Source organism: Brevibacillus sp. FSL L8-0520, assembly GCF_037963895.1.
In the GTDB taxonomy this organism is placed as follows: Bacteria; Bacillota; Bacilli; order Brevibacillales; family Brevibacillaceae; genus Brevibacillus; species Brevibacillus borstelensis.
This window is the reverse complement of sequence record NZ_CP150171.1, coordinates 1,984,901-2,041,787: the sequence shown is the minus strand read 5'-3', so window position 1 is coordinate 2,041,787 and position 56,887 is coordinate 1,984,901. Positions and strand designations below refer to the sequence as shown.

Sequence of the window (56,887 nt, the reverse complement as noted above, 5' to 3'; positions counted from 1 at the left end):
TGAACTCGCTCACGAGGTAATCGATAATCACCTGGTCAAAATCGTCACCACCGAGCTTGTTGTCGCCGGAAGTTGCTTTTACTTCGAAGAAGCCCTCTGAAAGCTCAAGAATCGAAACGTCAAACGTACCGCCGCCCAGGTCGTATACGAGGACAGTCTGGTCTTCCGTCTTTTCCATTCCGTATGCCAGTGCAGCCGCAGTCGGCTCGTTCACGATCCGCAGAACTTCCAAACCGGCGATTTTGCCGGCGTCCTTGGTCGCTTGGCGCTGGCTGTCGTTGAAGTAGGCTGGAACCGTAATAACTGCCTTGGTGACCGTTTCACCGAGGTACGCTTCCGCGTCGGCTTTCAGCTTTTGCAAAATCATCGCCGATACTTCCTGCGGCGTATACTCTTTTCCTTCCAGTGTCACCTTGTGGTTTGTCCCCATGTAACGCTTGACTGACATGACGGTGTTGTCTGGATTGGTGATCGCCTGGCGTTTCGCCGCTTCACCTACGATACGCTCGCCATTTTTGAAAGCAACTACGGAAGGTGTGGTACGGTTGCCTTCGGGATTGGGGATAACGACAGGCTCGCCGCCCTCCATAACTGCTACGCAAGAGTTTGTTGTTCCCAAGTCAATACCGATTACACGACTCATACTGTAAAATCCTCCTCACGACTTCACTCACTAGTTATTCATGCTTGCTGTATGACGCTAAAAAAAGAAAATCGGCTAGGCGTTCACTTTCACCATGGCAGGACGAATGACACGGTCCTTGAATTGATAGCCTTTTTGCAGCTCTTCAACAACCACGCCGGATCCGTACTCAGGATCCTCCGTTTGCATGACCGCCTGGTGAACATGGGGATCAAAAGGCTGTCCCTTCGCCGGAATGGGTGCAAGTCCTTCCTTTTCAAATACTTGAACCATCTGGCGGTACACCATATCGACACCAGTCAAAAGCGATTCGACAGTCATCGCCTCTTTGTCGGCAGAAAGCGCCCTTTCAAAGTTGTCCAGTACAGGCAGCAGCTCCTCCACCACTTTTTGCGAGGCGTACTTCGCCAGATCCTCTTGTTCTTTTCTCAGGCGGCGCCGCATGTTTTCCATGTCTGCCATCGCTCTCAACAGGCGGTTGTTGTTCTCTTCTGCCTGCGCTCTCCAGCGCTCCGCTTCCTGCTGCCAATCGATCTGTTCCGCTTGCTCGGAAGCAGGATCGACGGTTTGCTCCGCTTTGTCAGTCGTCTCTTCTGCTGCGTTGTCTGGTGAAACATCCTGGGTCATTTTTTCATCGTTCAAGATTCAAATACCTCCTGTGACCGCCGAGGCACTACGGCCGAGACGTTCCCATATTCCTATTTCTCAAATTCTGATGTCAGCATTTGCGAGAGACCTTCCGCCAGGTAATTCAACACGGTGATGACTTTGCTGTATTCCATTCGGGTAGGCCCAAGTATTCCAACCATCCCCACAGGCTTTCCGCCCAAAGAATAGGATGTCGTAATGATGCTGCACTGCTTGATGGCATCCAACTGATTTTCCTGCCCGATCCGGACAGTCAGCCCTTCCGCGGGCGCTCCGAACAAATGAATCAGCTGGTCATTTCGCTCCAGAAGCTCAAGAATATCCTTCACCTTATCGACATCGCGAAACTCCGGCTGGTTCATGATCTTGGTCGCTCCGCGCAAATAGACGCGTTCTTTTTCTTCCCGGGTCAAAGAGTCTTCCAGGATATGCAGCATCTCTTCGTACTGCTCTACGTGACGTCTCATCTCGCCTGCTATTTCCTGATAAAGGCGCTGCCGCAGCTGCCACAGCGGAACATCAGACAGCTTGGTGTTCAAGATGTTGACCAGCTTTTCAATCTCCTGCGGCCGGACGCCCTTTGGCAGATCGATCAGCTTGTTTTCCACACGACCAGTATTGGTCACCACGATGGCTACTGCCTGTTCTTCGTTCAAGGGAACGATTTGAATATGTTTCAGCCGATGCTCAAAGATCTCCGGACCGAGCACGATAGCCGTGTAGTTGGTCACATGAGAAAGAATTTGAGCGGTGTATTCGATCACCTGTTCAAAGTGATGAATACGCTCGGCAAACAGCTGCTTCAGCTTTCCCAATTCCAGGTCGTTCAATAAATGCGGCTGGATCAGGTTGTCTACGTAAAAGCGATACCCTTTGGTGGAGGGCACCCTTCCCGCCGAGGTATGCGGCTGTTCCAGATACCCCAGCTCTTCCAAGTCGGCCATTTCGTTGCGAATCGTCGCCGAACTAAAGCCGATGCCATCTTTTTTGGAAATGGTTCGGGAGCCTACAGGTTCGGCCGAATGAATGTAATTATCGACAATCGCATTGAGAATCAATCGTTGGCGGTCCGATAACATGCTGCCTTCGCCTCCCTGTTGTTAGCACTCAGATGTATCGAGTGCTAAATCTATTTATTAAGTTATCAATACGGGAGGAATTTGTCAATGTTTTCCCAGAAACGACTTCCCTTTTTCCTGTCTGCCTAATCGCCCAAAAAGCGGGCGAATACCTCATTCCCAAGCGGCAATGCCGTGCGAGTCAGGCGCAGCCGCCCGTCACTCCATTCGAGCATTCCTTTTGCTACTTCTTCTTCTATGATACGGCCGTATTCTTCCATGATGGTCTTTCCGAAACGGCGGCTGAACTGTTCCGCATCGATGCCCTCGCGCAGCCTGAGCCCCATGATCATGTGGTCCTCCATCGCTTCTTTCGGCGAAACCGCGAACTGTTCGACACGCGGCAACCCTTCCCGGCACATTTGCAAATAGATCGCCAGCGGCCCTGCATTGACATGCCGTTCATGATCGACATAGCCGTGCGCGCCCGCTCCCAAACCGTAATACTCCTCATTAAGCCAGTATGTCTTGTTGTGCCTGCTTTCAAATCCTGGCTTGGCAAAGTTGCTGATCTCGTATTGATGATAGCCGTGGCGTTCCATTTCCTCGATCAGCAGCAGGTACATATTCAGCTCTGTCTCTTCGGATGGAAGCGGCAGCTGATCCTTTTGGTACAAGGTATGAAAGAGCGTATTCTCCTCCACTTTCAGACTATATGCAGAGAAGTGGGTTGTGGGCAATTGAAATGCTTTTTGCAGGGTGTCCCTGAATATCTCTTCTGTTTGATCAGGCAAGCCGAACATCAGATCAATCGTCAAATTGTCAAACCCTGCCGCAACGGCATTATCGATGCTCTGATACACCTGCCCCACGTCGTGAATCCGTCCCAAACGCTTCAACAGGCTTTCATCAAACGATTGCACCCCGAAGCTGAGCCGATTCACTCCCAGCTCCCGCATCAACCGCAGCTTCTCTTTGTCCGTCGTCCCTGGATTTGCTTCCATCGAAAATTCCAGTTCCGGCGCTGCATACCGTCCCAGATGCTTCTCAACCATCTCGAGGAATCTGCGCATTTGCGCCTGATCGAGAAACGTCGGGGTCCCGCCTCCGACGAAAATCGTTTTTACTTGTTGGACTGGCCATTTGGCAAAGGTCAGCTCCATCTCTTTTTCCAGTGCGTCCAGATAGTCCCAAATCAACTGCGGATTGTTGGTGACAAACGAGTTGAAATCGCAGTAATAGCATTTATTCGTGCAAAAGGGAATGTGGATATAAACAGATTGGGGCGCCAAGATTCTTCCCCTCCTTTATTGGAAAAGTCAAAAGACCTGACATCACCGTCAGGTCTAGTATTCTGCAACATCTGCAAACTGCAGACCGGTTTGTTTCGGCCTATTTCTTGTCGTCCATCCGGAGAACAGCCATGAACGCTTCTTGCGGCACCTCGACGGAACCGACGGATTTCATGCGCTTTTTCCCTTCTTTTTGCTTTTCCAGGAGTTTGCGCTTCCGGCTGATGTCCCCGCCGTAGCATTTGGCCAGGACGTTTTTGCGCAGGGCGCTGATCGTCTCCCGCGCGACAACCTTGTGTCCGATCGCAGCCTGGATCGGCACCTCGAATTGCTGTCTCGGGATCAATTCCTTCAGCTTTTCGCAGATGATGCGGCCACGGTTGTAGGCACTGTCGCGGTGGACGATAAACGACAGGGCATCCACGACTTCTCCGTTCAACAGAATGTCCATTTTCACAAGCTTGGACGGCTTGTAGCCTGCCAATTCATAGTCAAAGGAGGCGTAGCCTTTGGTTCCTGACTTCAGCAGATCAAAGAAGTCGTACACGATCTCCGAGAGCGGCATGTCGTACTTCAGCTGCACGCGATTTTCTCCCATGTACTGCATGTCGAGAAATTCTCCGCGCTTGCCCTGGCACAACTGCATGACATCGCCCACGTAATCCTTCGGCACCATTACGGTAGCCGACACATACGGCTCTTCGATCATTTCGATCTTCTGCACTTCCGGCATTTTCGACGGGTTGTCGATCTCGATGACCTCGCCATTGGTCATGGTCACCCGGTAAATTACGCTCGGTGCGGTCGTGATCAGATCGATGTTGAATTCCCGCTCAATCCGCTCCTGAATGATCTCCATATGCAAGAGACCGAGGAATCCGCAACGGAATCCGAAGCCAAGCGCCTGGGATGTCTCCGGCTCGAACTGCAGGGACGCGTCGTTTAGCTGAAGCTTTTCCAAAGCCTCGCGCAAGTCATTGTAATCGCTGGTGTCGATCGGGTACAGACCGCAGAACACCATTGGATTGATTTTCCGGTAGCCTGGCAGCGGTTCTGCCGTCGGGCGAGCTGCGTCGGTAATCGTATCACCGACCCTCGTGTCTCCTACCGTTTTGATCGAAGCGGCGACATACCCTACATCACCCACAGTCAGTTCGTCGACCGGGGTCTGACGCGGCATCGATGCTCCCACTTCGGTTACATCGAAGGTTTTGCCTGTCGCCATCATTTTGATTTTCATGCCTTTGCGCAGCGTACCGTTTACAACCCTCACGGAAGCGATTACGCCGCGGTACGGATCAAAGTAAGAGTCAAAAATCAAAGCTTGCAGAGGTGCGTCGGGGTCCCCTTCCGGAGCCGGCACCTTTTGCACGACAGCCTCCAGCACGTCTTTGATCCCGATCCCTGCTTTTGCCGAAGTCAGACAGGCTTCGCTTGCATCCAGGCCAATGACGTCCTCTACTTCCTGTTTGACCCGCTCTGGTTCCGCGCTCGGCAGGTCAATCTTGTTGATTACCGGAATAATCTCCAGATTGTTGTCCAGCGCCAGATAGACGTTGGCCAATGTCTGCGCTTCGATGCCTTGGGCAGCGTCGACGACCAAGAGGGCGCCTTCGCAAGCGGCAAGGCTGCGGGATACTTCATAGGTAAAGTCGACGTGTCCGGGGGTGTCGATCAAATGCAAAATATACTCTTCCCCGTCGTCTGCTTTATACTTTAACTGCACGGCATTCAGCTTGATCGTAATGCCGCGCTCTCTTTCCAGATCCATCGAGTCCAGAAACTGCGCTTCCATCTCCCGTTCTGACAATGCTCCTGTCAATTCCAGGATGCGGTCAGCCAAGGTTGACTTCCCGTGGTCGATATGGGCGATAATGGAAAAATTGCGAATGCGTTTTTGTCTTTCACGGCGATCCATGTGTTGTCAGTTCCCTCCCACGCCATCTGAACGTCGCCTGTTGGTCCACCTTCAGACCGCGTTCCGAAAAAATACACTAACGTCAATTATATCAAAGCGCGGTTATGCGAGCAACAATTGAGAATAAGGCGGTTCCCACGATTTTTCGAGGACCGATCCGAACCAGGATTTGAAGCAGGTGCGGCGTATAATGCTAAGGCTTCTTCCCTTCACTTAACCGCTGCAAATATTTCTCGGGAAACAGCTTCTTTAGACTTGGTTGATAGCGGCTTCCGTCCTCTGGCATACTGTGGCTGATTACCCGGTAGGCGCCGCCTTTGCCGTTCTTCTGTTCGTAGGCGATGTCCAGGACCATCGGGCAGCTTAATCCCGGAGACCCCTCCTCTGCCTTGCCTTCAATCCTTACCCAAGCATAGACACGCCGCTTTTCCGGAGCTTGCGTTTCTACCCCGATCAGTTCAATATGGACATCGCGATCTGCTCCCAGCCAGCTCAGGTTTCCCTGGGCCGTTTGCAAATACGCGGTGATCAGCGGAGTGACAAACTCCCGATTTTCGGGGGAGACACCTTTTTCGACCTGAACAAACACTTGCCCAAAATGCTCGCTGCCCGAGAGCACCTGCAGCTTCCAGACACCCGGATCGGGAAGGGCAATGCTGGACGAAAAATGGCCATCCGCATCATACTGGGGTCCCAGAACTTCATAAGAACCAAGCTTGATGCGCTTGCCCTCCGTACTGTAGGCGACCAGCTCCACCTCTTTTCCAAATGAACCGTTCAACAGAAATGAAATCCGCTGTGCCTGATCCTCGTACAGCCCAAATTCATCTGTCATGATGCGGACAGGCTTCTCCCCGAGGTAGCTGAAAACCTGATTTTCGCTGTGTATATCTGAACGTGGCGACGGTTTCCACAAATCGGGCGGATTCACAATAGTAGCGGGTAGCCAAGGCTTCTCTTGAACGGGTTGCCGGGCTTGTTCTCCCGGCCCTACACCGGTTATCGCAGTGCCTACGAGAGCAAGCAGCAGGACAGCGGCTGCTGCCGAGGCCCAAAGGCCCCATCGCCCCGGGGGAAAGGTCCTTTTTTTTCGCCCTGCCTCCTGCTTGATCGTTCGCCGTATATTCTCTTCCATTTCCGGGGAGAACACGACGTCATGGAGTACGCTGCGATCGGCTCGCTCTTTCAATCCTTTCAGCCATTGGTCTCGTTCCATTCCCATCCCTCCCCGGTATTCATTTCCTTTTTCAACAGCTGTCTCGCCCGATGAAGCCTCGTCCGAACAGTCCCTTCGGTCACACCTAGCACCTCAGCCACTTCCGCAATGGACATTTCCCCATAATAGTGGAGAGCTACCGCCTGGCGATAGAGTGGCGGAAGCAGCAAGACAAGCCGGACCAGCTCATCCCGGGCAGCTCGCTGCAGCACGATATTTTCGGTCGACGCCTCGCCATTTTTTTGTATCCACGCTTGCGGAAACAGATTTCGAAACGTCCACGACCGCAAATAGCCCTTGCATTCGTTGACGGCGATCCGGTAGATCCAGGTATGGATGCTGCTCTCTCCGCGAAAGCCGGAAAGGTTGCGGTAGACCTTCAAAAATACGTCCTGCGTAATGTCTTCGGCCAGGTCACGGTCCTTCACCATCAAGGTGACCAGTCGCAGGACACGCGTCCCGTATTCCTGCATGAGCCGATCCAAAGAAGCCTCTGGCGTCTGCTGAAGCTTATCCACGAAGACGCGCCCTCCTTCCTGTTTCACCTTGTTAGATGCAAGAAGCCGCTATTTGTTACAGGTTTTTTTCCGAGCAAACAGAGTCATTCGCGAGACATCCGCGTTGGTCCTCACGTTTAAGCCCGCAAATGGGTACCCGCCCTCCGTCCACTTTTCCAAATCATAGTCGCCTCTCGCCGGCGATGATGGAACAGTATGGACAAGAGACAGACCTTCAACCGAATGGATATAGCCTGCCGGGTAGTCGATGATGTAGTTTTCGTGCATCGCCGTTACCTCCAATTGCTCCGACTCCAGCAGCAAGACCAGCTCCCCCGGGAGCATCAGCGCCATTTCCCGGTCCACCCGGTAGCGCGGCTGCTCCACGCTGTCGATAAAGGTCGCATAGGCAAGAGAGTAGCGGAATCGCTGGCGTGCGTAAGACGTTTCTCCCCGAACCTGTTGGTAGACCATCTTGTCGGGAAACACCCATTTTCGCTGTTCCGTTTGCCAATTTTCACCTGCAGGGGGCAAGAGGAGGTCAATCGCTACCAGACCGTCCTCGGTTAGATGCTCCTTGATCAACTGTAGAAGCCGCCTTTGTTCCGAGCGGAGCGTAAAGTGCTGGAGAAACCCCTCGGTCAAAAGCACATGAGTAAAGGTGCGATCCAGTTGCAAATGAAGCGCTTCTTGTTCCATGAGCTCCAGCAGGTGTTCTCTGCCTTTCCCCAACCGCCGCTTCTTCTTTTCCGCTAGCCCGAGCATGTCGGGACTGTTATCGATCCCGCAGACAGAAATACCCTGCCTGGCCAATTCCAGGGCGATTCTTCCCGTTCCTACTCCCAGCTCCAGAACTGCGGGCTGACGGTCGAAGGCTTGTATCCAGCCGCGGTAGAAAAGTATGCCCGCCTTTCCCGCAAACTGGTCGTAGTACGCTGCTTCCAGCCCTTTGTAAGGTGGACTGGGGAGCCGCTCGTGCCTTCCGCCCGACAGGCCGCAGGTAGAGCAAACCGAGCCTGTCAAACGCTGAAAAGGAATCCCCGGCGGCACGCCATTTTTACTGTCGCCGAGCCACTCATCATAGCGAAAACCGCATACTTTGCAGGAATAAACACTCATAGGGCCGTTGACACCTCCGCATCCTTCCGCTGCTCGCTCATTTCCATACCGGAGAAAAATACGATGTGCTTCTTTCCTGTCTTCGGATGAACATACACTTCTGTTTCGACACCGAACACTTCCCGGAGCATTTCGGGATTCAGCACTTGTTCCGGTGTGCCGGCGGCTGCAATCCGCCCTTCTTGGATCACATAGATCCGGTCGCAGTATGTCGCCGCAATATTCAGGTCATGCAGCGCTGCGAGGACGGTCAGACGGAGCGATTTCAGGAGGTCCATAATTTGCAGTTGGTAGCGAATGTCGAGATGGTTCGTCGGCTCGTCCAAAACAAGAAGCTTCGCCTCTTGCACCAATGCCCGCGCGATTAATACCCTCTGTTTTTCGCCGCCGGACAAGGACAAAAAGCTGCGCTCTGCGAAGGCTTGCATACCCGTTCGAGCCAGCGCCCTTTCCACGAGCGAAAAGTCTTCTTCCGTATCTGACTGAAATAATCGTTTATGTGCAGAACGGCCCATCAAAACAATTTCTCTAACGGTGAAATCGAATTCAACTGTGCCTTCCTGACGAACAACTGCCATTCGCTGCGCTGTTTGCCGAGGCGACAGTTGATAGATGTCTTCTCCATCTACTGTAACAAGACCCGCATCCGGCTTCCTGACCCGGTAGATGCTCTTTAGCAAAGTCGACTTTCCGCTTCCATTCGGACCGATCAGGCCGACGAATGTTCCCGGCTTAGCCTGCAAGTCGACGTGATCAAGGATTTCCTTTCCATCCAACATGACGGATACTTGCTCGGCGATGAGATTCATCTTCCGCCACCCCCAAACGAATACGAGCTTCGAAGCATGAGCCAAATAAAGAATGGCCCTCCGCACAGCGATGTAATGATACCGATGGGCAATTCCTCAGGAGCGAATGCCAGTCTGGCCACGACATCGGCCCAGATCAGAAAGCTTGCTCCCAGCAGCGCACTGACTGGAAGCACGCGGCGGTGATCGGTGCCGACAATGATGCGGACAATATGCGGCATCATCAGTCCGACAAAGCCGATTGCCCCGCTGATCGAGACGATGACCCCTGTGAGCAGCGCGGTCATAACGAGCAGCATTTTTCGGAAATGTTCGGTATTCACTCCCAGCGTCCTCGCGGTTTCCTCTCCCATCATGATCGCATTGAGCGAGCGATAATAAGTCATCAGCACGAACATCCCGGCCACTACCACAACGCCCGGAATGGTCAGGTACTCCCATTTGGCTCCCGCGAGGCTACCTTGCATCCAGAACAAAACTGTACGGATGCCATGCTCGTTAGGAGCTGAAAAGATAATCAGGCTGGTGATCGCCGAGAGTACAGCCGAAACAGCAATGCCGGACATCAACAAGCGCACGGTCGAGTTTTGCCCTCCAAGCCGCGAAAGCGCAAAAACAAGGACAATCGCCAGGAGCGATCCGGTAAAAGCCCCAATGGTCAGGGAATACTGTCCGTATAGACTGAATGCTCCGAAAAGAATTGTCAGTGTCGCTCCTACCGATGCACCTGAGGAAACCCCGAGCAAATACGGATCCGCCAACGAATTTCTTACAAGTGCCTGTATGGTCACCCCGACCACTGACAAGCCCGCGCCAACGATTGCCGCAAGCAAGACACGCGGAAAGCGAATCTGCCAAATAATCGTTTCTTCCGATTTTGACCAATCCGCCTGTATCCATTCTCCTATCAACGGAATATGGGAAAAAGCAATTTTCCAGATCGTGCCGGGCCGAATCGACACTGAGCCCAGCATGACTGCCAGGGTCGCACTGGCGATCAACACCAGAATCAACACGAACAGAACTGAGGCAAACCAGCCCCTGAAACTCCTGATATCTCTCTTGGCGATTTTCATCACCCTTCGTCCGGGGCTATCCGTGGCGGCCGAGCTCTCCAGTATCGTACGTTTCACAACTCTCACTCCTTCGGAAAAATCGACCGGTCTAACCAACGTGGAATGAATTGGTCCTGCCGTTAAAATTTCTCCGGATAAAGTCCTTCCGCGAGAGTTTTAAGTGCGAACGGCGCCCGAATTCCTTCAGCCGCTGCGGAGAGCGGCAGCACGACGATACGCTTGTTTTTAATGGCCGGCAGATCAGCCAATTCGTTTTTTGTCAAAAGCAGATTTCGTTTTTGTTCAACGGTTTTGTCTCCGTAATCAACGATGACGATCACTTCCGGCTTGCGGGCGACTACCTCTTCCCAGCTTACGCTTGTCCATCCTTTCGGGACATCGTCGAAAATGTTCTTGCCTCCTGCCAGCGCAATCAACCTGGTCATGTAGTTATTGGCAGCTGTGTACGGCTTGTCCTCTCCGCTGTCATAGACAAACACAGGAATCGGCCGTGCCACGTCTTTGATGTGATCGGTGATTTGCCTGATCTCCGTTTTCATCTTCTCGATCAGTTCATTCGCTTTTGGTTCGACTCGGAAAATGCGCCCGATATTTTGGATGTCGGCGTACACATCCTCAAGACCCGGTGCTGTCATATTGGAAGATTGCTGCAAATAAGCGTGAACGCCCATTTTCTCCAAATCCTCGACAGTCCCGACCGCTTTGTCGGTAAAGGCGCTCTTCCAGCCAGCGTACACAAAGTCCGGTTCAGCGGCAAGGAGGACTTCCTTTGATGGGTACTGCTTGGACAGCACCGGAATCTTCGCATATGCCTCCTGAAGCTCAGGCAAAATCTGATCATCAAGATAAGCAGTCCCGACCATTTTGTCTTCCAGTCCCAGAGCGAGCATGATTTCGGTAGTATGCTGACTGAGTGATACGGCTCTCCTCGGCGCTTCAGCAAAGGTGAGGGTTCTTCCATTGTTTTCGATTGTTACAGGAGACAAGGAACTTGTCGAATTCGCCGCATTTGCAGATTCTCCGCCTCCTGCTGATTGCGTTGAGCCATTTGTCGGGGCAACAGTGTTTGCAGCCGAATTCGACTCGGCTCCCCCGCATCCGGATAGTGCCAGGACAACTGCAACCCCGGCGAAAAACAAAAAGCCAAGACGTTTGTTGAAAGCTCTCATCCTTATTTCCTCCTTTTGTCATTCGCGTTTCATCGCACTTGCTTACCCCTGTATTTCAAAAAGAAAAGACATCCTCCGATCTTGCCGGGGGATGCCTTTGCGGGCAGCGGACAAAAGAAACACGGCAAAAGGATAGACCAATAGCGTCTGGCGCCGTTTCTTCGTCACACTGTCCCCATCCTCGTGGGTCGATCGTGTATGCTTTCTGGCAGGTCTCCTGGCTTGGGATCATCACGCCTTGCTCCCTTCCCATCTCGCGTTTAGACCGCGAAACAGTGGATACCAGCAAGGACACTCCCCTTTACAGTGGCGGGACCGCGTCGGGTTTTCACCGAACTTCCCTTTTAAGTGGCCGGGTACAAGAGACTACCCGGTTCACACCATAAAGCGTATGTATTCAGTTGATCGGCGATTGCGTGAGATCCTCCCGATCGTATCGGGATTCCGCCGTTGCATCAGCCTTTTCCGATTACCGTTAATTCTTTCGGATAGCGGGTCAGCACTTCGCATCCGTCCTCCGTGACGAGCACGTCGTCTTCAATGCGTACGCCGCCTACCCCGGGAACATAGACACCCGGTTCGATGGTAAAGACCATGCCTGGACGCAGCTCCTCCTGGTTTTGCCCATGGACGGACGGGTACTCATGAACATCCATGCCGAGTCCGTGGCCAAGACGGTGCATAAAGTACTCTCCGTATCCTTTGGCTTCAATCACACCGCGCGCCGTTTGATCGAGATGGGCGAAGGTTACGCCCGGACGGACCTCTGCGATAGCCGCTTCGTTCGCTGCCAGAACGGTCGCGTAGATGTCCCGAAGCTGATCGCTGATATCTCCAACCGCAAAAGTGCGGGTAATATCAGATACGTAGCCATCAGCGGAAACGCCAATATCAAACAGCAGCAGTTCGCCTTCCCGTACGTCCCGGTCTCCCGGATTGCCATGAGGAAGCGCCGACTTTTCACCGGCCAACACCATCGAAGCGAAAGAAGGTCCCTCCGCTCCGAGGCGCTTCATCTGGTATTCCAGCTCGGCAACTAACTCCGTCTCGGTCACACCCGGCTTTACTTTTTTCACAGTTTCATCAAGAGCGTCTTCGACCAGCTTGACTGCGTGTTTGATCCTTGCCACTTCATCGGCTGTCTTGATCAGGCGCATCTCTCTGAGAGGCTCTTCGATATCGACATAGCTTCCGGCAGAGACGAGTGCACTCATCGCTTCGAAACGATCTAGGGTCATATGGCTTTTTTCCAGCCCGAGCTTGTTTAATCCGGAAGGAAGCGCTTGTTTCAACACTTCATACGGGTTATCGGTATCCGTATGGGTCAAGATTTGTTTGATGCCTGACGCTTCTGCGGCTGCTTCCCGGTCCAGTGCCGGAACGATCAAGGAAGGTTCTCCAGCGGCCGGAATAACCAGGCCCATGAAACGTTCGTGCGGCTCGGTCAAAAAGCCTGTCAGGTAGTAAACGTGCTTAGGCAGTGTAATCAAAGCAGCGTCTATCCCTTGCTTTTGCAAATAAGCAAGAATGCGCTGAATGCGTTCTTGATACAAACGGGTCAACCGCCTTTCTTTGGGTATCATACTGCGAGGATACCATTTCCTTGCCAAAAAAAGAAGCGAACGGACGAAAAAACTATGCACAGGTAAGGACAGGATAAAGGGGAGGTGAATGAAAAATGAGCGAAAATACAATCGTTCCAACTGCAAATAGCTCCAGGCTGGCTGTTCAGCTTTACGGCAGCGGCCAGCCGCTTGTATGTATCCATGCACCTGGCATCGGGATGATCAACTTTTCCCGTTTGCACGGGTTGGCCGAGCACTTTCAACTCATCCTGCCTGATCTTCCCGGTCACGGAGCGAGTCAACCGCTCTTTGTCCCCTTTACGATGGCCGATCTTAGCGAGACGCTGGAGGAGATGATTCATGCTCTTGGACATAAACGAGTCGTCGTAATGGGCTATTCCCAAGGTGCTTCTCTCGCACTGGATTGGTGCCTGCGCCATCCAGATTCCATCGCGGGCCTTGTACTTATCAGCGGTTTTTCCGAGGTGAATGAGCTGTACCTGCACTCCCGCTTTTATTTGGCCGAAGCCATTGCCAAGCTGGGAGGAGTGAGCTTGCTAGCCCGCTCGACGGCTTCCTCACACCTGGACAAGCAGGCAGATAAAGAACAGTGGATAAAGCATGCCAGCCGTACGGACGCCAAAACTCTTCATCACCTGTACAGGATCGGACATCACTATCGCTGTACAGAGCGGTTGCATGAGATCAAGCAGCCTGTGCTGCTCGTATACGGCCAGCAGGACAAGCACATGCATCCGTACGGCGAGCTTCTGGAAAAACATCTGCCCAAAGCCAAACTGGTTGCTGTCCCTGGCGTAAAGCACCAGATCGTGACTCGCGCTGCCTCGTCTTTGAGTCGCCTTTGCAGAGAATTTATCGGTTCTCTCCCCGGTTCTTCGGTCTGATTGTCCTACGGGATAACATAACAACGATACGGGATTACACAAACCGGTATGGCTCCCTGCCCTTTATCACCGTCGCCGGCGTCTGTATACTGAGTCAACGCTTATCCGGGCCTAAGCGTCAGGTTCGCCGATAGGAAAAAACCCCGAATCAAGCCTCGCTTATTTCGGGGTTTTTCGTTACCGTGCTCATGGTAGCATCGTCTGCCAACCACAAAAACGATTGCTGCTCCTAGTTTTTCATCCGCGGATCCAGCGCATCGCGCAGCCCGTCTCCGATCAGGTTAAAGCCAAGTACAGTCAGCATGATGGACAAGCCCGGGAAAATAACTGTCCACGGCGCTTTTTGAATATACTGGCGGGAGTCGGAGAGCATCAACCCCCACTCCGGCTGAGGCGCTTGCGCTCCCAAGCCGAGAAAGCCCAAGGCTGCCGCTTCAATGATCGCGGTCGCAATTCCAAGTGTTCCCGTCACGATGATCGGAGCCAAACTGTTAGGGAGAATATGCTGAACGATAATATGTGAATGCTTTGATCCGATCGCCCTGGCGGCCATCACGTATTCTTCTTCCTTCAGACTAAGCACCCGCGAACGGACAAGACGTCCATAGGTGGGCACATTCACGATCGCAATCGCAAGCAAGGCATTCTCCAGAGATGGACCGAGTATAGCTACAATCGCAATCGCCAACAGAATGCTGGGAAACGCAAGCATAATATCAAACAACCGCGAAATGAGCGTATCGATCCATTTGCCGTAGTAGCCGGCTAACAGGCCGAGGAAGGTCCCGGCAACGATGGACCCGATCACGGCAAACAGCCCTACTCGCAGTGAGATCTGCGCGCCGTAAATCACACGGGTAAAGACGTCCCGCCCGTTGTAGTCCGTACCAAACCAGTGTTCAGCAGAGGGAGGCAGGTTTTTATCAACCAGTTCTCCTTTGTCGTATTCGTACGGGGTGATAAACGGTGCCAGGATTGCGAGCAAGACGAAGAAAAGAATGATGCAGAATCCGAGAATGGCCATCTTGTTCTTGCGCAGGATCCTCCAAGCATCGCGCCACGGAGAGGAGATCGGCTCATTTATCTGCTTGACTGGTACCGTTTGCACATGGGTTTCTGCCATCTTACTGCCTCCTCAGCGATATTTGATGCGCGGATCGACGTAAGCGTACAGGAGGTCGACCACCAGGTTAATCAGAACAAAAATCGTTGCGATGACCAAAATTCCTGACTGAATAACGGGATAATCGCGGTTTCCGATTGCCGTATAGATGTATCTCCCAACACCCGGCCACCCGAAAATCGTCTCGGTTAATACCGCCCCCCCGATCAGGAGGCCTACTTGCACCCCCACAATCGTCAGTACGGGAATCAACGCATTTTTCAGGGCGTGCTTGTACACGACAAAAAACTGGCCAAGCCCTTTTGCCCTTGCCGTCCGAATATAGTCGGACCGCATTACTTCGAGCATGCTGGAACGGGTTATCCGTGCAATAATCGCCATCGGAATCGTTCCCAGCGCGATTCCCGGAAGAATCAAGTGCTCCACCACATCTCGAAAATGATCCCAACGACCTGCAAGAATCGAATCAATTATATAAAAATGCGTAATCTCAGCTACTGGATCACGCGGATTGTCACGTCCAATAGAAGGCAGCCACTTCAATTCCTGGGCAAATACCCATTGTTCCATCAAGCCCAGCCAAAATACCGGCATGGAAACTCCAATTAAAGCGATCAGCATGCAAGTGTAGTCAAACCACGAGTTCTGTTTCCAGGCAGAGATGATTCCCGCATTCACTCCGATAAAAACTGCGAACAGCATACTCACCAAAGTCAACTCAATCGTCGCCGCCAAGTATGGGCCCATTTCTACGGTAATTGGCGCTTTGGAGTGCAAGGAGACTCCCAAATCCCCTTTTAGAAGATTCCCCAAGTAATGAAAGTATTGCATATACCAAGGGTTGTTCAGCCCCAGCTGTTCCCGCAAATCCGCAAGAGCCTGCGGACTTGCCTTCTCTCCCAAAATCGTCAGTGCCGGGTCCCCCGGGATGGCGTGAATAATAGCAAAAACAATTAGCGACATTCCTAGTAACACTGGGATCAGCATCAACAATCTTCTAATGGTGTAGGCCAGCAATGCCATCTCCTCGCTTTCCTTGCGTCGTCCATCGTTGAACATAAAAGAGAAGGGCAAGAAGAAAGGGTTCTTCTTACCCTTGCCACACTTTACTGAATGTCTACTTTTTCTACGCTCTCGCTGCCTTTTGGATGCGGCTGATAGCCGGTAACACCCGCTTTGGCCGCAATCGGCGGTGTAGAGTGAGCGATCGGAACGAGAGGCGCGTCGTTAAAGATCAGCTCCTGCGCCTTTTTGTACAGGGTTTCACGCTCTTTCTGGTCAGACGTGGACTGCGCTTTCAAAAGAAGCTGATGAACCTCTTCATTGGAGTAGCGAGGAATATTGTTTCCGTTAATGGTATTCTTGTCGAGCAGCGTGTACAGGAAGTTGTCCGGGTCGCCGTTGTCGCCGTTCCAGCCAAGCAGACACATCTCGTACTCGCCTAACCTTGTCTTTTCGAGATACGTAGCCCACTCCATCGTCACGATTTCCGTTTCGATGCCGATTTTCTTTAAATCCTGCTGAATCGCTTCTGCCATCTTTTTGCCGTCCGGGATATACGGACGAGGAACAGGCATGGCCATGAACTGCACCTTGAAGCCATTCGGGTATCCAGCTTCCGCTAACAGCTTTTTCGCTTGATCCAGGTTGTATTCGCGGTCCTTGATCTGGTCGTTGTAACCCCAAAGACTTGGCGGCATTGGGTTGGTAGCCGGTTCGCCAAGGCCGCTGTAGAATGCTTTCACCATCTCGGGCTTGTTGATCGCGTGGCTGATCGCTTGACGCACCTTTGGATTGTCAAACGGCTTTTTCTCCGTATTGAACGCGAGGTAACCGACGTTCATCGATGGACGCAGGAGCAGCTGCAGGTCCTTGTTTTCTTTTACCGCTTCCGCATCGTCCGGATTCAGTCCATCCATCAGATCGATCTCTCCGGACGTCAGCGCTGTCAGACGCGCTGTATTTTCCGGAATGACCTTGAAGATGACTTTGTCCAGCTTCGGATACCCCTTGTTCCAGTAGTCCGGGTTTTTCTCCAGGGTGATGATGTCATTGCGCTTCCAACCCGCAAACTTGAATGGCCCGGTACCTACAGGCTCATCTCCCAGCTTGCCTCCTTCAATCGCTTTTGGCGAAGCGATGGCAAACGGCGACATGCCCAGGTTTGCCAGGAACGGGGCTTGGGTCCTGTTCAAAACGAATTGAATCGTGTGTGCGTCCACAACCTTGATCTCTTTGATTACGTGATCAGGATCGCCTTTGTATCCCCCAAACATGTCATTATAGTAGGGGAATCCCTCTGGATTGTGGTATTTGTTGCTCTTGTCCATCCAGCGGTCGAAGTTGAACTTGACTGCTTCCGCATTGAAGTCCGTACCATCATGGAACTTTACGCCCTGGCGAAGCTTGAAGGTGTAGGTCAAGCCGTCCTCGGAAATTTCCCAGCTCTCGGCCAGTCCGGGTATAACCGTCGTGTTTGTATCCTCATAGCTCACGAGCGTTTCATAAATGTTTTCAGTCACCCTGAATGTTTCGCCATCCGTTTCCCGGATCGGATCCAGACTTTTCGTGTCAGCCCCACGTCCAATAATCAGCTGCTTCGGCTCGTTCTTTGCGGGCTCTGCTGGCGGCGTCTGCTGCTGAGCTTGTCCCTGGTCGCTCGGCTGTTGAGCCGGTTGCGAGCTTGAGCACCCTGCAAGGACCATGGAGAGTGCGAGCAGGCTACTCATCGCTGCAGTAAGAACCTTCTTCTTCATGGATGAATTCCCCCTTTTCCATTTTCCGCACATCTCTTCTCTGCTTTTCTCACTCAACGTTGTCTTGCATCCCCCCTTTGAAAGGAATTCGCGAGGCAGCGTCATGCGTTGTACAGATGGCACGCTACGAAGCGGCCACCGCCGACGTCCCGAAAGTCCGGACGAACCTGTCGGCATTCGTCTGTTACATGCGGGCATCGCGTGTGGAAGGTGCATCCTGTCGGGGGGTTGGACGGACTGGGTACATCTCCCTGCAGGATGATACGCTCCCGTACCGCATCCGGATCGGGAGAAGGTACTGCTGAAAGAAGCGCTCGGGTGTACGGATGCAGCGGCTGGCGGTAAAGCTCCTCGCTCCGGCTAAGCTCTACCAGCCTGCCCAAATACATGACTCCGACACGGTCGCTGATATGCCGGACGACACTCAGGTCGTGGGCGATAAACAAATAGGTCAACCCCAAGTCTCTCTGCAAATCTTGCATGAGATTGAGCACCTGGGACTGAATCGAAACATCCAGGGCTGAAACGGGCTCGTCTGCCACGATCAGCTTGGGATTGAGCATCAGAGCCCGGGCGATGCCGATCCGCTGCCGCTGGCCGCCGCTGAACTGATGGGGATATCGCGTCGCATGGTAGCTGGAGAGACCAACCACTTCAAGCAGCTCCCTGACGCGCTCTTTTCGTTCAGCCGGAGAACCGATCCCGTGCACCCGCAAAGGCTCCTCCAGAATCTTTTCAATATTATGACGAGGGTTGAGAGAAGCGAACGGATCCTGAAAAACAATTTGCATATTGCGCCGCATCTTGCGCAGCGCTTCTCCCTGCAAGCCGATGATGTCGGTCCCGTCGAACACCACTTCTCCAGAGGTGGGCTCGATCAGCCGCAAAAGGGAACGGCCCGTCGTCGATTTCCCGCATCCGCTCTCTCCTACCAGCCCAAACGTCTCCCCTCTCTTCACGGTAAACGAGACGTCATCTACGGCTTTGACGACGCCTACCTCTTTCCCGAATACGCCGCCTGTGATCGGGTAGTATTTCTTCAGATTCTTGACGATGAGCAGATCTTCAGCCACCTGCATGCTCCTTTCGGGATTTATTTACGTCATCCAGCAGCGGGCACGATGATTGGCTCCCACTGTCTTCAGCTCCGGCATCTGCGTCCGGCACTTGTCGTCTGCCTGTTCGCACCGCGGCGAGAACCTGCACCCCATCTGTATCGAGCCGGGTATCGGGACGTTTCCGGGGATGGAATAAAGCCGTTCCTGCGATACTTCCAGCTTGGGCAAGGAGTTCAGCAGGCCGATGGTGTATGGATGCTTCGGTTCTTTCAGGATCGTCCGAACATCGCCCTCCTCCACCACATTGCCCGCGTACATGACGACAACGCGATGACACATTTCCGCTACCACGCCCAGGTCATGTGTAATCAGCAAAATAGCCGTTCCCGACTCTTTATTCACATGCCTCATCAAATCGAGGATCTGAGCCTGGATCGTCACGTCAAGCGCTGTCGTTGGTTCGTCCGCGATCAAAAGCTCCGGATTGCAGGCCATCGCCATCGCGATCATGACCCTCTGGCGCATCCCGCCCGAAAGCTGGTGCGGATATTCGCGGACAATTCCTTCCGCCCTCGGAATGCCTACTTTTTTCAGCATCTCTACAGCGCGCCCGAGCGCTTCTTTTTTGCCCACTTTCATATGCAAGCGAATGGCTTCCCCGATCTGGTCGCCTATCGTATAAACAGGGTTGAGCGAGGTCATCGGCTCCTGAAAAATCATCGCGATTTCGTTTCCGCGAATCTCTCTCATCCGCTTTTCGCTGGCCAACACGAGGTCCTCCCCTTTAAATTTGATGGAGCCTCCGACAATCTTTCCCGGGGGGTTGGGAACCAGTTTCATGACAGACAGGGAGGTTACGCTTTTTCCGCACCCGGACTCGCCGACGATCCCGAGCACTTCTCCCTTGTTTACGGTAATGGTGACACCATCGACCGCCGGTATTTGCCCGCGGTCTGTAAAAAAGTGCGTTTGCAAGTTTTCGATTTCCAATACTGGCTGTGACATGCAGGTGCACCTCTCTAACCTTTATATTCCATGGGACAAGATGACTAACTGTCAACATTATGCCATTAATCCAATTTTTTGGCAACATATTAAATTTAGAAAATTACAATTAGGCTAAACATATTAAATATTACCTATAACGGAACCAAATGAAGAAAAGCCCGCATGGCGGGCTTGTTTGCATCCTCTTGCTTTTTCGCCAATCTGTTTGTCCGTAAACTACTCTTATGGGTCAAAAATACTGGCTAGCCACTCGATTGCGACCCTGGCGCCGTCTTTTACGATCTGACCCAAGGATTGCCCTGCATTGCTCATGTAGTTGACCACCTGACCGGGCGCTGTCTGGACTTGCTTGCCCATCACGGCGATTTCCATTTTCCCGTTATCTATCTTTTTGATGGAAAAGGTTTGCGGCGGCTGCTCCGGCATTCCGCTCACCTTCTGGATGCCGCGCTCCGCCGTTTGCAAGCCCAGCACCACTCCGATCAGCAGGACGAATAAAAGTCCTGTCAGCTTTACCGTCACATTCATTCCCACTCACCCTTTCGCGGGCGGCCCTGTTTCGGGCTTCGTTACCTTCTCCGCCTGCCAATAGTACTCCGCGAATACGTCTGCGATCGCTTCTGCCGTATTGAGCGACTCCTGCAGCGTATTTTCCGTGCCTCCGATCTCTATTAACAGACTTCCCGGTGAAATGGACTGATTATACTCGCCGTGATCAGTTTTTGCCCCTTTTTCCAGCTTGCCGCGCGACAATCCCGGATACTTCTTCTCCATAATCTGATGAAGAGCGTCGGCAAAGGCTTCGTTTTTCTCGTAGTTTTTGTTGCGTTTGCCGACGACGAACAGCGTTCTTGCATACGTTTTTCCCTTGATGGTGACGGTCGTTTCCTTTCGCGGAAGCGTATCGCGATGAAGGTCGAAGAAATAGTGGAGCTCCCGGTTTTTTTCGGTTGCTGTCCGTATCGCTTGCAGGGATTCTGCGTAAGAATGCGTATAGTCTCTGCCTTTGTCCAGCAAACGCTGATAAATGTCATCCCGATTTACATCTGCCCCGATCCCGAGGTCGTTCAGCTTTTCGGCGAGATGCTCTCCTACCAGTGAAATATTTCGTTTTGGATGATTGACGGATGTCCCGACCTGCTTTGTCTCGCTCAGCCATGACTCGCGGTTGTGGGAGTGGTACACATAGACGATTTTTTTGTTGCCTGTCGTAGGTCTTGCTGCAGGATCTTTTTTATTGTCTTCTGCTGCCGGGGCAGTCGCTTCTACGGCCGGCTCCGCGTTGGCAGCGGGAGGAGATGCATCGATCACCTGCTTTGGAGCAGGCGGGTACTCGGCATAATGTTCGGCGAGCGCCGTTCCCTCTCCCTCATTGCCAAAACGCGGAGCTTCCCCTGTCAACAATCCGGGGATCTCTCGGCCCAGCAAGCTGCGCAAATCGCCCGGATTGATGCTTGTCGCAAGCTGAAACATGAAGCCAGTCACGCTGTTTGCCCCTCTGTCTGTCGAGGCGTGTACAGTATCAGTCAGGGCAGGAATCTCCTGGCCCATCCATTTCAGCATGTGCAAGCTGGACACGTGGGCGGCTGCCTGTTGAACCGCAGTCGAGACGATCATGACGCGATTTCCGCCGAGGGACATCAGTCCAGTCACTACAAAGAGAAAGGCGGTAAGTATGGAAAGGATAATAAATTGACGTTGTATCAGGGGTGCCATCTGTCTCCTCCTCATGCTGCGGCGTTGACAATCCAAGACGACCTGCTCGTCGACCGCTTGTCTATGCTTTAGCCTATGAGCGTCATAGAGACGATAGAACCCCTTCCTAGCTTTTCTCTCAATTGTGTTTTGCTTGCGTTTTTTTGCGGAGGTTGGGACTTGTCTGCTCCGCTTGTGTTCGCCGTTTACGCTCCCTCAATGCGTATATGCGGCACTGTTTTGACCGTCCACAGCACGGTGAAGAGCACGATTCAAACCGGTCGCGATCACGTTGGCGACCCCCTCGATAAAATCGTCTACCTCTTTTGGCGTAACTACCAAATCCTGACCAAGCGGGCGCAGAACTTCATGGATCAGTTGCTGCTTCTCTTGTTCGGGAAGCGAGCCTACCAATCCCATAAAGGTCTTCCTCGACTCCATGTCCGGCAGGTCCTCCTCGGTGTACGGTTCCTTCCGCTCGGGGAGCGAGCTCATCGCCAGCTTGTTGAATGCCCGGCTGCTCTCCTTCATGGATTGACCGAAATGGCCGAGCAGATACGTAATCGCATCGTTCACAATCGTCGAGGCAAAAACAACTGTCGGAACGCCGATCGCGATTACCGGAACACCAAGCGTCTGTTTGTCGATTGCCTTCCGCTTGTTGCCGACGCCTGATCCCGGATGAATACCGGTATCGGAGATCTGGATCGTGGTATTTACCCGATGGAGCGCCCGCGAGGCCAAGGCGTCAATGCATATGACGAAGTCAGGCTTGCTCTTTTCCACCACGCCGAAAACAATTTCACTCGTCTCGATGCCGGTAATGCCGAGTACCCCTGGGGACAAGGCGCTTACCTCCCGATACCCTTCCTCTACCGACTCTGGTGCAAGCGTAAACAGATGGCGAGTCACCAGGAGGTTCTCCACGACCATTGGTCCCAGAGCGTCCGGCGTCACATTCCAGTTTCCCAAACCGACGACGAGCGCCTTTTTGTCCTCCGTAATCCCCAGGCGTTCAAGAAAAGCGGCAAACTCTTTTGTAAAGCGCCGCGCGACCTGCTCTTCGACCGCTGTATCGTTGTCCCGCAGCTTTGGCACTTCGATGGTGATATAGTGGCCTGGCAGTTTCCCGATAGTTCTCCCCGCCTCCTCGGTTTCCACCTGCAGACGGGTAACCTTGATTCCCCGCTCGCTGTCATCCGTTTCAATCCGCACTCCCGGCATGACATCGGAAGCGCTCTGCTGCTCTTGTACCAGCTCATGTGCCTCCAGAGCAAGGTCTGTTCGTATAGCGTACCTTGACAAGTCGATATTGTGTTCCATCACCGTGACACTTCCTTTCCCCATTTTGTTCCTGCTACTAGCTTGCTTGAATCATCATTTTTTATTCCGAATCCTTTCTTGCAAATGGGTGAACTGCATGCTAGAATATGTTTTGTTGTATGTATTGCACGCCCATGGTCGTCTAAGGAGGTGACACACATGCCAAACATTAAATCCGCGATTAAACGCACCAAGCAAATCGAAAAGCGCCGCGCACAACGTGCTTCTCAAAAGTCCGATCTGCGTACTGCTGTGAAAAACTTTGAGAAAGCGGTAGCTGCTCAAGATGTAGATTTGGCGAAATCCACTCTTCTGGTGGCTGTGAAAAAGCTGGACAAGGCCGCTACGAAAGGTCTCATTCATAAAAACGCAGCAAACCGTCAAAAGTCTCGCTTGATGAAAAAGCTCAACGTTCTGTCTGCTCCTGTAGCGTAACGTTGAACCGGAAAAACCCGCGAACATTTCGTTCACGGGTTTTTTGTTTGAAAAAATTTGTCGCATCGCTGTTCTGAAGCTCGTTTTTTCTTCTGAAGCGACGCCTTTCTCTAGCAAACAGAAAGGCAGCGTCCTGGACGGACAAAAAGCCAAACGGTCAGGACCGCTTGGCTTTCATCCTTTCCTCAAATACGCGCGTCATAAACAGCTCCAGAGCCAGCCGCTTGTCCACCTGTCCCGACTTCATCCGGAAATCCTCTTCCGCCAAAATGGCAAGAAGCTTGCGAAGCGCCTCTTCTGAAAAATAGCGGGCCTGTTCTCCCGCCTTTTTCACTGCATATGGATGAACCTTCAGCATCCCGGCCAACTGCTGTTGCGAATAGCCCTTGGGCGCCCATTGCCGGACGTGCAGCAACAGACGAAATTGTCTGGCCATCAGCGCGAGCAGACGAATCGGCTCTTCTCCCGTCTTCAAACAGTCGTACAGCATGCGCAGCCCCTTGTCCAGCCTGCCTGCGGCGATCTGTTCGATCAGGGCAAAAACGTCTTGCTCCAATGTCCGAGAGGCCAGCTTCTCGATCACTTCGTCTGTAATCACGCCGCCCTTCCCGCCAACGTACAAAGACATTTTTTCCAGCTCTTTGTCAAGCAGGCGCAAATCTCCGCCGATCCGCTCCGCCAGCTTGGCTGCGAGCGATCTCTCCATACTGGTTTCGTATTTCTGGGCTTGACGCTCGATCCATGCGTACAAATCCGAATCTCGCAGGTGCGGAAACGGGATTACCCTCGCTTTTTGCTGCAAGCTTTTCACCAGTTTTTTTCGTTCGTCCAGTTTATCTGCATCCGTGTACAGAATCAGTGTCGTGTATGACGGAGGTTGCTCCAGATAAGGAATCAGGACATTCGGATCGCTCTCGTGCTTCGTCTGCGGCTTGCTGCCTGTCAAAAAATACGCTTGCTTGGCGATAACCAGGCGATGCTCCCCCAGAAAAGGCAGCGTCTCCGCATCCTGCAATATGTGAGACAGCGGGGTTTCCGTACAGTCGTACACGCTCAGGTTCAAATCCGCGTATGCCGGATCGATCATTTCCCGCTTTGCTAGAGTCATGAATTCCTCAGCGAGAAAGGACTCGGGTCCGTAAAGTACATAAATCGGAGCGAACTGTTTTTGTCTGATCTCCCGAATTGCCGAAAGAAGCGGCATGATGTCCCCCCCTAAGGTCGTATTCGGTGTAATTATAGCATAGACGTGCACCTGCAAACGAAAAAACCGCAACCCATCAGGTCACGGTTTTCTTCCGTTGGCACCTCTATGTAAACGTTTTGGGGAGAAGCCCCGGGATACCTCCTCCCGAAACGGTAAGCAGGGGGTGCTTGATACTTTACTATACGCATCCCTTGCCGGATCGGTGCCAGTACACTTGTCATCATTTGCTTTCGACACGAGGGATTCCTAGTCAATCCTCATCGTCTTTGTCCTTGTCTTGACGATCATCTTGATCATCGTCGTCATCTTTCTTCTTGTCCTGCTTTTCCTTTTCTTTTTCCTTTTTTTCTTTTTCCTTCTTCTTCTCTTCTTCATCCGGTACTGCTACACCGTACGGAAAGGCAGGCTTCTCGTCCTGACCTTTCACGGCCGGCTTCGGTGGGGGCTTGGGCACGTTTGGATCAGGCTTTTGCGTTTTTGCTGGAACCTGTTGCTGCTGTTGTTTTACTGGCGTTGTCTTTTGTTTTGGAGTCTGTCGTTTAACCGGTTGTTCTTTCTGGGACTGCTCCTTCTCCTCCTCAGGTACGATAGGTTGAGATGGATTATTGCTGGGAGGGGGAGTGGGCGGCCCCACTACAGCCGGTTGGACCTCTTCTGGAGGCTGGACCGACGTTCCTTGCCGGTATTCGTCTTCATCCGGGGAACTTGCGGGATTCCCCATTACTACAAGGCCGATCAACAAACTGGCAGCAACAACACCGCTTCCGATCCGCGCCGTCCACAGGGTGACGCGGTTCCACTTTCGCCGCTCATGCACGGGTGATGTTTTCGCTGTCAACTGCTTTGGCTCCAGCTTCGGCAAAATCTCCTTTTCCGAGCCGGCTGCGGCAGCTGGCCGGACCTTCTCGGACTCCAGCTGCGGCAAAATCGTGTCGACAATACTAAACCTCGGTGTCACAGGGGGAAGCTGTTCCAACTGCTCGGATACTTTTTTCAAACGGTCATACATGAGCTGCATGCTTGGCTTCTTTAGGAGTAAGTCATGAAGCTGCCGCTTCTCTTCCGGTGAGAGATCTCCATCCAGATCCCGCTGCATGCATTCCCAAATTTCTTCGTCGGTCATCAACCTATCCCCCCTTTCTCGTAGTCGTGCAACAGCTCTTGAAGCTGTTGTCTGGCCCGAAACAAGTACGACTTGACAGTGTTTAGCGGCAATTCCAGCGCTTCGGCAATCTCCTGATAAGAGAAGTCCTCCAGATAGCGCAGGACGACTACCATGCGATACTGCTTTGGCAATTTTCCAATTGCCGCTTTTATATCTTGCGACAAACTGTTGAGAAGGATTTCGTCTTCCACGTTGTTACGATCAGGAATGATTAACTCGTGCTCGTCAATCGAGACCGTCTCTTTCTTCGCGCGAAATTTATCCATGCAGACATTGCTCACGACCCGCTGTACCCATGTGGAAAATTTCGCCTTCTCCTGGTACGTATCTATTTTACGATAAATCCTGATCAATGCTTCTTGTGCGGCATCGAGAGCATCCTGTTCATTGCCAAGGATGTAAAAGGCGCTACGGTAGACAGAGGTCTCAATTGTGCGGAGGAGCTCTACAAGCGCTTCATGATCCCCGGATTGCGCTTTCCTGATTAACTCTGCTTCTCCCATATTCTCCTCTCCCTCCTACAGACGGGGCGCTGTTAAAAAAGGTTGCAAGTATTTATGTATCGGAAATTTGCGTCTCCCAATAGATGGAGTCTTTCCGGATCACGAGTGTGATCGCTCCCTGCAAATCGGTTCGAAATACCTTTGCACCCGCTTCATGTAATCTTGTTAGTACCGCAGGCGAGGGATGCCCGTAGCGGTTTTTTTGTCCGGCAGAAATGACGGCGTTTTTCGGTTGTATGGCAGCCAGAAAATCGGCAGTAGTGGATGTGCGACTGCCGTGATGGCCTACTTTCAAAACATCTACAGACGGAGACAGCTTCCCCGCCAGCAGTTGATTTTCCCCTCTTTCCTCCAGATCACCGGTGAAGAGTACGGTCTTACCGTACGCGGTAAGCTGGAGCACAACAGATGCATCGTTGCCCGTCTGTGTGCCGCTCCCATCAGGATGAAGCCAAACCCACTCCACCCCCGGACCATCCGTCCAGGCTAGATCAGGCCTCCCTGTCAGTACCGGGATACGGCGCTCGCGGAAACGCGCAATCAGGCTCTCTTCTTCTTCACGGGGAGATGAGCCATTTACTAGTACGGCACCAATCGAAAAGCGCGATACGAGTGCTCCCATCCCTCCGATGTGGTCGTGATCCCCGTGCGTCATCACCACATAGTCGATCCGTTCTATTCCCCTTGCCCGTAAAAACGGGGCTACGATATCTTTACCTACCTCAAACGGATCGCGTTTTTTCCTCCAGGAGTCCCTGTTCCGGTACACAGGTGTCCCTCCCGCATCAATTAAGTATACCTTCTTTTTACCAATCTCGACAACGATAGAATCCCCTTGCCCTACATCCAGGAAGGTAATTCGTACTTCTTCAGTCCCTGAAAACGGCTGCCTGGCTAGGATGAGCAAGAGAAAATAGACCGCTACGTAGAGCCAAAAATCCCTGCGCCGATGGTAGCCGTTTTTCCATAATATCGGGAGCAAAACCAAAAAGACGGCATAGGCAATCATCCACCACAAATCCGGATGCGGCCAATAAGAAAACGGAACATTTGTCTGATGGAGTCGAAATAAGGGATCGTGCAGCCACTCCAGTATCCACGATGCCAAACCTGATGGCAGCACGGCCAGAGCAGGATGAAGCAAGCTGCCGAGCAATGCTGCATACCCTGCGGGAAGCACTACGAGGGATAGGATCGGGACGGCGACGAGATTGACCAGCCAGGATACAGAGTGTGACTGATGAAAGTGATAGAGCAGGAAAGGAAACGAAACAGCTTGTGCGGCAAAGGTGACGCCTAGACTTGCCCGCAGCCAGGAAGGTCCAAACCGTATGCACGCCAGGCTGATCGGGACGTAAACGAGCAAGCCGAGCGTGACGGCAAAGGAAAGTTGAAAGCCGATATGCCACAGTTGATACGGATTGACAGTCAGCATACCGATCAAGGCCCAGCCCCACAGTTCTTTTCCATCCATTTTCCGGCTCATCGCCTGGTACAACAGGCCGATGCCTCCCATGATCCCGGCACGCACGGCAGAAGCGCTGGCTCCGACCAGAAGCACATACCCTGCGAGCATCCCGATCGTGCAAACAAGCGCTGTTTTTCGCGGAACGCCAAGACGTTCGATCCCCCACAGGAACATGCCGCTGACGAGCGTAACATGCAGGCCGGAAATCGCCAGAACATGGCTGATCCCCAGATTGGCGTACATTTCCTGCGTCTCCGGGGAAACGCCGTCAGTTACCCCCAGCAATAGCGAGCTCATATAGCCGGACGTTTCGTCGTCTCTGAATACGCGGTCCAGCCGTTCCTTGGCATCGTTTTGCCATTGATGGAACAGCCTCATCACCCCGGTCCTGGCCTCTCCCCTGACGAGCTCCCCATATTCCGCCTCACCTGTGACGTAAACTCCCTGCCATCTCAGGTAGCGCGCGTAGTCAAATGCGTGCGGATTGCGGGCTCCTGCGGGCAAGCTCAACAGCATCTTGCCCGCAATCCGGTCACCCGGAAGCCATTGCTCGATGGCCATTGCCTCCTGCTCTTGCTCTAATCCAACCCGAAGCGCAATCCGCTCTGCACCGGGCAAATCCTCCATTTGTTCCCTGCTGACCCCGACGCTCTCAACCAGAAGAAAAAAACGTGCCGAATCGCCGTCACGCTTGACAGGTGTCGCAATCTCTCCGCGAAAATGGATCAGCGATTCCTCCGCAGCCGGGACACGCAAATAGGATTGATGCATGCTATCATAGACATGAAAATAAAATCCGCTGCCAATACAGATCAGACTGACGAGGCTCAGCTTCTTTCCAGCTTCCTTGGGAATAAACACGCACACTGCAGCAAGCAGCCCTGCAAAGAGAAACAGCCAGGCAATCGACAAATAAGCTCCGGCAAGTACCCCTGCCAGATACGATAGACTAGCCCCAAAAGCAGTCAAGATATCCCCCTCCCGGATCAAGCATCGGAGCAACCAGTGTACACCGCTTCTCCGGGACAAAAAAAAGACCCTGTTTTTTGTGAGGGCAAAAGCTGCCTGACTGTCGCCCTTCCTTTCATAGAAAAGCGTCTGTTGCCACGGCTGGCACAGCTTCTTGGGCAATTGGAAAGATTGCTTTGACCGTCAATCCGTGATAGAGTTAGCTAGAGCAATCTGAGTGAGAGGAAGAGTCATTTCATATGTGTGGAATCGTATCACTCTACAACAAGCGGCAAGCGCCCGTCCTGCAAGAGACGATTGGCGCCATGACCCGTGTTATCCTGCACCGCGGTCCAGACGATGACGGTTTTCATCTGGAAGACAACATCGCACTGGGCTTTCGTCGTTTAAGCATCATTGACGTGGAAGGCGGCCATCAGCCGCTGTTTAACGAAACACGAGACATTTGGATCATCGGCAACGGCGAAATCTACAACTACAAAGAATTGCAGCAATGGTTGAAGGAGTGCGGTCACGTATTCCATACGGATTCCGACATCGAAACGATCCTGCATCTGTACGAGGAAGTCGGAACCGACGCGCCCAAGCATTTGCGGGGCATGTTTGGCTTCACGATTTATGATTCACGCAATAAACGCCTGTTCGGAGCGCGCGATCAATTCGGGATCAAGCCTCTCTATTATGTTGAGACAGAGGATTCGATTGCTGTTGCAAGCGAAATCAAAAGTCTGTTGGAGCTCCCCGGTGTCAAAAGAGAAGTAAATCCAACCGGCTTTTACCATTATTTGACATTCCAATACGTACCTGACCCGGAAACGATGTACCAGGGCATCTACCGCATCCCGCCTGCTCATTTCTTCATCATCCAGAACGACCGGATTCAGTTGGAACGTTATTGGGATGTGGAATTCAAGCCAGATGAGAGCAAGCCTTTTTCTTACTTTGTCGAAGGCACCCGCAGCATCATGCTGGAGTCTGTTGACAAACACCGGATCAGTGAAGTACCCCGCGGCGCGTTTTTGTCCAGCGGAGTGGATTCCAGCAGTATCGTCGCCATGCTGCGGACTTTCGAGGATGTCAAAACCTTTTCTGTCGGTTCCGACATCCCTGGATACAGCGAGCTGGACTACGCCCGCAGGACCGCACAATTTTTGGGAACCGAACACCACGAGCTGGTGGTAAACGCCCAGCGCTACATGGACGAGTTGCCCAGACTCGTCTGGCATCAGGATGAGCCCGTAGCCGATCCTTCGGCGATCCTGCTTTATTTCGTAGCTCAAATGGCCAGCGAACACGTGACAGTCGTTCTCTCCGGCGAAGGGGCAGACGAGTTTTTCGGGGGTTACAACATCTACCGGGAGCCACATTCCCTGCGCATGTTCTCTCATATGCCCGACTGGATGAGAAGCTCCGTCCGTTTTTTGGCAGAGAAACTGCCTGATCAGGTGAAAGGGAAAAACTTCCTGATCCGCGGCTCCAAAACGGTAGAAGAACGCTTTTTTGGAAATGCCCTGATCTTCAGTGAAGAAATGAAGGAACGAGTGGTCACACAGGATATCCTGCACTCGGAGTCATATCGGACCCCATGGTCGGTCACGGAGGAAATTTACAAGCGTGCGCAATCACTTGACGATGTGACCAAGATGCAGTATCTGGACATCCATACCTGGCTGCGCGGCAACATTTTGATGAAGGCAGACAAGATGACAATGGCCAACTCATTGGAGCTGCGCGTGCCTTTCATCGATACAAAAGTATTTGAATTTGCGGCTACCATCCCGACCAAATACAAAATTGCCAACGGCACGACGAAGCATGTTCTTCGCGAAGCCATGAAAGACTTCCTGCCTCCGGAAATCAAGACGAGGAAGAAGCTGGGCTTCCCAGTCCCTACCCGTCACTGGCTGAAAAATGAATTCTACAAATGGGCCAAGGAGCTTATTTTTGAGTCCAAGGTAGATCATCTGATCAACAAGGCGTACGTTCTCTATATGCTCGATGAACATCGCGAGGGCCATGCCGACTACAGCCGAAAAATCTGGACCATCCTGATCTTCATGCTGTGGCATCAGATCTTTATTGAGCAAAAGCATCAGTTTGGCCCTTACGTCAGTCCGAGTGTGGAGATTCGCCGAAAAAAGGACTCTCTGGAGAGGATCGGCTAACAGACTGAGGCGGATTGGCTAAGCGAAAGGCTTGCAAGTAACACCCGCTTTCGCTGCTGCAGTCGCAGCGTATTCAAAATCATTACAGGCTTCGCTCGTCGTATGACGGGCGGGCCTTTTTCTTTTTCCCGGGAATTCTCCCTTAGCTTTCCTATACTCGCAGCATTTTTCCTATAATCGCTCCAATTTTCCGATACTCGCTCCAATTTTCCGATACTCGCTTCATTTTTCCGATACTGGCTGCATTTTTCGAAAAATTTGCGTACTCCCGCTGTCATTTCGTAGGATGCCTGTAGATGCAGGCAGTCCATCAAATATGCCTGCATATCACGGAGGTGTTTACATGCTGTATGACTTGTGGGAGCGCTATCGCCGGTACATACTCATAAGTCTCGCGGTTGTCTTTGCAGGAGTAAGTTTTTGGATCTACAGAGCACAACAAAATACGGTGCACGCGGGCAGTCCGTTTCAGGAGGTGGCGTCGGCCAACGAATCGGATATAACGCTTGCTTCATCCGAGTCGTTACTGCCTGCTGCCGTCTCCAATCCCCAACAGCAAGGCGGAGTTGTATCAGAAATGGGGGTGAACCGGGCAGGCAGTCCATACACGGCGTTATCGGGTGCTGGTGCTTCGTCAGAAGGTGTCTCTTTAGGCGGCACCTCTTCAGGGAGCGTTTCTTCTGGCGGTGCTCCTTCAGCAAGTGCTTCCTCCAAAGGCAGCGGGAGGACTGGCGCTTCCCCTCCTCTCCTCTATGTAGATGTCAAAGGAAAAGTAAAGCACCCCGGGCTTTATGCTTTGGAGCCGGGAGCAAGAGTGGCGGACGCGATCGAAAAAGCAGGAGGAACACTTCCCGACGGAGACGTGGAACGAATCAATCTTGCGGAAAAATTGACTGACGGAAGCGCCATTCTCATTCCTGTAAAAGGAGCCGCCTCTGCTTGTTCACAACAAGATGTGGCTTCCGCCGTCTCCCCCTCTGCCTCCGCTTCCGCTTCGGGCTCAAGCTCCGGAAGCGCCTCTCCTTCCGCCGCCGGCAAGGGGGTCAATGTGAATACGGCCACCCTGGAGGAATTGATGACGCTGCCAGGTGTCGGTGAATCTCGCGCAAAGGCCATTTTGGAATACAGAACAAAAAAGGGAGGATTCCGCTCTCCGGATGAGCTCAAGCAAATCAGCGGGATCGGGGCGAAAATCTACGAGCGGATGAAGGATCAGATCCGCATCCAGTAAGAAGGAGCATGAACGGGCTCGTCATCTCATAGAATGGGGGGAGAATGAGTAGAGGGAGGAAATTCCTATGGAAAGGATCGGCATTGTTGGAACGGGCAGCATGGGCAGTCTATTGATCGATGCCCTGATTGCGGCCAAAGCCTTGTCTCCCAGCCAATTTATCGCTTACAACCGGACGGTCGCCAAAGCAGAAAAAATTGCCGACCGTCACCCCGGTCTGGTCGTCGCCACGAGCAATGCCCAAGTGGCAAAGGAAGCCGCCGTGCTGCTGCTGTGCATCAAGCCGTCTGAATACAGCAAGGTCCTTGTTGAACTCCGCGATTGGTTGACTTCGGATCATCTTTTAATCACCATCACGAGCCCTGTTTCATTGGAGCATTTGGAGTCGCTCGTTCCCTGCCCGGTTGCCAGAGTGGTCCCCAGCATTACCAATGCCGCAGGCAGCGGCGTCAGTTTATGCGAATTCGGCATGCGCATTACCCCCGAGTGGCGTGACAAGATCCTTCATCTCTTTTCTAGCATCAGTCAACCGGTAGAGGTGCCAGAGCCATTTTTGCGGGTGGCCTCCGATATTACCAGCTGCGGCCCGGCTTTTGTCAGCTACATTCTTCGCCATATGATTAATGACGCTATGGAAGAGACCGGCATTTCGGAAGAAGCTGCCTCCCATTTGGCCATGCAAATGATCATTGGAATGGGGGAGTTGTTTAAAAAGGAGATGTTCTCCTTCCAGGCTCTCGAAAAGCGTGTTTGTGTACCCGGAGGGATTACAGGCGAAGGTCTTATAGCCCTTCAGAACGGCATTCCCGGCGTTTTTCGCGAGGTATTCCGACGCACCCATTCCAAATTTGCAGAAGACGTGGAAATGGTGAAAATCCAGTTGCGAACGGTACCGCCAGCCAATGGCAACGGCCTCCCTTCGTCTTGAAGCATAGAAAAAGGAACGAAGCCTTTTGAATGGCTCCGTTCCTCTTCCTTGGCACTTTCTTAACGAACGACGATATTTACCAGTTTTCCTGGTACTGCAATTACTTTGACGATTGTCTTGCCTTCGATCAGCTCTTTGATCGTCTCATTGTTTCCAGCCATTTCTTCCATTTGCTCTTTGGTCGCATCAGCTGGAATGAGCAGTTTTTCCCGGTTTTTACCGTTAATTTGCAGGACGATCTCCACTTCATCCTCTACCAGCTTGGACTCATCATATTCTGGCCATGGCTCGTAGGACAGTGTTTCCTTGTGGCCCAGTTTTTCCCACAGCTCTTCACAAATGTGAGGAGCAATCGGAGCCAACATCTTCACGAAGCCTTCCATATAGGTTTTTGGCAGAGCTTCAGCGCGGTACGCTTCATTGATGAAGACCATTAGCTGCGAAATACCGGTATTGAAACGAAGGTTCTCGTAATCCTCCGTCACTTTTTTCACAGTCTGATGATACACCCGCTCAAGCGGTTGCAGGTCAGCCTTTGGAGAGATTTTCGTGTTCAGCGCGCCATTGTCATCTACGTACAATCTCCAGACGCGGTCAAGGAAGCGGCGTGCGCCGTCGAGCCCTTTTGTCGACCAAGCGATAGAGGCGTCGAGCGGACCCATGAACATTTCGTACAGGCGCAATGTGTCGGCACCGTGGCTGTGAACGATTTCGTCCGGGTTGACGACATTGCCTTTGGATTTGCTCATCTTCTCGTTGTTTTCACCCAGAATCATGCCCTGGTTGAACAGCTTCTGGAACGGCTCCTTCGTCGGCACAACGCCGATATCGTAGAGGAATTTGTGCCAGAAACGAGCATACAGCAGATGAAGAACCGCGTGTTCCGCACCGCCGATGTAAATGTCGATCGGGAGCCATTCCTTCAGCTTTTCCGGATCGGCAAATGCCTTGTCGTTGTGTGGGTCGATAAAGCGCAGGAAGTACCAGCAGCTTCCTGCCCACTGTGGCATCGTATTGGTTTCCCGACGGGCTTTCATCCCCGTTTCCGGATCGACGATGTTCACCCACTCGCTGATGTTGGCCAGCGGCGACTCGCCTGTTCCGGAAGGCTTGATTTCCTTCGTCTTCGGCAGGACGACCGGCAGCTCTGCTTCCGGCACTACCTTCATCGTTCCGTCCTCCAGGTGGATGATCGGAATCGGCTCTCCCCAATAACGCTGGCGGCTAAACAGCCAATCGCGCAGGCGGAAGGTTACTTTTCGTTTTCCTTTGTTGTTCTCCTCCAGCCATTCAATCATTTTGCTGATTGCCTGTTCCTTGTTCAATCCATCCAGGAAGCCGGAGTTGATGTGCTCCCCATCGCCCGTATACGCTTGCTTGGATACATCTCCGCCGCGGATTACTTCCTTGATCGGCAGATTGTATGCTTGCGCAAATTCATAGTCGCGCTCATCGTGAGCGGGAACAGCCATTACAGAACCGGTACCGTAACTGATCAGGACGTAGTCGGCAATCCAGATCGGCAGTTTTTCTCCATTTACCGGATTGATTGCGTACGCACCTGTAAACACGCCCGTTTTTTCCTTGGCCAGGTCTGTACGCTCCAAATCGCTTTTCCGTTTGGCTTGCTCCAGGTAGTCTTCAACTGCCTGCTTTTGTTCCGGTGTTGTAATTTTCTCCACCAGCTTGTGCTCCGGAGCAAGCACTGCGAAGGTAGCGCCGTACAAAGTGTCCGGGCGGGTCGTGAAGACAGTGAAGGTCTCGTCGTGGCCGTCAACGGAAAAGACAACCTCAGCGCCTTCAGAGCGGCCAATCCAGTTGCGCTGCATTTCTTTGATGCTTTCCGGCCAATCAAGCTCCTCCAAATCTTCCAGCAGACGATCAGCATACTTGGTGATTTTCAGTACCCACTGTTTCATCGGACGGCGTTCTACCGGATGTCCTCCGCGCTCACTTTTCCCGTCAATAACCTCTTCGTTGGCCAGAACAGTTCCCAATGCAGGGCACCAGTTCACGGCAACTTCGTCGATATAAGCCAGGCCATGCTCATACAGCTTGGTAAAAATCCACTGTGTCCATTTGTAATAAGCAGGGTCTGTTGTATTGATTTCACGGTCCCAATCGTAAGAGAAACCAAGAGATTTGATCTGACGGCGGAATGTATTGATGTTGCGCTCCGTAAACTCTGCCGGGTCGTTGCCCGTGTCCAGCGCATATTGCTCAGCAGGCAGCCCGAACGCATCCCATCCCATCGGGTGCAGGACATTGTAGCCTTGCATCCGTTTCATCCGGGACAAAATATCCGTCGCGGTATAGCCTTCCGGGTGTCCTACGTGAAGACCTGCTCCAGACGGATAAGGAAACATGTCGAGAGCATAAAACTTCTTCTTGCTCGGATCATCCAGCGTTTTAAAGGTTTTATTCTCTTCCCAATACGTCTGCCATTTCTTTTCGATTTCCTGATGATTGTAAGCCATGATTTGCACTCCTATCGTAGATTCATGAAAACAAACAGATGCTTCGCCCATTAAGAAGAAGAGGGCCACTTCAATAAAAAATAAAAACCTCCCGCCCCCAATCGCGAAACGAAAAGGGACGAGAGGATTATATACGCTCCCGCGGTACCACCCACATTGGTGAACAGACGGCACACCGATCATCGCTTTGCTTCACACAAAGCAGAAGTCCTGATGCTTGCAATCATAAGCTCACCCGCTTGAAAAATCCGTATCGTGGATAGACGCTCCCCCTTACGCAACCGCTCCTACTGGACGGTCTTCAGGCAGAGTGCTTCGAGGCGAGTTCGGAAAGGGACGGGTTGACTTTCACCTGCCGTCAACTCTCTTTTGCCGTTTCACTTTCGTACTACTCCTCATCAACGCATTCCTTGTTTGTGGTTGTACTTTCGATTATAGACAATCAATGCCAATGCTGTCAATCTCGCGGACGGCAAGCCGAGAAAAACAAACGCTCACTCGTCTCTTGCGGTGGCTGGCCGCTAAAATCGGCCGTTATTTCCACATCGACAAAGCCGGTCTCCATCAGCCAGCGAGCAAGCTCATATGGCTGATACGCCCTCTGCTCATGCACTTCCTCGATACGTTCGTACAAGCCGTTTTCCTGCCGCAGAAAAAAGGTCAGTTCATGCGCTACCTCGAGCCGCAGCGGATCGCAGAAACATTGCCAAATGTACGAAACTTCCTCTTCGGCCAGAGTAAAGGTCTGGTCTCCAAAACCGTGCAGGATTTTGTATGGACTGTGCACGTCGAACAAAAAGGTCCCGCCTGGATGCAGATGCTCGAAGACGAGAGAAAATGTCCGTTTCACGTCCTCTTCTTCCGTCAAGTAGCTGAGCGAGTCGCAAAAGGACAAGACACTGTCTGTCTTGGGCAATGCCAGTTCGCGCATGTCCTGTTCGACCCATTTGACTTGGGCCTGCTCCCGCCTCATCTTGTCGTACGCTACTGCAAGCATGTCAGCAGACAGATCAACTCCTGTCACCAGATACCCTCTTTTTGCCAGGGGAATGGCGATGCTTCCGGTCCCGCAGCCGAGGTCAATGACTTGACGCGGCTTCCCTTTCCTGGTCCAGACACCCTCTGCCCAATCGAGCCACTGATCGTAAGGGGAGTCGGTCATCAGCCTGTCGTAGACAGCCGCCATTTGCCCGTACGCCATTTACCTCAGCCTTCCTCTCCAAATTGGACGATAGGGGCTTCGGCCCACAGCCGCTCGAGATTGTAAAACTCGCGGTCTTCGCGATGGAATACGTGGATGACGACATCCTCCAGGTCGACAAGCACCCAGCGTCCTTCGTCTGCTCCCTCAATGCCGCGTACCTTGTAACCGTTCTTGTGAGCCTGATCACGGATCTCGGAAACGATTGCTTGTACTTGCCGTTCATTGTTCCCGTGGCAAATCATGAAATAATCCGCAATGACGGACAGCTTGCTGATGTCCATGATGATCAGATTTTCCGCCTTCTTGTCCTCTGCCGCCTTTGCCACCAGTCTTGCCAGGGCTTCTACTGTTTTAACCATGAAACTCCTCCTTATGTATCCAGTCCGGATACGAGATCGTTATATGCCAACAGTGTCAATGGATACACCGTTTTTTTCTGCTGGATCAAATGTTGAATCGTACTGCCGAGAGCTTGCGCCAAAGCTTTATCCAGATCTTGCGACGCCAAGCTGCGAATCGTTTCAACACCGGGAAAGATTCGGTTTGGTTCTATATAGTCTGCCACACAAACGATTTTTTCTAACAGCGTCATCCCGACCCGGCCCGTTGTATGGTAGCGAACGGCCTGGATGATGTCCGGGTCGGAGACATTCATCTCCGTCTGGATGACGATTGCTCCGGCAAATGAATGCCACAGCTCCTTGTCCCCGTTCAAAAGGTCGGCGGGGAGATCGTGACGAATGAGAACGTCACGCATCCTTTCAACCGGCCAGCATTTGCAGTAGTCGTGCAAAAAACCCGCCAGTTCGGCTTTATCGGGGTCTGCCCCATACTGAAGCGCCAGCTGTCTGGCAGTTCCGGCCACGCCCAGCGTATGCTGATACCGCTTCTCGTGCATTTGGGCGCGGACTTGGCTGAGAAGCGCTTCCCGATCATTTAACCAACTCATATAGTCCGTACTCCTTTATATAACGCTCGACAGGCGGGGGTACGAGGTAACGAATGCTCTTGCCCCGGGCTGCTTTTTCCCGGATCAGTGTCGAAGACAAATCCCACGCCGGCATCTCCACCAAGGTCACAAAATCGCGATATTCACTTTCTATCAGCTCGGCCCCTGGACGCGAAAGGCCGATGAACCGCACCATTTTGACCAAGTCGTCTATCCGATACCATTGCCGAAGTGTTTTTACCATATCTCCGCCAATGATAAAAGAAAACTGGCAATCCGGATACATCTCAACGAGACTTCGCATCGTGTCGTAGGTATAGGATGGACCGCCACGTTTGAGCTCTATGTCGATTGCCCGAAAGGCAGGGTGATCCGCCACAGCAAGCTCTACCATCCGCAGCCGATCGCCGGCTGGGGTCAATCCTGCCCGTTCCTTGTGCGGCGGAATATGTGCCGGCATAAACCAGACCTCATCCAGCCCCGCTTGTTCCCTTGCTTGCTCAGCGGCCAGAAGGTGACCGGCATGGATGGGATCAAATGTGCCTCCCATGATTCCGATTTGGATTTTTGACTGTCCCATCGGTTATGGCAGTTTGATTGTTTTGTTCTCCCTGGACTCCTTGTACAGCACGACCGTATGGCCAATGAGCTGCACCAGCTCCGCTTCTGCTCCCGCCGCCAGAGCTTCGGCTACTTCATGCTTGTCGTCCAGATTGTTTTGCAGAATGGCCACCTTGATGAGTTCGCGGACCTCCAGCGCCTCTTTGATTTGATTCGTCATGTTTTCATTGACGCCGCCTTTGCCCACCTGAAAAATCGGGGTAAGGTGATGGGCTTGTGCCCGTAAAAACCGTTTTTGCTTGCCGGTCAGCATGTACATATCTCCTTTTGTGTATATCTGTTGTTCTTGAAGTGCGCTTTCTTTATTTTAACTCATTTGCAGACGCACGACTGATTCTTCCATCATTTATCTGTGCAGCGTGCTTCAGGTCGCTTTGCTTAGCTGCTGCAGGACAATTTCCCGCATCGTCTCAGTTGGAGCCGCTTCTCCTGTCCATAATTCGAAAGCGAGTGCGCCCTGATTGACAAACATGCCGATACCGGAATGAACCTGAGCGCCTCGGGAGCTCGCCGCTTTTAACAGACGCGTCTCCAGAGGGTTGTAGATCAGGTCGCTTACGATCAGTCCGGCATGGAGCCATTCCTCTTGCACCGGCATCTCATCCACTTGCGGATACATGCCGATGGACGTGGTGTTGATCAGCAGGCTCGCATCCTCAATGGCTTCCTTGCCTTCGGCCGGGTCGATGACAGCCGTAGGGACAATCGTTCCTACGTGTTCCGCCAAAAGCGTCGCCCTTTCGCGGGAACGGTTGATAATCCGGATCTCCTTCACCCCTCGCTCCGCCAGCGTAAAAGCGACTGCACGGGCAGCGCCGCCAGCTCCGAGCATGGTGACTGTCTGTTGTTCCAGCGTAATCCCTGTCGTTTCCACCAGTGAGCGTACGTACCCCAGACCATCTGTGTTGTAGCCGACCAAATAGCCATCGCGGTTTACTACTGTGTTCACGGCACCAATGCGCGCTGCAAGCGGATCGATTTCATCAAGCATGGGCATGATCGCCACCTTGTGCGGGATCGTCACATTTACACCCTTTATTCCAAGTGATCGAATCCCTGCCACCGCTTCAGACAGACGCTCGGGAGCCACATCAAAAGCCATGTATACATAGTCCAATCCCGCTTCTGCAAAAGCGGCGTTGTGCATGAGCGGCGATTGCGAATGCGAGACCGGATGACCGAACAAACCAACCAGATGTGTTTTGCTTGTTATCATGAAGCCGTTCCTTCCCCTCTGCTCTCTCTATCTAGCTTATGGCAAGACAGCCAAAACGCGTCAGATCAACGCTTTTCGCATGCCTACACTGACGCCCTTCGGAGCGTGTACGACGACGGATGCCTCTTCTTTACCCTGAAGGCTCACCCAGCCCAAACCCGAAATGACCAGGTCCGTTGTGCCCGTTGGACGAATTTTAAACGAATGTTTGACAAAAGCGGGCAGCTGTTCTGCGGCTTCACGGCCTGTCGGCGGAGCGAGCATTTCCCCGTGGTGCTTCTGAAACACTTCATCGGCATTCTCCAGCTTCGTGCGGTGGATGTATATATCGTTCGTTACATACACAACAAACGGCTGTCGCGTGCCGCGTACAAAATCAATCCGGGCCAAACCGCCGAGGAAGAGGGACTGGCCATCGTTTAATTGATACACTTTTGGATTGATTCGAGAGGTCGGCGTAATTTTCCGCAAGTCTTGCGGTGTCACCATATGGCCGATCTGATCCCGGTTGATAATTCCTGGCGTATCGAAAATAGAACGGCCGTCCTCCAATGGAATCTCAATCTTGTCCAGTGTCGTCCCCGGAAACGGTGATGTCGTAATTTCCAGATCAGCCGATCCGTAATCGTGCAGAATGCGGTTGATCAACGTGGATTTGCCGACATTCGTCACACCGACGATGTAGACGTCCCGTCCCTTGCGCAGTTCCCCGATACGTCCCAAAAGCTCATCGATGTGCAATCCTTTTTGGGCACTTACCAATACGACATCGGCCGGCCTGAGTCCGCGTTCCTTGGCTTCGTGCTGCATCCAGTTGCGGACGCGATTCAAATTGATATTTTGGGGCAAAAGATCCACTTTGTTGCCCACCAGCAATATCGGGTTGTTCCCGACAAAACGAGGCAATCCCCGCAGCCAGGAGCCATGGAAATCAAAAATGTCGACAACCATGACGACGAGACTTTGCGTCGATCCGATCCCATCCAGGATTCGGAGAAAATCGTCATCTCCCATTCCTACAGGAGCTACTTCATTATAATGTTTAATCCGGAAACAGCGTTGGCAAATCACTGTCTCGCGCTTGAGCGCGGAAGCAGGAGCGTATCCCGGCCGCTTTTGATCCTCTGTCTGGATCGCGATGCCGCATCCTGCACATGTCCCCAAGCTTTGCTCCATCATGCTTTTGTCTTCCACGAAATCATTCCCTTTCTACGCATCCAATAAAGAGCCATACGCTCCATCCTGCGGTTGAACCGCGTCCAAAAACCATCCGTCTGGGCTACCGGAACGACGAGGATCGTATGAAATCCAAGCCGGTTGCCGCCCAGCACATCGGTAAACAACTGATCACCGATGACGACCGTCTCCTGAATCTTTACGTTCATCTCGGCAATCGCTTGCATAAATGCCCGGTTGGTCGGTTTGCGGGCCGCAGAGATAAATCGCACACCCAGAGGCGTGCAAAACTTGTCTACCCTCTCGCGGTTATTATTGGATACAACGGTTACCTGAATCCCTTCATCGCGCAAACGCTTCAACCATTGTTCCACTTCCGGCGTTGCATACGGCCTGTCCCACTCCACCAGAGTGTTGTCCAGATCCGTAATGACAGCCTTGATTTTCTTCTCCCGCAGTTGATCTATATCAATATGGTGGATCGACTCCACGTACTGATCTGGCATCAGCTTTTCAAGAAACACGGGGCACCTCCAAGCAGTGTGTACGAGAACCGCGATTTCGGCACCTACTATACCATAATCAGCCACTCCCTTGCAAAAGAAAAAGAAGAGGCCCGCGGCCCCTTCTCGTTTTGCTGCTGCGAATTGGTCAAACCCGGTTGTTGCGCCGTTTTTTTGCAAGAATGGTGACATCGGCCTGATTCGCCGCCAAAGCATTTCCCGTACGTGATTTTGCTGTTGCCGCCTGCGTGATTTTGACAACAATGACGGTATTCTTGCCCACTTTGTACGAGTACGTCCTGACATTGTTCCGTTGCATAGGTAAGCACCTCCTTCAGGAATAGATGTACCGGTACGAATCTACTTCCTACTCCTTACAGAGGGCCATTCGCCGCTCCCTTGACCTTGATGTGGAAAATGCTTGCATCCGCCTGGTTAATCGCTGCTGCATTTCCGAATTGGGATTTGGCTTTTGCAGCTTGCGCGATGAAAACCTTGCTTTTCCCTTTTTTCGGCCACTTTCCGAAGTTATATGCCGCTTTTGCCATGTCTCGTACCCCCTTTCAATCAAAGGATGGTACATACTATGGCGAACCTGTCTGACCCGAAGCCACGTTTCTCCCCTATCATTCGCGTATTTTGCTAGAAACTCAGGCTCTCGTTTCTCTTTGTATCAACCGCTGTACCTGCTCTTTCGGCTCCCAGCATTGAAATTGATAGGTAGGTTTGGTCTCGTAGGTGAGTCGAGAGCATCGATAGACAATGCCGCCTGCTTCCTTTTCCACGCGAAAGTGAACGCAGGTGGCGCAGCAATGAAACCGGTTTACGCCTGTCATTTTGTATTCTCCTCTCGACTGAACCTCACCATTGCATATTCCATGAAAACAGGCTGAGTTGCTCGTACCTTTCTTCATCGGGCGATGCAAAATTGGAAAAACCGACGCCGACCAGCCGGACACCCGGGCTATAATCAAAGGCATCCAGGAGTTCTTCCAACAGATCTCTCCATGCTGCACCGTACTCTTTTTTCCGCTGCTTGCTTCTGATCGTAAAATCAGCAAACTTGATTTTCAGCGTGATCGTCCGGGGGATGACACCCTCATCTTGTATATCCTGCTCAACCTCCTGCAAAAGCGAGAAGGCTACCGAGGCGATCTCGTCACGCTGGTACAAATCATAGGCGAGTGTCGTCTCCCTGCTTAAAGACTTGGGCGAGCGCTCTGTTACGATTTCCCTGTCGTCCTCTCCGCGTGCTCGAAAATACAAAGCATGACCAAGTTTCCCCAGCATATTCACAGCTTCCTCCAAGGAAAGCCGCCAAAAATCCTCAACCGTGCGAATTTCTTTTTTCGCAAGAAGCTCCTGCGTTTTTTTACCGACACCGTGCAGTGTTCCGATCGGCAAATTCCGGAGAACATCAAGCGATTGCTCGGGACGAATCACCACGAATGCATCCGGCTTCTTCAGATCACTGGCAATTTTGGCGAGTGACATATTATAGGAAAGACCGACACTGCAAGTAAGACCGGTTTCCCGGCGAATCCGCCGTTTGATCTCCTTGGCGATCGGAACGGCATTTTCATATCCGGATACGTCGAGATACGCTTCGTCGAGCCCAACTGTCTGATAGCGGTCCGTAAAGGAGGAAAAGATGGCACGAATCTCTGCCGACTTCTCCACGTACCGCTCGTAGCGGACAGGCAGAAAAATCCCCTGAGGACATTTTTTCCGCGCCAATGCGACCGGCATCGCCGAACGAACACCATATTTTCTGGCTTCATAGCTGCACGTCGAGACAACTCCCCGATTGCTCATGCCGCCTACAATAACCGGCAGGCCGCGATATTCGGGCCTGTCGAGCTGTTCTACACTGGCAAAAAACGCATCGATATCGACATGTAAAATTTTTTTCATCGATATGACCACCAAACATACATTCTCATCCCTATTATCGCCGCTTCTTTGACCGGTTGCAAGCATGCGTTCCTTCCTGCCTTGCTCCCTTAATTGTCAGCGGTTCGGTGTTAACGGGAGTAGCTTTGCTCGATCCGAGTGGCTTTTACTCTATCCGAACGGCGTTCCCTCTATCCTGGCTACTATTCGTGTTGTTCATTATCGCTGTGATCGTTTACGGGATATTGTTCACAACCTGGAGCAGTTCCGTTACTGCAGGATTTCCTTTTCTCGCATAGGCAATCATTCCGTGCTTATCAATGATGTATACAATCCGTTGTTGGAATAAAAATCCGAGAACCTTTCCTACCCCGTATGCTTTTCGTATGGCATGGTCCCCGTCGGCAATCAAGGGAAAATCGTATCCGAACTTGCCTGAAAAAGCCCGGTGGCTCGTCAGGTCGGCCGGATTGATTCCGATAACAACCGCATCAGCCGCTTCCAGATCACTGTACCGATCGCGGATCGCGCATAGCTGCTTTGTGCAGACAGGCGTGTCATCTCCCGGATAAAAAATGAGGACTATTTTTTTCTTTCCGATAAACGTTTGAAGGTCGATCCGCCCCTTTGTGCTCTCGGCAGCAAACAAAGGCGCTTTCGTTCCGACTGTCAGCATCGCGACACCCCCACTCCAGTATACCAGACAAAAAGGACCGCCCCCCATAAAATGGGAGAGCGGTCCTTTTTTACAGCGATTGCATTTTCAATTGCTTGCATTTGCCCACAAAGGCTTCCGCTATTTTCAGCATATTGTCATCATGGGCCCACATCCGCTCTGGATGCCATTGCAGCCCTACATGCAGCCCGTCGAGGCTCTCGATAGCCTCAATCACCCCGTCAGCCGCGACTCCTGTCGCCCGAAACCCGGGAGCTACGTCTTTCACCGCCTGATGGTGGGAAGTATTGACGAGAATCTCTGTTTTGCCCAGCGCCTCTGCGACGACGCCTGGTTGCAGTGTCACTTTGTGCGCTCCGTATTGGCGGGAACCTTTTTGAGCGTGCTGGAACGCGCCCGGCACCTGACTCGGAATATCCTGTATCAAAGTTCCGCCTGCGGCCACATTGAGAATCTGCATGCCGCGGCAAATACCGAGGATAGGCTTTTTCATTTCCAGCGCCAGTCTGATCACTTCCAGCTCTGCCAGGTCCCTCTCGTACTCTACCTCACCCAAACCTTGCAACGGCTCTTCCCCGTACAAATGCGGTGCCGGATCATCTCCACCCGTCAGGATCAAACCGTCCAGCGATTCAATCATGGCCCGAAAAGGAGCATCCTTCACTGTCAAGAGCGGAAAAATGTACGGAACGCCGCCAGTACGGGCTACGCCGTCCACATATCCGGAGCCGACATAGAAATACTGATCAAGGTTGTTGTTTGGAAAGAACATCTTGGTACATGCCACGCCAATAATCGGTTGCACGAAAGTCACTCCCTGCTATTTCTTTTCATTCGATGCGTATTTGAAGTCGATGAAGCCCAATGCGTCAATGACGACATCTTTTACACTGTCCTGCTTTACCCATGTGTACGTGAAGTAGTAGATCGGCAAGGCGGGCATTTCATCCATTACAATGGCATCGGCCCTCTTCAGGCTCACGTTGCGTTTGGCTTCGTCTCCTTCTGTGGCGGACTTAGCCAGCATATCAAGGAACTCCTTGTGTTCCCATTTGGACGTGTTCAGACCGCCTTTGAACACTTCCAGGAAGTTGATCGGATCGTTAAAGTCGCCAATCCAGCTCGCCCGGCCGATATCGAAGTTGCCCGCTTTCATCTGTTCACGGTGAACCTTGTTCTCTTTGTTTACCAGCTTCACTTCGATGCCGAACGCTTTTCTCCACTGATCCTGAATAACCGTCGCAATGCGTTGGTTCACTTCTGTCGTATTGTAGGCGAGGGTCAACTCAGGCAGCTCGCTGATACCGAGCTCCTTCATGCCCTGTGCCAACAGTTCTTTTGCCTTTTCAACATCGTTGTCCTTAAAGTAGCCTTCCGGTTTGAAGGCCATCGTCGGAGGCAGGATGCCCAGGGCAGGCGTGCTCTTGTACGGAACGACGCTGTCGGCAATTTCCTGGCGGTTAACGGCGTAAGCGAACGCCTGACGAATGTGCTTGTTGTTGAACGGAGGCTTCGTCGTGTTGAAGATGTACCAGTACGTTCCAGCGGTCGCCTGCGACTGCATTTTGCCGGAGTCCTTCAAGGAATCGAGCGCGTCGAGCGGCAGGTCGCCCAGCGGAGAACCCGCCCAGTCGAGCTCGCCCTTTTCAAACATCGCCAGTTCGGTATTGGCGTCCTCGATCATGTTGACGGTCAGCTTGGACAGCTTCACACGATCTTTATCCCAATAGTTTTCATTTTTTTCCAATTCGATCAAAGATTTGTGCTCCCACTTCTTGAGGACGAACGGCCCATTCCCTATGTAGGTTTCAGGTTTTGCCGCCCAATCCTTGTTGCCCTCGACAACTTTTTTGTTTACAGGAAAGTAGGTGACGGAGGCCACAAGCTGCGGGAAAAACGGAGCCGGGTTTTCCAGGGTGACTACCAATGTTTTCTCATCCGCAGCTTTGACGCCAACATCCTCCGCTTTTGCCTTTTTGGCATTGTACGCCTCGCCGTTTTTCAGGTAGTACATCTGATAGGCGTAACCGGATGCTGTCTCGGGGTTGAGAACGCGCTTCCAGGCGTACTCGAAGTCATGGGCCGTCACAGGGTCGCCGTTGGACCATTTTGAATCACGCAGATGGAAGGTGTAGGTCAGGCCATCCGGGGAAACCTCGTATTTTTCCGCGACCGATTCCTTGATCTTGCCGTCTACGTCAAGACGAAGCAAACCGTCAAAAGCGGCGCGGGTAATCGACATGGAAGGAATGTCCTCAGCCAAGCCCGGATCGATTGTATTTGGTTCTCCCGTATTCAGGTTGATCCGCATCTCCTGTGGTGCTGCTGCTTGTTCTTGTGCTGCCGGTGTCTCCGCAGGCTTTTGTTCTGCAGGCTGACTCGCTTGTCCCCCACAGCCCGCAAAGGCCAGACTGCTTAGCATCACAAAACAGAGCGACATCTTTTGAAGCGCTTTCATGGAAAACCCCCTCTTGAAACTTTTTTTCTTGATTATACGATGCATGATTAAATAATATTATCTTACGAAAATTTTGTCTACAACTATGTAAAGTGATAAAGGAGCTGGTCATGATGTTAGCGTCATTGGAAAATGCTCTCAGCACATTGCTTGAGAAGAGTGGCGGGCAGTGGGGAATCTACCTCGAAGATTTACAGACAAACGAAATCTGGGGCAAGGGTCATGATGACCGCTTTTACGCCGCCAGCGTAATCAAAGTCCCGATCATGGCCGCTGTGTTTGCTGAAGCCTACGCAGGCAAGTTTGCTCTCGAAGACAAACTGACTCTCAGACAAGAGGATCAGGTCGGCGGAGCAGGCATTCTGCAGCATATGACGCCAGGCACAAAGTGGAGCATTTACGATCTGACAACCCTGATGATCATTCAGAGTGACAACACGGCAACCAATATGCTCATCGATCTTGTCGGGGCTGAGGCGATCCGTTCTGTCATGAACAAAACAGGAATGGTCAACAGCCAGTTTCACAACAAGCTGATGATCGTCCCTGCGGAGCTGGAAGGCTACAATGAGGTGACCGCGGCAGATCTTGGCAGCCACCTTCGCCATTTGGCTACAGGAAAAATCATCTCGTACAACAGTTGCCTCCACATGATCAACATCATGAAAAGACAGCAGCATCGCGACCGCATCCCCTATCACCTGCCTGATCCGGACGGCGATGTGATCGGCATGCTGCCGAAATGGGAGCTGGCCAATAAAACAGGGACAGTCACTCGAACGACTCATGACATCGGAGTGATGTACATCGGCAACCGGGCAGTGACGATCTGCTTGTTATCCAAAAATATCGAGACCGTCGCAGCCAATGACGTGATGGCGCAAATCGGCCGGATGGTATACGATCTGTATACGAAGTAGAAAAAAGGCCTGTCCGTTGTTTTGGACGGGCCTTGCTCATACAGTCGGGTCCTGTACGTTCGGGTCCCATACCTAGGGTCCATGCATTCGGTCCCTTATGAGCTCCATTCACCCGTTTGCACTGAAGTTCGCTGCCTTCCGCTTGACGATTGCAGTGACGATCGGAAGACCCATCAACACGATCCAAAGTGAATTGACTCCTGCAGGTACAACTGCCCAGTAAAAAATAGAGACATCCGGTTTCCCTGTCAGGATGTCCATTCCTGCAGCTCCGACGAGACCGATCAGATTGCCCGCGATTCCCCACAATGCCATCCAGACGTAATGGCTAAGCGAAACTTTTCCATTCCTCAGATCAAATTCCTTATGTAAATAGGCAAAGCCCGAGAACAGCCCGATGACGCCATTGCCAATAATCCAGCTCATCCACAATTGCCCGGAGAGAACATCTGACAGGAGAGTTCCCAAGGCACCGAACAGGAAGCCTGTCAGCGGGCCAAAGCAGGCTCCTATAATCGTAAGAATGACGATGGCCGGCCGCAAACTGCTGCCTGCTATCGGAATATAGTCGGTGATATAACTGAGGAAGCCGTAAAGTACAACTCCCATTCCGATTACTCTGACTTTTTCGCCCTTTCTTGCGGCGGCAGGACAGATGTCCATCTTGGTGGCTCCTTTTTGTAGTCTCTGGACATCCTCAACATAGCATCCGAAAGCCCCGCTGTCAAAACGGAATATTCTGGATATGCTTATTCTATATAGACAAAGGAAAAGGCGTCCTTCCTTTGCAGGAAAAACGCCTTAATGGGCATCGATGCTGTCTCTATTTGGAAAGGATCAGCTTGCTTACTTCGTACGCGCTGGAGAAAGACAGCTCGGACAATTGTCCTTGGCCTTCACACCAGTCACCCGCAAAAAACAGGTTGCGGTAATCTGGCAAGCTGATTGGCAGCGCCTCCTGGTTCATCGTCCACTTGATTTCCTGGACGACGGCACGGGTGGAAACGCGGGGCACCACGAGTTCCTCCCGCCAGCCTGGGAAGTGCTTGTCGTACAGTTGTTCAATCTCTTGCTTGCGCTGCTCGACGACTTCTTTCACGCCGACTTCGGACTGACGCAGATAGGCGGTCGCCTGCAGTAGCTGTCCGCCCTCTGGGACGCAGGTCTTGTCGTAATACGAAATATCCGTAATAAAAATGTTGTTTTGCTTGTCATAAATATAGGTGTAAGGGACATCGATACGCTGCTTGAGACCGATATCATACACGACGACAACCGTCGGCTCGTATGTTGCATACTGTGCGATAGCATGCTCCAGCTTTGTATCCTTAAACACCTTTGTCATTTCTTTTGGAGGGATGCAGCTGATGAATTCATCTCCGGTAAATTCAGCTTCCGGCGTGACAGCGGCAACCACTTTGTCATTTTCGACACGGAAGGATTCGACCTTTGTTTTGGTCATGATCGTGCCGTTGTTGGCTTCGATGACACGGACAAATTCCTCGATCAACGCCTGCCACCCGCCTCCGATGTAGGCAACCGGCTTATTCGTCGTAAAGATCCGACGATAGTAGGTGAAGAACACATCAGACGGAATTTTTTCCGGCTCACGGGTAAAGAAGTTGGAGGATGCCAATGTCAGCATCATTTCCTTTACTTCCTCACTTACATTTTGCTTCTCCATCCACTTCTGGATCGACAGGTGCGGGTGACCCGTCTCCATTTTCAACATGGTTTTCAAGATTTCAAAGGTAAACAGAACTTTGTCAAATCCCTTGACCAGCTTCGTACGGAACAATCCCTGCACATTTGCGGGAACCGCTGTCAAATCGTCCCCCAAATCATAACGGGCTTTATTCGGATTGAAATCCTGCCAATCAATGTTCAAACCCAATTCTTTTTCAAACGTTTTCAAAACCGATGTGTCACGCCCGTAAATGGCATGTGCACCGAAGTTAAAGTTAAAGCCTTTGATCTTCAGCGTGACGGCACGGCCGCCCAGGGCTCCGCGCTCAAGAAGCGCTACCTTTTTGCCCTTGGAAGACAGATAGGCTGCAGCAGAAAGACCGGCGAGCCCCCCGCCAACGATGACGACGTCATAGTGGTTCGTTGTCATAACAATCTCCCTTACATACTCACGATGTATGAAACCTCAATCATCCTATAGGATAAGGGATGTACAAGGTAGAAGTCAACCATAAATGAACTGTGTCTATTGTTATACTGATGATACCATTTTTTGGCTTTTCCGTTTCCCCTCGCTCTTCCTTCTGTTTCCTGTCAACCTATCTTATTATGACCATAAAAGCATGACAATTACCCCTGCCTGCACTCATCGTTCCGTAGTGATCGACAGGGGTAAAAATTCAAGTTCTCGTCTCAGGAGCCTTGTTGTTCGTTTCTTCTCGTCATCTGCTGCCAAACTGTACCGCTCGCCGCTTCTCCGCGCTCGATGCGCTCAACAGCCATTTGAATTTGCAGACGAACCTCAAATTCCGGATCGTCCTGGGCCGCCCGCAGAGCTTCCAGCGCCGAGTCGTCGCCTACCTCGTACAGGAAACGGGCTGCACGCCAGCGTACGAGCTTGTTCGGGTCCTTCAGGGCTTCGCACATCGCTTCACTTGCTCTCGGGTCCCCCAGATCGGACAAAGTATCTCCTGCCGTCCTGCGAACAGATACAGAGGGGTCACGGAGCGCTTCGTAGAGCAAAGGAAACACCTCATCGCCTCCCACCATTCCCAGGTAGACGACTGCCAGCCGACGGATGGAGCCCTTTTCGTCATGAAGCGCCTTTCTCAGAACAGGCAAATCTTCGGCAGTCGGCTCCATGCGATCCAGCGCAGCATACCGCTTTTGCCAATCAGGATCATCGAGCATCTCCAGCGTGACGACTTTCTTGACCCGCTCGGGCTGGGGCGGGGCTTCTCCCACTCCAAGCTGCAGCGCCTGTTGAACAAGCTCTTCCACCCGTTCTGGCGGATACGCCGCATCCACCTCGCTGGCCACTTCTTCCCCGATCTCGCGCAAATCGCCGTAGCGAACGTCTTGCTCTACCCATTTGCGCTCCATGATTACATTCGGTGAAGCGGAACCCGCCTTCATGGCCGCCGCTCCGAATCGTTCGGGCAAGGCGGCGCGTATCTGCTCGGTTCCCATCGTTACTTTTACCTGCATGGGAATGCCGCGGAACATCTGGATGTACACCTGCGCTTCTCCCCACGCTTCCCCGGACTCTTCATTCGTCCAGGCTGGCATGGAGGTCTCCGCCCCCGCTCCGAAAACCTCCCGGGCATGGGTCAAAATTTGCTGCCAGTCTGCTTGCGATTTTCGTTCCAAGGCATAGAAATCAGCCGTATGAAAAATAGAGGTCACGCCTTCAATCGCCAGCAGCTGCTTCACCAATTCCGGCATTTGCGCCCCGGACTGCTTGTTGTATACCCGCTGAACGCCGTCAGGCAAGCGCTCGTCCACATTCAGCTTCATGACATTTGGACTGGGTGTCGGTTCTATCGACAACAGTTTCATGCCGAGTCACTCCTTTTGTTGCCTATTCTCTCGTACCGCTATGGTACCATGTCCGCGGCGTCCATGCCATTTTTGAAGTGCAGCGGGAACCTGTAGTAATCATTGGCCGATTTGACCCGGAATCCGCAAGACTCATAGAGAGACAGGGCATTGCTGTTTTCCGTGGCTACCTCCAGGATCATTTTGGGAAAGCCCTCGTCAGACAACAGGGCAATTGTTTTTGCCAACGCTTCTTTACCATACCCTTTTCGCTGATGATCAGGGTGAACGGCAAACCCGTAGATAAAGGCATGCTTCGGCTGACGGGAAACGCTAATCCTGCCAATCGGCTCGTTTTGGTCATGCGTGATCAAATAATTGGTCTGGGCAGGGTCTTGTCCCATATGCTCGAACATCTCTCTGGCGAGTGTCTCCTCCAACTGAAACCCTGCCATGCTAAGTTGAATCAAAATCTCCTTATCGTCTGGGGTTGAAGCCCTGAGCTGAATTCGCCCATCCTGTTTCGGCAATTCTTCGCCTGACTCCTCCCGCTCCATCCAATACTCGGAATACTCATACCGCGCAGCCACTTTCTCCATATACCCTTTTCCTGTTTTGGACCCGCGCTGGACAATAAACAACAGCTCTGGAATTTTGCGCAACCGGCATTCTTCTTCCATCAGCCGCTGCAAATGCCGGAATATCCCCTTTCCCCGGTAATCGGGGTGCACCATGCCGGTTGCCTCCGCTTCTCCCTGATGGAAAACGTGCAGCCCTCCGTATCCGACGAGCTTCCCGCGGTCATAGCAAAAAAAATCGTTGGTGTCGGTACCCGGACGCTTTTCCAGCATGTCGAAATTCAGCTTCAGATTGATCTGTTCGAAGCCATTGCAGACTGCTGCCAATCCCCGGATATGGTCCAATTCCTCGGCTGTCGGTTTTGCTTTGGTGACATATGTAAAGGCTGTCATTCATACTCTCCCTTTCGTTCCTAAAAATAGTGGCGCCGCAGCTCCTGCACGACCTCCTCCAGATTGTTTCCCACCTGAGGAATGCCATAGCCGACATAGAGCGGCGAAGCGACAAAGCGCGGGACAACCTTGACGATTATCTGCCCGTCCCATTGGTAAAAAAACAAATTGTAGCTTTGGCAGATGCGGTTTACGTGATGAAGGATCCAATGTGTCAAAATTTGGATATAGTCCGCCATCCTGTTTAAGCTTCCCGACTCAGACAAAATCACATTGTATTCAAAAAATCCCGCGCGCGGCTTCGTCGAGAGATTGCACGTAACCCCCGCATCCCGATCGATGACAATCCCCTCGAAATGCTCTCCCTCCACATCTTTCAGGTAATCGTAATGTTTCAACCCGACGATTTGCATATGCGGGTGGCGGATGCTCCCCCCGGAATAAGGGCCATGGTTTTTAAAAAACAGTACAGAGCGATAGGAGCCGCTCTCCGTCATCTCCAGCCATTTTTCCACGCCAAATGCAAACAGGTCATACAGGTGGTCCTTTTCATAGACGGACAGTTCGCTGTCACATTGACTCGTCTCGATCACCAGCGTTTGAGTGGCATCCTGCAAAACCGGGTATTTGTTTTTTAGCCAGATCATTTCTCCTCTTTGCTCCAGAATACCGTCCAGCTCATCCGGAAAGCAGAAGGGACAAGCCGCCTGCCGGTTCCTGATGTTCTCCGGCTTTTGTCGGCCGATGTGCATATCAAAATGCAGATGCGTCTGCGACATTTACTCGGGTCCTCCTTCAACGATTTGTCCTTCCTGAACAATTCCCTATCGAAAAAGTTCATTCCTTCTTTGCCGGACACTTGCTTTCGCTTTACAAAAGTAATTAACTTACTGTACTCTATACGTATTCCATGTGATGAATGCCGCGTATTCAACACATAGTATGAAAAGGCAAGGACCACAGGAGGTAAATCATGATCGACATACGCAAGGCATCCACGCGCTATTCCAGCAACCACGGTTGGCTGCAAAGCAATTTCAGCTTTTCATTTGCCGAATTCTACGATCCTGACAATATGGGCTTTGGCCCGCTTCGCGTTTTTAACGACGATTTCGTGCAGCCTGAAAGAGGCTTCGGACTACATCCCCATCGTGAAATGGAGATCGTTTCTGTCGTTTTAAAAGGGGCTTTGGTTCATCAGGACAGCACAGGCACCCGTGAAGTGATTCGACCGGGAGAAGTACAGCGAATGAGTGCCGGTACAGGAATCATTCACTCGGAGATGAACCCCTCTAGCAGTGAGGAAGTCAACTTTCTACAGCTCTGGTTTGAGCCGGCTGAATACGGCTTGACCCCTTCGTATGAACAGATTGCATACGACCAGGATAAGCTGAAAAATCAGCTCTTGCCCGTCGTCTCTCCTGAAGGCGGACCAAACACTGCCCGGATTCATCAGGATTTGACCATGTACCTGTCCAAGCTGGAGGCAGGCCAGTCGATTCCATTCCAACAAAAAAACGGACGTCGCATTTACGTTTTCGTCATCGAAGGACAACTGCAACTAAACGAAGAGGCCACGCTCCAGAAGCGAGATCCAGCCAGACTAACCGAGACGCCCAAGCTTTCACTCACAGCACCTGCGGATACTTTCTTTATGCTCATTGATTTGCCGTAGCCGAACCAGCTTGCAATCTCATTCAGGGAGCAACCCCTTCAAAACAGAAAAAAGGATCACTTTCCCTCAAAAATGGGTGCAGTGATCTTTTTTTATCTCATTTTAATCCGTTACACTTACGGAAGTGACTTCGAAAAAGGAGTTGGCCGTTCATGGAGAAAGCGCAGTTCATGGAAAAATCGTTTTACTACCCGGTCAGTTGGCTCGAAGCCCAGCAGTATAAATATCAACTGGATCAAGAGGGGATTCCCTACTCGATACAGTCCCCGCTTGACCTTCCTGTGCTCGAGGAGGGCAAACTGGCAATTGTCTTTCCCTCCATTCCTCTGCGGGTTTACGTTTGGGTACGCTCATTGTTTTACCGGGATGGTCTCCGCTATCCAGACTTTTCGTGAAGGCATGGTTTGAGCATCCATACAGAAGCGTGACAGCCCGCCTTGATTTTTTTATGATAGTGGTATGCAGTAAAGGTGGTGAATCCTTTGAAAAGTATAAAACCCGGCCGCGGCCCTTCCGCCATGGGGGCAGCTGGAAGCATTTTCGCCGTAATCTTCGGTATATTTTGGACCATCATGGCATTTGTCATCACGCAGGACTCCCCTTTTCCCGTAGTGGGCATAATCTTCCCTGCCTTTGGCCTTTTATTTATCGGGATGGGAATCGCACAAGCCGTCTACCATTACAAAAACGCGACAGGCAAAGAGCGAATGTCCTTGTTTGACATTACGGATTCCAGAGAAGAAGGCGACCCGTTACACCGCCATTTCAGCTCTACATCCTCTGTATCGGAGCAGAATACTGGACGATTTTGCCCCTACTGCGGAGAACCAGTCGAAGCCGAGTACCGCTTTTGTCCCAAATGCGGGAAAAGCATGCCTTCCTCCGGTTAATCTTTAGCCCTCTTCCTGATTCCCGAATAACCCCTCTTCCTTCTTGTCATTCTAAGGAAGAAGGAGGGAGCATCCATGGATTCTCACAAGACCCGTCCGGAAGTGGAGCCATCCGTCGCTCCGGGAATGAACACACATGATCAGTTGGAAGAAAAAGCATCTGAGCAGGATGTAAACAGCGGCGACTCTACCACTGTTACCCGTCTCTTCCTCGACCGAACACCGGATGAATAGATGCGATATATGCTGGAATGCGACATGTTCGCCCATCAGATTTCGCTTCGCGATCTGCTGTGCTATAATGGATGCGGCGAAGTCTTGGCTCCCTCACGCAGGGAGCTATTTTTTTGAGGAATGGATGGTTTCCTCTCTTTTACAAAACAATTATAATGTAACGGATAACCTGTCTTCTTCGTCCTATAGTGACAACAGATTTTTCAACGACACAACTGGAGGGTAAGCATGAAGAAACTTCTGTCAATCCTACTGATAGCCGTGTTGCTGCAAGGCTGCACTTCTTCCAAAGAGACGCCTTCGACTGGCACACCGGCGCAACCCCCTGCCACAGAACAACCGGCACAGCAGCCTTCTGACTCCGTTCAACCGGAAACGCCGCAGCCTGGCACTTCGACTCAGCCAACAGACGATCAAGATAAAAATGACGAGACGTACAAAAACGATATTTTTCAAGTGGCCTCTGTAGAAAAAACGGGCGAAGACACCTTTACGATAAAAGGCAAGGCTCGCGTGTTCGAAGGCAACTTTCAATATGTAGTAGAGGATGGTCACAACGAGCTGACCAAAGGAAACGTCCAAACCTCGGCAGGGGCTCCTGAATGGGGAGATTTCGAATTCACAGTCAAGGTAAAGAAAGACCAGCCCAATTCGACCTTGACTCTGGTTTTGTTTGAATCCAGCCCCAAGGACGGGAGCCGGAGAATGGAATTGCCCATTGCCCTGCCCTAAAGAAGTGACCGGATACGGTATGATCTGACCCAATGAAACCCGCCGCGAAATCAACGGCGGGTTTTCGCTTACGTTTATCTATTTTTCCCGCTCACCGTGAAACCGTGTCCCTCACGGAAACCGTTGTGTTTTTCCGCGAAACGGCAACTTAATAGTTGCTCCCCTCTCCGGCATATACTAGCGTTGAGGAGTGTGATGATGTTGGAAAACAAATCCGTCTACTACGTAACCAGTTGGGATGATGCCGCTGTCTATACACGGGCGCTGGAAGCCATGAATATTCCGCACGCTGTGGAATCTCCCGGCAGCCCGCTCGATCTCAGTGAAGGCCAGCTGGCGATTGTCTTGCCACATTTGCCTGCCAGGACCCATTCCAAGGTTCGCGAGCTGTTCCAGGGCGAGGGCGAGAGGTATCCGGATTAAGAAGATGACTGGTGTACTCATCGCCGCGGGCATCATCGGCTCATTTCTTTTGTCCGGTTATTTCATGACCAAATGGGAAAACGAGGTGTTCCCGGGCAATCAAGACACACAAGCAGACAACGAAGAAAAGTCCGTCAAATGACAGAAAGCATGGTCACATACGAGACTGCTTCGGACCGAAGTCCTTGCAGACGGCATGCGGACCATGCTTTCCTGTTTCTTGATATTGGCGCAGCTTTGCTACTTGCATTCGCTTCTCTTGCTGCGGTCAGGAAGCCGCGCTTTTTTCGGCGGAGGTGAGATACACATTCTTGCCAGCCCCCAAGCCGACCAGGAATAGCAAGAAGGCTACGATGAGCAGCAGGAAGAGCGGCATCGTCCAGCCTTGTGTCACGTCATGGATAAAGCCAAAAAGAGTCGGGCCGAGCGCAGCCAGCAGGTACCCGACCGATTGGGCCATCCCGGACAGCTCAGCCGCTTCGGCCGCACTGCGTGTACGCAGCGAGAAAAACATGACTGCCAAGCTGAAGCTGCAGCCGCCAGCGATACCGATCAGAATAATCCAGAGCGGCATGAGCACCGTATTTCCAGCCAGCAAACCCGCGTACCCTATGAACATGCATCCTGTCGTAATGGCTACGAGCAGACGCTGATTGGATACTCTCCCTGCAAGCACCGGCATCAGGAAGCTGCCAGGCAGACTGGCGAATTGCATCAGGAACAGCATCCACCCCGCAGCAGAAGGACTTACACCTTGATCCTGAAGAATCTGCGGAATCCATGCTATCCCCACATAAAACACCAAGGACTGCAGCCCCATAAACAGTGTCACTTTCCACGCAAGCGGAGATTTCCAAATTGCCCCTGCAGTCGAACCCGCTCTAACCGAAACTGCCGTTTGTGCGTTTTTGCGCAGCTGTGGCACCCATACGGCCAATGCGATAAAAGCCAAAATGGCCCAGCAGATGAGCGAGCCTTGCCACCCGAACGAAAGACCGTGAGCAATCGGGATGCTCACCCCCGAAGCGATGGCAGCGAACAAATTCATCGCCATGGAGTAAGCACCGGTCATCACTCCTACCTTTTGCGGAAAATCCCGCTTGATCAAGCTTGGGATCAGCACATTGCCGAGAGCGATAGCCAAGCCGAGCAAGGCGGTCCCGATAAAAAGCAGCCAGACCGACTGGAGGGAGCGGAGAACGATTCCTGTCAGCAGGACAAGCAGGCTGTACATAATCGTCTGTTCCATCCCGAACCGCCGCGATATTTTCGGGGCGAGCGGTGAAAGCAGGGCAAACGCGAGCAGCGGCAGGGTGGTCAGCAGACCGGCGACTGTATTGCTAATGCCGGTATGATCGCGTATCTCCCCAATGATAGGACCGACAGCCGTTATCGGTGCCCGCAGATTGGTGGCAA

60 protein-coding genes, 1 riboswitch and 1 other annotated feature (2 of these 62 cut by a window edge) are annotated in these 56,887 nt (G+C 52.1%); of the genes, 13 read left to right on the top strand and 47 right to left on the bottom strand.

The features are described from left to right. The 13 genes from dnaK to NSQ24_RS10080 all read right to left on the bottom strand — a co-directional run. A protein-coding gene (gene dnaK / locus NSQ24_RS10140) for a molecular chaperone DnaK (RefSeq protein WP_024984575.1) crosses the window boundary here: on the bottom strand, positions 1-643 show its 5' end (the start). 1,196 nt of this gene lie to the left of the window's left edge; the window shows 643 of its 1,839 coding nt (coding positions 1-643); it begins with the start codon at positions 641-643; its stop codon lies beyond the left edge, outside the window. 75 nt (positions 644-718) lie between these two features. After that, positions 719-1,285 (bottom strand): nucleotide exchange factor GrpE, encoded by a 567-nt coding sequence (gene grpE / locus NSQ24_RS10135; RefSeq protein ID WP_003390680.1) that lies wholly within the window; start codon positions 1,283-1,285, stop codon positions 719-721. A gap of 56 nt (positions 1,286-1,341) precedes the next feature. Further along, positions 1,342-2,370 (bottom strand): heat-inducible transcriptional repressor HrcA, encoded by a 1,029-nt coding sequence (gene hrcA / locus NSQ24_RS10130; RefSeq protein WP_003390682.1) that lies wholly within the window; start codon positions 2,368-2,370, stop codon positions 1,342-1,344. Between the two features lie 125 nt (positions 2,371-2,495). After that, on the bottom strand, positions 2,496-3,641 hold the full coding sequence (gene hemW, locus NSQ24_RS10125; RefSeq protein ID WP_003390684.1) for a radical SAM family heme chaperone HemW: 1,146 nt from the start codon (positions 3,639-3,641) through the stop codon (positions 2,496-2,498). 100 nt (positions 3,642-3,741) lie between these two features. Beyond that, positions 3,742-5,559, bottom strand: a complete 1,818-nt coding sequence (gene lepA / locus NSQ24_RS10120) for a translation elongation factor 4 (protein ID WP_003390686.1) — start codon at positions 5,557-5,559, stop codon at positions 3,742-3,744. 193 nt (positions 5,560-5,752) lie between these two features. After that, the gene (locus tag NSQ24_RS10115; protein ID WP_122958861.1) at positions 5,753-6,775 is read right to left on the bottom strand and encodes a hypothetical protein; all 1,023 of its coding nucleotides are present in this window, start codon (positions 6,773-6,775) and stop codon (positions 5,753-5,755) included. After that, entirely contained in the window at positions 6,754-7,293 is a 540-nt protein-coding gene (locus tag NSQ24_RS10110) for a sigma-70 family RNA polymerase sigma factor (RefSeq protein WP_003390690.1), read from the bottom strand. The genes NSQ24_RS10115 and NSQ24_RS10110 overlap by 22 nt, the downstream gene beginning before the upstream one ends. Before the next feature lie 48 nt (positions 7,294-7,341). Beyond that, positions 7,342-8,391, bottom strand: a complete 1,050-nt coding sequence (locus NSQ24_RS10105) for a methyltransferase domain-containing protein (protein ID WP_122958860.1) — start codon at positions 8,389-8,391, stop codon at positions 7,342-7,344. Beyond that, positions 8,388-9,200, bottom strand: coding sequence for a heme ABC transporter ATP-binding protein (locus tag NSQ24_RS10100; protein ID WP_024984579.1), 813 nt, complete (start codon positions 9,198-9,200; stop codon positions 8,388-8,390). The genes NSQ24_RS10105 and NSQ24_RS10100 overlap by 4 nt, the downstream gene beginning before the upstream one ends. After that, positions 9,197-10,276, bottom strand: coding sequence for an iron ABC transporter permease (locus tag NSQ24_RS10095; protein ID WP_171506873.1), 1,080 nt, complete (start codon positions 10,274-10,276; stop codon positions 9,197-9,199). The genes NSQ24_RS10100 and NSQ24_RS10095 overlap by 4 nt, the downstream gene beginning before the upstream one ends. A 119-nt stretch (positions 10,277-10,395) precedes the next feature. Further along, positions 10,396-11,445: an ABC transporter substrate-binding protein gene (locus NSQ24_RS10090; protein WP_024984581.1), complete on the bottom strand. Its 1,050-nt coding sequence runs from the start codon at positions 11,443-11,445 to the stop codon at positions 10,396-10,398. 42 nt (positions 11,446-11,487) lie between these two features. Further along, complete coding sequence (locus NSQ24_RS10085) at positions 11,488-11,613, bottom strand: hypothetical protein (protein WP_264484490.1); 126 nt, start codon at positions 11,611-11,613, stop codon at positions 11,488-11,490. A 21-nt stretch (positions 11,614-11,634) separates the two neighbouring features. Next, positions 11,635-11,845: riboswitch (cobalamin riboswitch) on the bottom strand. A gap of 55 nt (positions 11,846-11,900) precedes the next feature. Continuing rightward, complete coding sequence (locus NSQ24_RS10080; RefSeq protein WP_024984582.1) at positions 11,901-12,998, bottom strand: Xaa-Pro peptidase family protein; 1,098 nt, start codon at positions 12,996-12,998, stop codon at positions 11,901-11,903. Positions 12,999-13,123: 125 nt separating this feature from the next. On the opposite strand from NSQ24_RS10080, the gene NSQ24_RS10075 reads away from it, so the two are divergent. Beyond that, complete coding sequence (locus NSQ24_RS10075) at positions 13,124-13,915, top strand: alpha/beta hydrolase (protein WP_024984583.1); 792 nt, start codon at positions 13,124-13,126, stop codon at positions 13,913-13,915. Positions 13,916-14,144: 229 nt separating this feature from the next. On the opposite strand, the gene nikC is transcribed toward NSQ24_RS10075, so the two are convergent. The 8 genes from nikC to gpr all read right to left on the bottom strand — a co-directional run bounded on the left by nikC (position 14,145) and on the right by gpr (position 22,878). Continuing rightward, positions 14,145-15,038, bottom strand: coding sequence for a nickel transporter permease (gene nikC / locus NSQ24_RS10070; RefSeq protein ID WP_003390704.1), 894 nt, complete (start codon positions 15,036-15,038; stop codon positions 14,145-14,147). Between the two features lie 12 nt (positions 15,039-15,050). After that, positions 15,051-16,061 (bottom strand): ABC transporter permease, encoded by a 1,011-nt coding sequence (locus NSQ24_RS10065; protein ID WP_031932405.1) that lies wholly within the window; start codon positions 16,059-16,061, stop codon positions 15,051-15,053. 83 nt (positions 16,062-16,144) lie between these two features. Next, the gene (locus NSQ24_RS10060) at positions 16,145-17,794 is read right to left on the bottom strand and encodes an ABC transporter substrate-binding protein (RefSeq protein WP_339167727.1); all 1,650 of its coding nucleotides are present in this window, start codon (positions 17,792-17,794) and stop codon (positions 16,145-16,147) included. 101 nt (positions 17,795-17,895) lie between these two features. Continuing rightward, positions 17,896-18,867: a dipeptide ABC transporter ATP-binding protein gene (locus tag NSQ24_RS10055; protein WP_311315133.1), complete on the bottom strand. Its 972-nt coding sequence runs from the start codon at positions 18,865-18,867 to the stop codon at positions 17,896-17,898. 24 nt (positions 18,868-18,891) lie between these two features. Further along, entirely contained in the window at positions 18,892-19,857 is a 966-nt protein-coding gene (locus NSQ24_RS10050) for an ABC transporter ATP-binding protein (RefSeq protein ID WP_024984584.1), read from the bottom strand. Positions 19,858-20,082: 225 nt separating this feature from the next. Further along, positions 20,083-20,388, bottom strand: coding sequence for a DUF3679 domain-containing protein (locus NSQ24_RS10045; protein WP_003390715.1), 306 nt, complete (start codon positions 20,386-20,388; stop codon positions 20,083-20,085). A 6-nt stretch (positions 20,389-20,394) separates the two neighbouring features. Then, entirely contained in the window at positions 20,395-21,576 is a 1,182-nt protein-coding gene (locus tag NSQ24_RS10040) for a stage II sporulation protein P (RefSeq protein WP_243014382.1), read from the bottom strand. Positions 21,577-21,771: 195 nt separating this feature from the next. Then, on the bottom strand, positions 21,772-22,878 hold the full coding sequence (gene gpr / locus NSQ24_RS10035; RefSeq protein ID WP_003390721.1) for a GPR endopeptidase: 1,107 nt from the start codon (positions 22,876-22,878) through the stop codon (positions 21,772-21,774). Positions 22,879-23,037: 159 nt separating this feature from the next. Between gpr and rpsT the strand changes: the two genes are divergently transcribed. Continuing rightward, the gene (gene rpsT / locus NSQ24_RS10030; protein WP_003390724.1) at positions 23,038-23,313 is read left to right on the top strand and encodes a 30S ribosomal protein S20; all 276 of its coding nucleotides are present in this window, start codon (positions 23,038-23,040) and stop codon (positions 23,311-23,313) included. A gap of 157 nt (positions 23,314-23,470) precedes the next feature. Here the strand turns inward: rpsT and holA are convergent, their stop codons facing one another. From holA to NSQ24_RS10010, 4 genes are all read right to left on the bottom strand, one after another. Beyond that, positions 23,471-24,517, bottom strand: coding sequence for a DNA polymerase III subunit delta (holA, locus tag NSQ24_RS10025; protein WP_003390726.1), 1,047 nt, complete (start codon positions 24,515-24,517; stop codon positions 23,471-23,473). 253 nt (positions 24,518-24,770) lie between these two features. Then, a complete protein-coding gene (locus NSQ24_RS10020; RefSeq protein WP_039070547.1) occupies positions 24,771-25,643 on the bottom strand; it encodes a hypothetical protein in 873 nt (290 codons plus the stop codon). Next, entirely contained in the window at positions 25,643-26,188 is a 546-nt protein-coding gene (locus tag NSQ24_RS10015) for a sigma-70 family RNA polymerase sigma factor (protein WP_003390730.1), read from the bottom strand. Before NSQ24_RS10015 ends, NSQ24_RS10020 begins: the two co-directional genes overlap by 1 nt. Positions 26,189-26,240: 52 nt before the next feature. Continuing rightward, positions 26,241-28,625, bottom strand: a complete 2,385-nt coding sequence (locus NSQ24_RS10010; protein ID WP_024984585.1) for a DNA internalization-related competence protein ComEC/Rec2 — start codon at positions 28,623-28,625, stop codon at positions 26,241-26,243. 239 nt (positions 28,626-28,864) lie between these two features. Here NSQ24_RS10010 and asnB point away from each other — a divergent pair, with 239 nt between their 5' ends. The 3 genes from asnB to comER all read left to right on the top strand — a co-directional run bounded on the left by asnB (position 28,865) and on the right by comER (position 32,949). Next, positions 28,865-30,790, top strand: coding sequence for an asparagine synthase (glutamine-hydrolyzing) (gene asnB, locus NSQ24_RS10005; RefSeq protein ID WP_024984586.1), 1,926 nt, complete (start codon positions 28,865-28,867; stop codon positions 30,788-30,790). Positions 30,791-31,133: 343 nt separating this feature from the next. Beyond that, a complete protein-coding gene (locus tag NSQ24_RS10000) occupies positions 31,134-32,021 on the top strand; it encodes a helix-hairpin-helix domain-containing protein (protein WP_243014388.1) in 888 nt (295 codons plus the stop codon). Positions 32,022-32,088: 67 nt separating this feature from the next. Further along, a complete protein-coding gene (gene comER, locus NSQ24_RS09995; RefSeq protein ID WP_024984588.1) occupies positions 32,089-32,949 on the top strand; it encodes a late competence protein ComER in 861 nt (286 codons plus the stop codon). 59 nt (positions 32,950-33,008) lie between these two features. On the opposite strand, the gene leuS is transcribed toward comER, so the two are convergent. The 16 genes from leuS to NSQ24_RS09915 all read right to left on the bottom strand — a co-directional run bounded on the left by leuS (position 33,009) and on the right by NSQ24_RS09915 (position 46,122). Next, on the bottom strand, positions 33,009-35,426 hold the full coding sequence (gene leuS / locus NSQ24_RS09990) for a leucine--tRNA ligase (RefSeq protein ID WP_003390741.1): 2,418 nt from the start codon (positions 35,424-35,426) through the stop codon (positions 33,009-33,011). Positions 35,427-35,537: 111 nt separating this feature from the next. Then, positions 35,538-35,837 (bottom strand) — a binding site (T-box leader). A gap of 46 nt (positions 35,838-35,883) precedes the next feature. Continuing rightward, on the bottom strand, positions 35,884-36,627 hold the full coding sequence (locus NSQ24_RS09985; protein ID WP_024984590.1) for a class I SAM-dependent methyltransferase: 744 nt from the start codon (positions 36,625-36,627) through the stop codon (positions 35,884-35,886). A gap of 5 nt (positions 36,628-36,632) precedes the next feature. Further along, on the bottom strand, positions 36,633-36,989 hold the full coding sequence (gene rsfS, locus NSQ24_RS09980) for a ribosome silencing factor (RefSeq protein ID WP_003390745.1): 357 nt from the start codon (positions 36,987-36,989) through the stop codon (positions 36,633-36,635). Positions 36,990-37,000: 11 nt separating this feature from the next. After that, positions 37,001-37,579 (bottom strand): bis(5'-nucleosyl)-tetraphosphatase (symmetrical) YqeK, encoded by a 579-nt coding sequence (gene yqeK, locus NSQ24_RS09975; RefSeq protein WP_039070556.1) that lies wholly within the window; start codon positions 37,577-37,579, stop codon positions 37,001-37,003. Beyond that, positions 37,563-38,159 carry a nicotinate-nucleotide adenylyltransferase gene (locus NSQ24_RS09970; protein ID WP_122958856.1) on the bottom strand — a complete coding sequence of 199 codons (597 nt, stop codon included), beginning with the start codon at positions 38,157-38,159 and terminating at the stop codon, positions 37,563-37,565. Before NSQ24_RS09970 ends, yqeK begins: the two co-directional genes overlap by 17 nt. Before the next feature lie 3 nt (positions 38,160-38,162). Continuing rightward, the gene (gene yhbY / locus NSQ24_RS09965) at positions 38,163-38,453 is read right to left on the bottom strand and encodes a ribosome assembly RNA-binding protein YhbY (protein WP_003390752.1); all 291 of its coding nucleotides are present in this window, start codon (positions 38,451-38,453) and stop codon (positions 38,163-38,165) included. A gap of 111 nt (positions 38,454-38,564) precedes the next feature. After that, complete coding sequence (locus NSQ24_RS09960; RefSeq protein ID WP_003390754.1) at positions 38,565-39,416, bottom strand: shikimate dehydrogenase; 852 nt, start codon at positions 39,414-39,416, stop codon at positions 38,565-38,567. Between the two features lie 60 nt (positions 39,417-39,476). Further along, the gene (yqeH, locus tag NSQ24_RS09955) at positions 39,477-40,595 is read right to left on the bottom strand and encodes a ribosome biogenesis GTPase YqeH (protein WP_003390756.1); all 1,119 of its coding nucleotides are present in this window, start codon (positions 40,593-40,595) and stop codon (positions 39,477-39,479) included. After that, entirely contained in the window at positions 40,592-41,116 is a 525-nt protein-coding gene (locus NSQ24_RS09950) for a YqeG family HAD IIIA-type phosphatase (protein WP_003390758.1), read from the bottom strand. Before NSQ24_RS09950 ends, yqeH begins: the two co-directional genes overlap by 4 nt. A 127-nt stretch (positions 41,117-41,243) precedes the next feature. Continuing rightward, positions 41,244-41,414, bottom strand: coding sequence for a hypothetical protein (locus tag NSQ24_RS09945; protein ID WP_003390760.1), 171 nt, complete (start codon positions 41,412-41,414; stop codon positions 41,244-41,246). Positions 41,415-41,469: 55 nt separating this feature from the next. Continuing rightward, complete coding sequence (locus tag NSQ24_RS09940) at positions 41,470-41,643, bottom strand: hypothetical protein (RefSeq protein WP_155808003.1); 174 nt, start codon at positions 41,641-41,643, stop codon at positions 41,470-41,472. Between the two features lie 102 nt (positions 41,644-41,745). After that, the gene (locus NSQ24_RS09935) at positions 41,746-41,931 is read right to left on the bottom strand and encodes a hypothetical protein (RefSeq protein ID WP_003390762.1); all 186 of its coding nucleotides are present in this window, start codon (positions 41,929-41,931) and stop codon (positions 41,746-41,748) included. A gap of 25 nt (positions 41,932-41,956) precedes the next feature. Then, a complete protein-coding gene (locus tag NSQ24_RS09930) occupies positions 41,957-43,009 on the bottom strand; it encodes a DNA polymerase IV (protein ID WP_003390764.1) in 1,053 nt (350 codons plus the stop codon). A gap of 214 nt (positions 43,010-43,223) precedes the next feature. After that, positions 43,224-43,664, bottom strand: coding sequence for a peroxiredoxin (locus tag NSQ24_RS09925; protein ID WP_003390766.1), 441 nt, complete (start codon positions 43,662-43,664; stop codon positions 43,224-43,226). Between the two features lie 70 nt (positions 43,665-43,734). Continuing rightward, on the bottom strand, positions 43,735-44,469 hold the full coding sequence (locus NSQ24_RS09920; protein ID WP_003390768.1) for a gamma-glutamyl-gamma-aminobutyrate hydrolase family protein: 735 nt from the start codon (positions 44,467-44,469) through the stop codon (positions 43,735-43,737). 15 nt (positions 44,470-44,484) lie between these two features. Next, positions 44,485-46,122 carry a peptide ABC transporter substrate-binding protein gene (locus NSQ24_RS09915; RefSeq protein ID WP_003390770.1) on the bottom strand — a complete coding sequence of 546 codons (1,638 nt, stop codon included), beginning with the start codon at positions 46,120-46,122 and terminating at the stop codon, positions 44,485-44,487. A 110-nt stretch (positions 46,123-46,232) separates the two neighbouring features. On the opposite strand from NSQ24_RS09915, the gene NSQ24_RS09910 reads away from it, so the two are divergent. Continuing rightward, positions 46,233-47,042 (top strand): serine hydrolase, encoded by an 810-nt coding sequence (locus NSQ24_RS09910; protein WP_311067613.1) that lies wholly within the window; start codon positions 46,233-46,235, stop codon positions 47,040-47,042. A gap of 108 nt (positions 47,043-47,150) precedes the next feature. On the opposite strand, the gene NSQ24_RS09905 is transcribed toward NSQ24_RS09910, so the two are convergent. The 5 genes from NSQ24_RS09905 to NSQ24_RS09885 all read right to left on the bottom strand — a co-directional run bounded on the left by NSQ24_RS09905 (position 47,151) and on the right by NSQ24_RS09885 (position 52,296). Then, on the bottom strand, positions 47,151-47,705 hold the full coding sequence (locus tag NSQ24_RS09905) for an ECF transporter S component (RefSeq protein ID WP_003390776.1): 555 nt from the start codon (positions 47,703-47,705) through the stop codon (positions 47,151-47,153). A 160-nt stretch (positions 47,706-47,865) separates the two neighbouring features. Then, positions 47,866-49,188 (bottom strand): NAD(P)/FAD-dependent oxidoreductase, encoded by a 1,323-nt coding sequence (locus tag NSQ24_RS09900; RefSeq protein WP_227278458.1) that lies wholly within the window; start codon positions 49,186-49,188, stop codon positions 47,866-47,868. Between the two features lie 233 nt (positions 49,189-49,421). Further along, the gene (locus NSQ24_RS09895) at positions 49,422-50,567 is read right to left on the bottom strand and encodes a virulence factor (RefSeq protein ID WP_003390780.1); all 1,146 of its coding nucleotides are present in this window, start codon (positions 50,565-50,567) and stop codon (positions 49,422-49,424) included. A gap of 38 nt (positions 50,568-50,605) precedes the next feature. Then, positions 50,606-51,517, bottom strand: a complete 912-nt coding sequence (locus NSQ24_RS09890) for a GNAT family N-acetyltransferase (RefSeq protein WP_327969900.1) — start codon at positions 51,515-51,517, stop codon at positions 50,606-50,608. Positions 51,518-51,537: 20 nt separating this feature from the next. Then, the gene (locus NSQ24_RS09885) at positions 51,538-52,296 is read right to left on the bottom strand and encodes a DUF4931 domain-containing protein (protein WP_024983698.1); all 759 of its coding nucleotides are present in this window, start codon (positions 52,294-52,296) and stop codon (positions 51,538-51,540) included. A gap of 194 nt (positions 52,297-52,490) precedes the next feature. Here NSQ24_RS09885 and NSQ24_RS09880 point away from each other — a divergent pair, with 194 nt between their 5' ends. The 7 genes from NSQ24_RS09880 to NSQ24_RS09850 all read left to right on the top strand — a co-directional run bounded on the left by NSQ24_RS09880 (position 52,491) and on the right by NSQ24_RS09850 (position 55,613). Next, positions 52,491-53,192, top strand: a complete 702-nt coding sequence (locus NSQ24_RS09880; protein WP_339167715.1) for a pirin family protein — start codon at positions 52,491-52,493, stop codon at positions 53,190-53,192. 170 nt (positions 53,193-53,362) lie between these two features. Next, positions 53,363-53,587 (top strand): hypothetical protein, encoded by a 225-nt coding sequence (locus NSQ24_RS09875; protein WP_024983697.1) that lies wholly within the window; start codon positions 53,363-53,365, stop codon positions 53,585-53,587. Positions 53,588-53,674: 87 nt separating this feature from the next. Then, positions 53,675-54,082, top strand: a complete 408-nt coding sequence (locus tag NSQ24_RS09870) for a zinc ribbon domain-containing protein (protein ID WP_003390787.1) — start codon at positions 53,675-53,677, stop codon at positions 54,080-54,082. A 75-nt stretch (positions 54,083-54,157) separates the two neighbouring features. After that, positions 54,158-54,316 carry a hypothetical protein gene (locus NSQ24_RS09865; protein ID WP_339167713.1) on the top strand — a complete coding sequence of 53 codons (159 nt, stop codon included), beginning with the start codon at positions 54,158-54,160 and terminating at the stop codon, positions 54,314-54,316. Positions 54,317-54,544: 228 nt separating this feature from the next. After that, positions 54,545-55,048, top strand: a complete 504-nt coding sequence (locus NSQ24_RS09860) for a Gmad2 immunoglobulin-like domain-containing protein (protein ID WP_003390791.1) — start codon at positions 54,545-54,547, stop codon at positions 55,046-55,048. Positions 55,049-55,246: 198 nt separating this feature from the next. Further along, entirely contained in the window at positions 55,247-55,471 is a 225-nt protein-coding gene (locus NSQ24_RS09855) for a hypothetical protein (protein ID WP_003390793.1), read from the top strand. A 4-nt stretch (positions 55,472-55,475) separates the two neighbouring features. Further along, positions 55,476-55,613 carry a hypothetical protein gene (locus tag NSQ24_RS09850; RefSeq protein WP_161785207.1) on the top strand — a complete coding sequence of 46 codons (138 nt, stop codon included), beginning with the start codon at positions 55,476-55,478 and terminating at the stop codon, positions 55,611-55,613. Between the two features lie 126 nt (positions 55,614-55,739). Here NSQ24_RS09850 and NSQ24_RS09845 read toward each other — a convergent pair whose 3' ends face one another. Next, a protein-coding gene (locus NSQ24_RS09845) for an MFS transporter (protein WP_339167711.1) crosses the window boundary here: on the bottom strand, positions 55,740-56,887 show its 3' portion. 76 nt of this gene lie beyond the right edge of the window; the window shows 1,148 of its 1,224 coding nt (coding positions 77-1,224); its start codon lies beyond the right edge, outside the window; it ends in the stop codon at positions 55,740-55,742.

Bases quoted from the DNA above. Each gene is read 5' to 3' on its own strand.
- hrcA (WP_003390682.1), bottom strand. From the start codon at position 2,370: ATGTTATCGGACCGCCAACGATTGATTCTCAATGCGATTGTCGATAAT.
- lepA (WP_003390686.1), bottom strand. From the start codon at position 5,559: ATGGATCGCCGTGAAAGACAAAAACGCATTCGCAATTTTTCCATTATC.
- NSQ24_RS10115 (WP_122958861.1), bottom strand. From the start codon at position 6,775: ATGGAACGAGACCAATGGCTGAAAGGATTGAAAGAGCGAGCCGATCGC.
- NSQ24_RS10105 (WP_122958860.1), bottom strand. From the start codon at position 8,391: ATGAGTGTTTATTCCTGCAAAGTATGCGGTTTTCGCTATGATGAGTGG.
- NSQ24_RS10100 (WP_024984579.1), bottom strand. From the start codon at position 9,200: ATGAATCTCATCGCCGAGCAAGTATCCGTCATGTTGGATGGAAAGGAA.
- NSQ24_RS10095 (WP_171506873.1), bottom strand. From the start codon at position 10,276: ATGAAAATCGCCAAGAGAGATATCAGGAGTTTCAGGGGCTGGTTTGCC.
- NSQ24_RS10090 (WP_024984581.1), bottom strand. From the start codon at position 11,445: ATGAGAGCTTTCAACAAACGTCTTGGCTTTTTGTTTTTCGCCGGGGTT.
- NSQ24_RS10075 (WP_024984583.1), top strand. From the start codon at position 13,124: ATGAGCGAAAATACAATCGTTCCAACTGCAAATAGCTCCAGGCTGGCT.
- nikC (WP_003390704.1), bottom strand. From the start codon at position 15,038: ATGGCAGAAACCCATGTGCAAACGGTACCAGTCAAGCAGATAAATGAG.
- NSQ24_RS10065 (WP_031932405.1), bottom strand. From the start codon at position 16,061: ATGGCATTGCTGGCCTACACCATTAGAAGATTGTTGATGCTGATCCCA.
- NSQ24_RS10060 (WP_339167727.1), bottom strand. From the start codon at position 17,794: ATGAAGAAGAAGGTTCTTACTGCAGCGATGAGTAGCCTGCTCGCACTC.
- NSQ24_RS10050 (WP_024984584.1), bottom strand. From the start codon at position 19,857: ATGTCACAGCCAGTATTGGAAATCGAAAACTTGCAAACGCACTTTTTT.
- NSQ24_RS10045 (WP_003390715.1), bottom strand. From the start codon at position 20,388: ATGAATGTGACGGTAAAGCTGACAGGACTTTTATTCGTCCTGCTGATC.
- NSQ24_RS10040 (WP_243014382.1), bottom strand. From the start codon at position 21,576: ATGGCACCCCTGATACAACGTCAATTTATTATCCTTTCCATACTTACC.
- gpr (WP_003390721.1), bottom strand. From the start codon at position 22,878: ATGGAACACAATATCGACTTGTCAAGGTACGCTATACGAACAGACCTT.
- rpsT (WP_003390724.1), top strand. From the start codon at position 23,038: ATGCCAAACATTAAATCCGCGATTAAACGCACCAAGCAAATCGAAAAG.
- holA (WP_003390726.1), bottom strand. From the start codon at position 24,517: ATGCCGCTTCTTTCGGCAATTCGGGAGATCAGACAAAAACAGTTCGCT.
- NSQ24_RS10020 (WP_039070547.1), bottom strand. From the start codon at position 25,643: ATGACCGACGAAGAAATTTGGGAATGCATGCAGCGGGATCTGGATGGA.
- NSQ24_RS10015 (WP_003390730.1), bottom strand. From the start codon at position 26,188: ATGGGAGAAGCAGAGTTAATCAGGAAAGCGCAATCCGGGGATCATGAA.
- asnB (WP_024984586.1), top strand. From the start codon at position 28,865: ATGTGTGGAATCGTATCACTCTACAACAAGCGGCAAGCGCCCGTCCTG.
- NSQ24_RS10000 (WP_243014388.1), top strand. From the start codon at position 31,134: ATGCTGTATGACTTGTGGGAGCGCTATCGCCGGTACATACTCATAAGT.
- comER (WP_024984588.1), top strand. From the start codon at position 32,089: ATGGAAAGGATCGGCATTGTTGGAACGGGCAGCATGGGCAGTCTATTG.
- leuS (WP_003390741.1), bottom strand. From the start codon at position 35,426: ATGGCTTACAATCATCAGGAAATCGAAAAGAAATGGCAGACGTATTGG.
- NSQ24_RS09985 (WP_024984590.1), bottom strand. From the start codon at position 36,627: ATGGCGTACGGGCAAATGGCGGCTGTCTACGACAGGCTGATGACCGAC.
- rsfS (WP_003390745.1), bottom strand. From the start codon at position 36,989: ATGGTTAAAACAGTAGAAGCCCTGGCAAGACTGGTGGCAAAGGCGGCA.
- yqeK (WP_039070556.1), bottom strand. From the start codon at position 37,579: ATGAGTTGGTTAAATGATCGGGAAGCGCTTCTCAGCCAAGTCCGCGCC.
- NSQ24_RS09970 (WP_122958856.1), bottom strand. From the start codon at position 38,159: ATGGGACAGTCAAAAATCCAAATCGGAATCATGGGAGGCACATTTGAT.
- yhbY (WP_003390752.1), bottom strand. From the start codon at position 38,453: ATGCTGACCGGCAAGCAAAAACGGTTTTTACGGGCACAAGCCCATCAC.
- NSQ24_RS09960 (WP_003390754.1), bottom strand. From the start codon at position 39,416: ATGATAACAAGCAAAACACATCTGGTTGGTTTGTTCGGTCATCCGGTC.
- yqeH (WP_003390756.1), bottom strand. From the start codon at position 40,595: ATGATGGAGCAAAGCTTGGGGACATGTGCAGGATGCGGCATCGCGATC.
- NSQ24_RS09945 (WP_003390760.1), bottom strand. From the start codon at position 41,414: ATGCAACGGAACAATGTCAGGACGTACTCGTACAAAGTGGGCAAGAAT.
- NSQ24_RS09940 (WP_155808003.1), bottom strand. From the start codon at position 41,643: ATGGCAAAAGCGGCATATAACTTCGGAAAGTGGCCGAAAAAAGGGAAA.
- NSQ24_RS09935 (WP_003390762.1), bottom strand. From the start codon at position 41,931: ATGACAGGCGTAAACCGGTTTCATTGCTGCGCCACCTGCGTTCACTTT.
- NSQ24_RS09930 (WP_003390764.1), bottom strand. From the start codon at position 43,009: ATGAAAAAAATTTTACATGTCGATATCGATGCGTTTTTTGCCAGTGTA.
- NSQ24_RS09925 (WP_003390766.1), bottom strand. From the start codon at position 43,664: ATGCTGACAGTCGGAACGAAAGCGCCTTTGTTTGCTGCCGAGAGCACA.
- NSQ24_RS09915 (WP_003390770.1), bottom strand. From the start codon at position 46,122: ATGAAAGCGCTTCAAAAGATGTCGCTCTGTTTTGTGATGCTAAGCAGT.
- NSQ24_RS09910 (WP_311067613.1), top strand. From the start codon at position 46,233: ATGATGTTAGCGTCATTGGAAAATGCTCTCAGCACATTGCTTGAGAAG.
- NSQ24_RS09905 (WP_003390776.1), bottom strand. From the start codon at position 47,705: ATGGACATCTGTCCTGCCGCCGCAAGAAAGGGCGAAAAAGTCAGAGTA.
- NSQ24_RS09895 (WP_003390780.1), bottom strand. From the start codon at position 50,567: ATGAAACTGTTGTCGATAGAACCGACACCCAGTCCAAATGTCATGAAG.
- NSQ24_RS09890 (WP_327969900.1), bottom strand. From the start codon at position 51,517: ATGACAGCCTTTACATATGTCACCAAAGCAAAACCGACAGCCGAGGAA.
- NSQ24_RS09885 (WP_024983698.1), bottom strand. From the start codon at position 52,296: ATGTCGCAGACGCATCTGCATTTTGATATGCACATCGGCCGACAAAAG.
- NSQ24_RS09880 (WP_339167715.1), top strand. From the start codon at position 52,491: ATGATCGACATACGCAAGGCATCCACGCGCTATTCCAGCAACCACGGT.
- NSQ24_RS09875 (WP_024983697.1), top strand. From the start codon at position 53,363: ATGGAAAAATCGTTTTACTACCCGGTCAGTTGGCTCGAAGCCCAGCAG.
- NSQ24_RS09865 (WP_339167713.1), top strand. From the start codon at position 54,158: ATGGATTCTCACAAGACCCGTCCGGAAGTGGAGCCATCCGTCGCTCCG.
- NSQ24_RS09860 (WP_003390791.1), top strand. From the start codon at position 54,545: ATGAAGAAACTTCTGTCAATCCTACTGATAGCCGTGTTGCTGCAAGGC.
- NSQ24_RS09855 (WP_003390793.1), top strand. From the start codon at position 55,247: ATGTTGGAAAACAAATCCGTCTACTACGTAACCAGTTGGGATGATGCC.
- NSQ24_RS09850 (WP_161785207.1), top strand. From the start codon at position 55,476: ATGACTGGTGTACTCATCGCCGCGGGCATCATCGGCTCATTTCTTTTG.